The sequence below is a fragment of the Aliirhizobium sp. YIM B11859 genome (assembly GCF_057163345.1).
Genome location: NZ_JBXHAY010000006.1, coordinates 284,613 through 339,498, shown reverse-complemented (window position 1 = coordinate 339,498; position 54,886 = coordinate 284,613). Strand labels below are relative to the sequence as shown.

The window sequence follows — 54,886 nt, the reverse complement described above, 5'->3', positions numbered from 1 at the left end:
CGTCGGCGGTCCACCCGGCAAACTCGATCTCTGCGACAAGTTCCGGTTTGAGCCAGACGATATCGGCGGCTTTCTTCGGCGCGCCGATACCGGTGAAGGGCGACTTCGAAGTCACCATCTCCTGTAATTTCGGCAATAGCGTCTCCACGACCCTCGCGCCATAACCCGTGCCGACCCGACCGACATAGACGAAATGATTGCCACGGTTGACGCCGACGAGCAGCGAGCGGAACCGGCCGTTAGTTTTGGCATAGGCGCCGATTACCACCTCATGGCCCGCGCGGCATTTCGACTTAGCCCAGGTCTCGGAGCGGCCGGACTGATAGGACGCCTTTGCCTGTTTTGAAACGATACCTTCCAGCGAAAGACGGCAGGCGGATTTCAGCACCGCATCCCCGCCGGTCTCGAAATGTTCAACGAAGCGAAGAAGCGGATGGTCGCCGGCTTCGGACAGAAGCGCCGCCAATCTGTCCTTTCGTTCGGTCAGCTCCAGTTCGCGCAGATCTTCGACTTCGACGAACAAAACATCGAAGGCGAAGTAAACGAGATCATCCGTCTTGCCCTCCGATAGCGCCGCTTGAAGAGCGGCAAAATCGGGTGCGCCGTTTTCGTCAAGCGCGCAGATCTCGCCATCGATGATGCAGTCGGGAAGAGAAGACGCAGCTGATGCAACTGCCGGCCATTTTTTCGTCCAGTCGAGACCCTTCCTGGTCTTCAGCGTGACCTCGCCGTTTTCCACCCGCATCTGGATCCGATAGCCGTCGAATTTGATCTCATGGATCCAGCCTTTGCCGGAGGGTGGGCGATCCAGTGTCTCGCAAAGCTGGGGTGCAATGAAGTCCGGTATGGCCAATGAAGGGCGTTCGACCGAGGTCGGTTTCTTCGATGCTTTCGGCTTGATGTTACGGCCGGCCTTGCGCTCCTCGGCCGCCAGACCCTGGCTGCTGTCCCAAACGGCGTCTGCTTCGACCACGGCCTCGGTCAACATGAAGGGTTTCGGCTTGCGTCCCTTGCCAGATGCGATCGCATCCATCGTGCGGCCCGATGCAACGGACGTCACGTTTTCCTTCAGGACGGCCGCACCGTTTTCCTCGACGGAGAACGCGTCGTGATGCTTGATCAACAGCCAGTTGGTGCGTTTGCCGCCGTCCCGGTCGTGGCGCATGCGCACCAGGACGAAGCTGCCATGCAGCCGGTCTCCGTCCAACGTAAACTTGAAGTCTCCCTTTGCAAGCGCGTCGTCCGGCGATCTGTTGCCTTCCGGCTGCCAGTATCCCCGATCCCACAGCATCACCGTCCCGCCGCCATACTCGCCTTTCGGGATCGTGCCTTCGAAATCGCCGTAATCGAGCGGATGATCCTCGACTTCAACGGCGAGCCGTTTGTCGCCTGGATCAAGAGACGGCCCTTTGGTGACAGCCCAGGATTTAAAGACCCCGTCAAGCTCAAGGCGAAGATCATAGTGCAGCCGAGAGGCTTCATGCTTCTGGATCACGAACCGATGGCGGTTCGACGCCCTGACATCAACTTCACCGCTTGGTTCAGCGGTTTTCTTGAAGTCGCGCTTGGCACGGTATGTCGAGAGGTTAGCGGCCAAAGGTTTGCTGATCCTTCATTTCAAACGAGTGGAGCCGGCATTATGCCGGCCCCAAAAACTATTCAGCGTCCAGACACGCGGATCGCCCCGGCGTCACCGAGGCTGCGTTGAACAGCCGCAATCTGGTCAGAAGCGATATCGGCCGAGACTTCGATTTCACCCTCGAGAGCGCCGTCATCCCGGGAGCCGCCCTCATGCGACGCGTCACCACCAGAGGCTCTGGAGCCTGTCGTGTTTCGATCCGTCGTGGACTGGATGAAAATATCCGGGCGCGAGATCCCGTATTGCTGCACTAGATGCTCGACGGCAAGGTCTGCTGCTTCGCGCGTATCAAACGTAGCGCGGATGGTGGTGGTGCTATCGTCGGCCATGAAGCTCACTCCTGTTTCTTAGGGTCGCAACTACAAACGCAGGGAAGAGCGGCTGGTTTCGTTGACCGACGATGATCGAAATCAAACGGAACCTTCCACCTCAGAGAGTGTTCGTGGATGGAACCCAGGAGAACACCGATGACCCCGTCGAAATCCCCAGCAGTCGAAGCTCTCGAACAAGAACAAGCCCGGCAAATCCAGGAGACTGAATCCAAACTCGAGGCTGGTCTGAGAGACTCGTTCCCGGCCTCCGACCCGGTCTCGGCGACAACAACCTCCATCCCAACCGGGAGCGCGCCGTCTCCTTCGCAGGAGGTTGGCTCTGGCTCGGACGCGCCGCTCGTCGATATGGCTCTGACAGCGACGAGGGAGCCCGGGCATATTGATGCGACGCCATTCGCATCTTCCCGCGAAGAACTTGAAGCTCTGAAGGCGGAGGTAGCCCGCCTGCGAGAGAGCGCCTGCGAGATCGGGTCTGCGACAGTGCGGGTCGCGAAGGCGCAAGCCTCTGACCTACTCGTGGACCTGAAGGAGCGCATCCGTACCAAGCCACTGCCGGCGCTCGGTATTGCTGCCGTCATCGGCTTCGCCTGGGGCATGACGCGTTGATGTGACGTCAAGTCGCGCAGACCGTTCAAAGTAAATCCAAATGGAGGATAAAATGGCCAATCCGGAAGACGATGCAAAAGGTCAGTACGCGCCGTCTCAGGCTGATCCACATGCATCAGGCGTTCATAGCGCCAAGCCAACTGTGATCACGGGATCCGAGGACGCTACAGAGCATAAGGTCCCACCCGGCCAGAAAGGGCCAAAAAAGGATTGGGACATCAATTTCGATCCCGCGGCAAGCAGTAAGACAAGCAACCGTTGAGACGCGCGCTAGTGTCCGAAAGATTGTGAGTGAAGAAAAGGGGCCCGCAATGACCAACGACAAGAGTGATCCGACCAGCGACGCTGCCCGCAGCGACCCCGCCGTGGCGGACAAGGATCGCGAAAAGCTGAAGAAAGCGGCCGAGGATGGGATGCGCGACTCTAAAGGCAAGCTACCCAAGAACGAAATCTAGGCCTCACTCGTATAGGAACCGTCTGTCGCTCGACACACTAAACGCAAAGCGGGGCTTGAATGTTGTCCATACCACTGACCGCCGATCGCAATGTCTTTGGTACGACACCGTACCCTCACCACAGCGTCCATATTACCGCGGAACAACGCCTGCGACATCTCGTTGTCGCCCTGCATTGATGCCACTTTGGAGGGGCAGCCCCATACCGACCAGCTTCTGACACAGCTTGGCGAGGCATTCGCGAACCCCCAGCACAGAAGTCCGCGTAATGTATAGGGCAGCGCAGGATAGCGAGGCTCCGGTATAAGCTAAAAAAGGAGGAATTATGGAATCCGAACGTGACGACTGGGTTGCCCGCCGGGCATACGAACTATGGGAACACGCCGGAAATCCGGATGGGCAGGAGCAGGAGCACTGGGCGCAAGCTAGCTCCGAGTGGGACGAAAATCGTTCGACCTCGCCGAGCATGTCTTGGGATGACGAAGCTGAATAATTTGGGCTTTGAACGTCACGCAGGATAGCACTTTAGAGTCAGTAGGTCCTCCGAGTTGATAATTGGGAGGGCTTATTTTTTGGCCAGACCGACAGATACCGGTTTTGGGCAGCTCCGCATGGAGCTGGCCTACTCTCATGAATACGAGAATTCCCCTCGTTTGAAGACAAGTGCCCAGCTGCAAGGCATCGCGATAGTTTCTCAGATTTCACAACCGCCCGTCACCGCACCGAGCCTCGTGCCACTCAACCCGCATGGCATCCTTGAACCATACGATTTCGGCGACAGCACCATGTTCACCTGTCGGCTCGAACGCCTGACCGTCCACCACGTAACCGCGCAGAATCCGTCGCGAGAGTTCTCAAGTGGAATTTATGGCTTCATTTCGTGCGGCTTCAACGGTTTGCGCCTTTCGAACCACTGCTTGTTGCTGCAGTGGTGGCCGTAACGGCCCGCGGTCCACTCGACACTACACAGTATGACGGCACGCAGGTCCATCAACCTGTCGCGGGCTTGAAGGAGGGCGTCATTCTCCTCAATCGGAAGCGGCAATTCCCGTCGGCAAACAATGTGACGCTGGAAATTCATGTTACCGGCATGAGAACAGACATTTGCGGAATATCGCCGACGGTCATCACACATAAAAAGGCCCCCCCGACAGGGAGCCTTATTTGACTATGCTCATGTCGCTCTAACAGCTACCCGAACTTGTACCGGTGGTGGAGCCGCTGCCCGTGGAACCCGCTGCTGAATTCTCGGCACCCGAGGAGGTGGATGACTGCCCACACGGGCGGTTCGCGTTGCCTCCATCGCCGCCTGTCGTGCTGGAACCATCGGACGACCCCGAATTGCCAGACCCGCCAGAGCTGCCGGACGATCCACTCGAACTTCCCGCACTTCCTGACCCTGAACCATTGTCGCCGCCGCTGGCCCCGGACGAGCCGCCCGAGGCTTGGGCGAGCGCTGACGTCGCCAGGGCAAGTGACAATGCTGTCGCCGTTAGAACTTTGATCATTGTGAATATCCTCCTATTTGCACAACGACCTAACAGGTGAAAGACAGTTATGTTCCGGCACCATTTCGGCACCAGGAAAACGCCTGTCAGGTTCCTGTCGAGAGGCCGTAAACAGCGATCCCGATCCAAACGCAGGCGGCGATCGCCGCGATGCAACCGATCAACGTCAGCACAAAGCGACCGATCTGCACTTTCTTTCGCTGAAGTGCGATCGGATCGGTGTGGTTCTGCAAGGCTGGCTCATCCTGGGTGCGCATATGTGTTCCTCCGTTAATACGAAAGAACAAGACACGTACAGAATAGTTCCGCGGTTCGGGTCGAGAGCGAAAAAAGGCAATCATGGAGCCCACGCGGCTGTCGCCAAAACGGCGATGACGAACGCCACCACGAAGTCACCGCCCATTTAAGCGAGCCAGAGCGATGTAGTGATCACAACCGCAATCGCTCCATTCAAGCCGACTTAGAACAAGTATTGATGCTTTCTACGCACAATTATTCCTCCCGACGATCTAGCAATCCTGCTGATCAGAAGGTTTCCTGCATGCATTCGGCTAGGTGAGACGTGTGTAATCTCTGTAGGCATATGGCCCAATTTCCAGTGGCTCCCGACAATACGGTGTCACGATCGCCGGTAATTCTCGATGACGACAACTTGCCCTGAGAGCGGGAATTTCTCACGCTGTTCATCCTCCAGACCATCAAAAGCAGTGGTAATGAACAATGCGTTTCCAGCCAAAACGCAGCTCGTGGGATTTGGCACCGGCAGATCGATCTGCTCAAGCAGGTCACCACGCGGCGAAAAGACGTTCAGACTGGAACTCCCGAACATTGCAGCGATGACATTGCTATCATTGTCCAAGCACAGGCCATCCGGACTGTTCTCCCCTGTTTTTACGAACACGCACTTGTTCGAGGCGAGACCGGTTTCAATATCGTAATCGTATTGCCAGATCGTGTTTCGGGCAGTGTCCGCGTGATACATGACACGTCCGTCCAAGGACCACGCTTTGCCATTGGCGTTGGCGTAGCCGCCCTCGACCTTTTCCAGCTGATCGCCGCAAAGGACATAGAGCGCTGCGGTCGGCGAAGGATCGTCAGAAGTGTTGATCGTACCCACCCACAGCCTCCCTTGGGGATCAAGCTTGCCATCATTCAGCCGCTGATCCTGCGGAAGCTTCAGCAAAGCAATGGGTGTCTCCTGTCCGCTTTCGGGATCGAAATGATAAACGCCGTCCGGCATGCATAGGACAAGCCCTCTGTCGTGGGGATAGGCAAAGCTGACCTCCTTCGATACCGCCCATGTCTGGTGCGCCCGATTGCCTGGGCAATACCGGTGAACCGAGCGCCCGATGATCGACCCAGTACAGGGAGGCGGTTGCCGCGTCCCAGTAAGCACCTTCACCCAGTTGGCATGCCGGCAACCGTTCGTCGAGAATTCGAACATCCATCATCTGTTTTCCCGAAGTGAGAATATCGCATGGAGCAGAGCAAGATGGCTGAGCCCTTGCGGCAGGTTGCCAAGCCCTGCCCCGTTCGCCGGATCGATCTGTTCGCTCAAAATGCCAAAATTGTTGCCGAGCTTTCGTAGGAGCTGAACCAGCATCTCCTCGGCGCGATCGACCTGACCTAGAAATGCATAGGCTTCGACGAGCCAGCAGCAGCAGGCGACAAAAGCCCCCTCTTCTTTGCTAACCCCGCTATAGCGATAGACAAGCGGCCCGATTACGAGCTCTCGCTCAATAGCATCTCTCGTTTTCCGCAAACGATCGTCATGCTCAAAGCCGAAACGTGTTGTCAGAAGGAGCGCGGCATCAAGCTTGTCTGTTCCAGCGTAGAACGTGTAGGCCTGCTGCGCTTCCGACCAACAATTTGCGTCAATCCACTCCTTTACTCGATGACTTTCAGCATCCCACCGATCCGCGTCGCCCTGGATATGTCCTGCCCTGGCCAATTCCGCCGCCTTGGCGAGTGCCAGCCAACATCCGATCTTGGAGAATGTGTAATGCTGCTGGTCCTCAAGTTCCCAGATCCCGGCATCTTTTTTCTGCCAGCGATCGACGACCTGATCCGCCAATCTCGTTAAGAGCCGGCTTGCGCGGGGATCTAAAACATGTCCCGCGGCGGCAAACAGGGCAGCGGTTTCCAAGAGATCGCCGTAACAGCTCAACTGGACCTGTGTTTTGGCACGATTGCCGGTGCGTACCGGTGACGACCCTTTGTAGCCGGGCACGTCGATAATCTCCTCGTCTGGAACCTCACCGCCTGCCAGTGTGTAGACAACCGAAGGTGTCGGTCCGTCATCGTCGATTGTGCGTACCAGCCAGCCAAACGCAGCGATCGCTTCGGAAAGCGCGCCAGCCCGAAGGAAGGCCTTGATCGTGTAAGCCGCATCACGGATCCAGGCGTAGCGATAGTCGTAGTTCTTATCCCCGCCGATACGCTCCGGCAATCCGGAGGTCGCCGCGGCGGCGATTGCACCGGTCTTCGAGTAGAGCAGGAATTTGAGCGACAGCGCACAGCGGATAAAGTCTGTTTCGAATGGACCATCATAGCTGAGTTTTTCCGACCAGCGCCGCCACTCGTCATCGCTGAAATCAATCCGCGCGTCGATCTCTGACAGTTTCGGTATCGCCAGCGGCGCTTTGTCTGCCACCAGATAGGCGATGCAGGTTCGCGATCCATCTGTTGCCTTATACCGCGCAATCGTCCGCTGATCTTCGTCGGCCGTAATCACCACATCGTCTGAGTGGCAAAACGTCGTCGTCAGATCGCCGATGTAACGAACCGCTGCGTTGGGATGATCAATCCGCCTCACCTCTCCCTGCGCGCAGATCGGGTTGACCACGATCTCGAAATCGACGGTGCCAGCCAGCCCCTCTATGCGACGGGCCAGTTCGCACCATGGCAGCCTGCCACCAGCACCGCTGTTCAAGGACTCGGTCACCCGGGCCCGGCCGGTATCGGTGATGAAGATGGTCTCCAGCACATTGCTGTCTTTGCAATACTGGCGCTCGATCTTGAACGACCGAACCGGCGTCAGCGAAAACCGCCCTCCATCTTCGTCATGCATGCGGTTGAACAGGGGTGGCGAATCCATATCCGGGGCGCACCACCAGTCGATCGAACCATCCGCTCCGACAAGGGCCACCGAGCGACCCTCACCGATAGCAGCGTAATGTTCGAGCGGCAGAAAGCCGCCCGAGCGCTCAGGCTCCAGAGTTTTGAGCATCAGGGCAGCGTGTTGCCGCCGGTGACGCCAAAAACCTCGCCGGTGATGAAGCTCGATTCCTGAGTCGCGAGGAACACGTAAATTGGGGCGCATTCTGCGGGCTGGCCTGGTCGCTTCATCGGGACCTCGCTTCCGAACTCGACAATCTTGTCCTGCGTCTGGCCGCCAGACGTCTGCAGCGGCGTCCAGAAAGGCCCAGGCGCCACGACGTTTACCCGGATCCCGTTGGGCAGAACCTGCTTGGATAGCGCCTTGCTGAAGGCGACAATTGCCGACTTGGTGGGTGCGTAGTCGAGCAGCGTTTCCGATGGCTGGTAGGCCTGGATCGAGGCGGTGTTGATGATGGTGGAGCCCTCTGGCATCAGCGGTATCGCAGCCTTGCAAATCCAGAACAGCGCATAGACATTGGTCTTGAACGTCTCGTCAAACTGGTCGGTCGTGAGATCGGCGATGGAGGCGACAGACTTTTGGCGCCCGGCAACATTGACCAACAGGTCCAGCCCGCCAAGCTCGCCGTGTGCCTTCGTCACCAGCTCCTTGCAAAATGCTTCGCTTTTGAGATCGCCCGCAATGGCAACAGCTTTACGGCCCTCAGCTTCGATGAGCTTTACGACTTCGTCGGCATCAGGTTGCTCTTCCGGAAGATAATTTATGACAACGTCGGCGCCCTCGCGAGCATAGGCGATTGCAGCGGCCCGGCCGATACCAGAGTCTCCGCCCGTCACGAGCGCCTTGCGTCCAACAAGGCGGCCCAGCCCCTTGTAACTCGTTTCGCCGTGATCCGGAACAGGCTGCATTTTTCCGGCAAGGCCAGGAACGGGCTGAGGCTGCTCGGGGAACTTTGGCTGAGGGTATTGGGTCAGAGGGTTCTGAATGTCGAACTGATTGGCTGAAGCCATTGTTTTTCTTCCTTTCGCGTTGGACGGAGACGAAAGCCCCAGGACGAACAGAAGTTCCGCAGATAGTGGAGGTGGCGTCCGCAGATCGCGGAACAGTTACCAATCCCGCCGGTTAAGCCCTCGTCATTCAATCGGAGGAAGATCATGACCGAAGAACAAAGTCGCCCGAGCCCACCTTATCCAGAACAACAGCAGGAGCCGCCGGGCAAAACGGCCTTGATGCAGCCCGTCCCGGATCATGGTGAGAAATCTTATCGCGGCAACGGGAGGCTCGAAGGCAAGGTCGCACTGATCACCGGGGCGGATTCGGGTATTGGTAAGGCTGTGGCAATTGCTTTCGCGCGCGAGGGCGCAGATATCCTGGTCTCCTATCTCAACGAAGACGAGGATGCGGCCGACACCGCCAAATGGGTCGAGGACGCAGGACGTAAGGCGCTTGTCGTGCCGGGGGACATCACATCTGAAGACCATTGCCAGATGATGGTCGGGCGCGCAGTTGATGAGCTCGGCGGGATCGACATCCTGGTCAACAACGCCGCATTTCAGCGCACCTATGACGACATCGCAGATATCCCCGCTGAAGAGTGGGACAAGACCTTCCGGACAAACATCTACGCACCATTCTTCCTGTCGAAGGCCGCCGCCCTCCATATGAAACCCGGGAGTGCGATCATCAACACCACCTCCATCCAGTCGCGACAGCCATCTCCGCAGCTTCTGGCCTATGCATCCACCAAGGGGGCTGTCTCCAACTTTACAGCCGGTCTTGCGGAAATGCTGGCTGAAAAAGGCATTCGTGTAAATGCGGTCGCCCCCGGCCCGATCTGGACACCCCTTATCCCATCCACCATGCCGGCCGACAAAGCCGCGAAGTTCGGGCAACAGACCCTAATGGGCCGCGCCGGCCAGCCTGCCGAACTCGCAGGAGCCTATGTCCTCCTGGCTTCTGAACTTGGAAGCTACATGACGGGCGCCGTCATTCCGGTCACCGGCGGCGAGATCATGATCTAGACCGATCACCGAGGCCGGTAGGGTAACCCACTCTTACGGCCTTCGTGGTTCCGCCTGGGTGAGAGTAGCTTTGCCATTGTTGCATGACAGTTTGGACTTTCCGCATGGAGCATATCCCCATTAAAAAGCCGGCTTAGAGCCACGGCCGGCGTGTGAGGATCGCAGGACAGATCGCGATTTCGTACACTCCGATCTGTGCTGAGCCTATCTTTGTTTATGTTGCGCATTCTCATGCGTACGCAATCTGGGCGTTTTCTGAACTCTCATCAGATTCGTCGTGCCTGCGCGGAACGATTACGCTCACCGAAGGTTAGATGCTCACGGATCTGTGAATAAGGGTCCGATACGAGAGGAAACCTCAGTGAAAAAGATCGTTCTCACCGCGGCGCTCATTAGCGCATCCGCACTGACGGCGCTTGCCCAGACGACACCTGCGCCAAACGCAAATGGCGACACTCCAGCAGTCGCGACGCCGGACACCAAAAACCCGACCGCGCCTGTGGAAGGTGCCAACAGCTTCACCGAAGATCAGGCCAAATCCAGGATCGAAAAAGCCGGCTTCTCCGATGTGAAAAACCTCATGAAGGACGACAAGGGCATCTGGATGGCCGAGGGCAGGAAGGACGGCAAGTCCCTCAGCATCGCCCTCGATTATCAGGGCAACGTCGTCGCGAAGTAATCCGAAGAATCAAGAGGACACACTATCATGAGAACCGTGACAGGACTTTTTGACAACTATTCCGACGCCAGCGCCGCCGTGGGTGCGCTCGAATCGGCAGGCGTGCGATCTGAAGATATCAGCATCGTCTCCAACAACGCCGACAGCCGCCACGCCGACAAGTCGAATGCAGCCGAAGGCGCCGGGACTGGTGCGGGCATTGGCGCTGCGGTCGGTGGGGCCGGTGGACTGCTGACCGGCCTCGGCCTGATGGCCATACCCGGCGTTGGGCCGGTCGTAGCGGCTGGTTGGCTTGCGGCTACCGCCGTCGGTGCTGCCGCTGGGGCCGTTGCCGGCGGCGCTGCCGGCGGGATTATCGGCGCCCTGACAAGCTCAGGTGTCACGGAAGACGACGCGCATGTCTACGCAGAAGGGGTAAGGCGTGGCGGCTCGTTGGTCACAGCCAAAGTCGACGACACTCTTGTACCAGAAGCGGAAGCGATCCTGCAGCGGTCCAACTGGGTCGATCCTGTAGAGAGGCGTCGGTCGTATACCGAGCAGGGCTGGACCCGCTTCGACGATACTCTCGACCCGTACAATCCTGAGCAAATCGAGCAGGAGCGCAACCGCTACCGCACCACAAGGCTCTGACATCCGGCGCGCTCTCACCGGCGTGTCCGGTCAGGTTCAGCCCACATCCAACGAAAAAGGACGATTCTATGGCGACCGAAAAGACATTGAACGACCTCTTCCTTGACACGCTCAAGGATATCTACTTTGCCGAGAAGCAGATCCTGAAGGCTCTGCCCAAAATGGCGCGCGCAGCGCAGTCGGAAGAAGGCAAGGCCGGCTTCCTCCAGCATCGTGATGAAACCCAAGGCCAGATCGAACGTCTTGAGCAGATCTTCGAATTGCTCGGAAAGCCTGCACGCGGCAAGACCTGCGAGGCCATTCAAGGCATTATCGCCGAAGGCGAGGAAATCATCGAAGAGTACAAGGGCACTGCAGCGCTCGATGCCGGCCTCATCTCGTCGGCGCAGGCTGTAGAGCACTACGAGATCGCCCGTTACGGCACGCTGAAATCCTGGGCAACGCAGCTCGGGATGAAGGAAGCGGTTACCCTCCTGGACGCAACGCTTCAGGAAGAGATCGCCACCGACCAGAAGCTGACGGCGCTCGGCGAAGCGTCGGCCAATGCCAAGGGCTCGCTTAAAAAAGCCAGCTGATCCGCCACTACTCCAGAGAGGCCGCCCCCGAGGCGGCCTTTTTGCTGACCACCAATTCGGAAGGAGAGCCTCATGGCCAGAAAACCCGGAAATGCCACGACCGCGTCGAGCAGATCAACCGTGACCATTCATGACCAGAAGATGGACCGCGGTGCGGGTGGCGAACTCCATCAGTCTGCCGACGGCGACACACCGGTTTTGACCACCGCCCAGGGTGGCCCGGTTGCCGATGATCAGAATTCTCTCCGGGTCGGCCCGCGCGGACCGCTTGTCGTCGACGACTTCCATTTTCGCGAAAAGATGTTCCACTTCGACCATGAGCGCATTCCCGAACGGGTGGTCCATGCCCGCGGCTATGGCGCCCATGGTTATTTCGAGACCTACGAGTCGCTTGCCAAATACACCCGCGCTGACCTCTTCCAGCGTCCCGGCGAAAAGACCCCGGCATTCGTGCGTTTCTCGACCGTCGCCGGCAATAAAGGCTCGGCCGATCTCGCCCGCGATGTTCGCGGTTTTGCCGTCAAGATTTATACGCAAGAAGGCAATTGGGACCTAGTCGGCAACAACATCCCGGTTTTCTTCATCCAGGATGCCATCAAATTTCCAGACCTGATCCATGCCGCCAAGCAGGAGCCTGACCGGGCCTTTCCTCAGGCACAGACGGCCCACGACAATTTCTGGGACTTTATCAGCCTCACCCCTGAAAGCATGAATATGGTCATGTGGATCATGTCGGACCGAACTATCCCACGCTCGTTGCGGTTCATGGAAGGGTTCGGCGTCCACACTTTTCGCTTCGTGAATGCCAAGGACGAGTCCACCTTCGTCAAGTTCCACTGGAAGCCAAAGCTTGGGCTGCAGTCCGTCGCCTGGAACGAGGCGGTCAAGATCAACGGCGCCGATCCGGATTTCCATCGTCGCGATCTTTGGAATGCCATCCAGTCCGGCAATTTTCCGGAATGGGAATTACAGGTCCAGCTGTTCGATCAGGAGTTTGCCGACAGCTTCGACTTCGACGTCCTCGACCCGACCAAGATCATTCCGGAAGAGATCCTGCCGCCGCAGCCAATCGGTCGCCTTGTTCTCGATCGGATGCCCGACAATTTCTTTGCCGAGACCGAGCAGGTGGCGTTCATGACCCAGAATGTGCCGCCGGGTATCGATTTCTCGAATGACCCGCTGCTGCAGGGGCGCAACTTTTCCTATCTGGACACACAGCTCAAGCGTCTCGGCGGGCCGAACTTCACCCATCTGCCGATCAATGCACCGAAGTGTCCCTTCGCGCATTTCCAGCAGGATGGCCATATGGCAATGCGCAATCCGGTGGGCCGTGCAAACTATCAGCCAAACTCTTATGGCGAAGGTCCGCGGGAGCAGCCGGCGCGCGGCTTCCGACACTTCCCGGCCGAAGAGCAGGGCGTCAAAGCACGGTTGCGGCCGGAGAGCTTTGCCGACCACTACAGCCAGGCACGGCAATTCTATATGAGCCAGACCGGCGCCGAGCAGCGACACATCGCTTCGGCGCTCACCTTCGAGCTCAGCAAAGTCGAGATGCCCGTCATCCGGGAGCGGATGGTCGCGCACCTGCTCAACATCGACGAGACACTGGCAGCGACAGTTGCCCAGAAGCTTGGGATCAAGACCATGCCAAAAGCGGCAGATGCGGCCGTCCCGACCCGTCAGGATCTAGAGCCCTCGCCTGCCCTGAGCATTGCCGAACGCGGGCCGAAACGCTTCGAGGGCCGGAAACTCGGTATTCTTGTCACCGACGGTGTCGATGCGAAACTGCTGACGGGCCTGACAGACGCCATCGTGAAAGAGAAGGGGGTTGTCGAGCTGATCGCGCCAAAGGTCAGCGGTGTCGAGGCCTCGGATGGCACTCTGATCGAAGCCCAGCATATGATCGATGGGGGGCCGTCGGTCCTCTTCGATGCAGTCGCCCTGTTGACCTCGTCGGCCGGCATTGACGACCTCGTGGATGAGGCGGCAGCCCGCGACTTCGTGGCGGACGCTTTCCAGCATTGCAAGTTCATCGGATACGATCCTTCCGCGACGCCATTGCTGGCGAAGGCAGGGATCGCAGATGCACTTGATGAGGGTGTCGTCGAGCTCCCTGGCGAAAAGGGCCTATCCGCCTTTGTTGCAGAGCTCGGCAAGCTGCGGATCTGGGGCCGCGAGCCCTCAGTTAAGCTGGGAAAGGCATCGCCACCGGTAAAGTAGTTGGGAGACAGGCGCGGCTTTGCCGCGCCTGATCGATCAACCGCCAAAGACTGGTTTGAGACGGCTCTCATGGGTACCGAGTTGGGGAGGTCTTACCAGACTGAAGTACATCCGCTCTGTTCATCCCCTACGCACTCTGGTCCTCAATGCCGCTGCTTCTATTTTCAACTGGTGGGAATTCTTTGCTTAGAGGAAACGCGGCATGAACATCGCGACGACGCGGGCGGATTTTGACACCAGCAAATTTTTCGCCGGGATTGCGCGCGGTATCGCGGGGGCCCTCCTTTTCGCGCTGCCGATGCTTATGACGATGGAGATGTGGCAGCTGGGTGCCTACATGGACCGCACCCGGCTCCTCTTCCTGCTCCTTGCCAACATCCCTCTGCTGATCATTCTCTCCGACAGGGTCGGCTTCGAAAAAACGTCGACATGGCAGCAAGCGATCCGGGATGCCAGCATTGCCTATGCTCTTGGTATCGTTTCCTGCACATTGATCCTGGTCGCGATGGGGGTCATCAAGCAAGACCAGTCGGCGCACGAGATTATCGGGATGATCGCACTGCAGGCCGTTCCTGCGAGTATCGGTGCGATGCTGGGTCGAAGCCAACTTGGTGGGCAGTCGGATGATGAAGGTGCCAAAGGGGAAGGTAGTGATGACGACCCTGTTCACGAAAGAGAGACGAGCTACGCCGGTGAGCTGTTTCTTATGGCCGTCGGTGCGTTGTTCCTCAACCTCAACGTCGCGCCCACGGAAGAAATGATCCTGCTGTCATACAAGATGACGCCTTGGCACGCCCTCGTCATCATCGCCGCCTCGCTGGCGGTGATGCATGGTTTTGTCTACGCCCTGTCGTTTAAAGGGAGCCATGATCTCGCCGAGGGCACACCGAGTTGGCATGCCTTTGTCCGGTTCACATTCCCTGGGTATCTGATCGCTGGTTTGATCAGTGCCTATTGCCTTTGGACGTTTCACAGAACCGATGACATCGGATCCACCCAAACCCTGATGACCATCGTCATCTTGAGCTTCCCCGGCGCCATCGGCGCGGCGGCCGCTCGTCTGATCCTGTGAGGCCGCGATGACAAAAATCTCCAACGGTAAAAACATTGAGCCCAGCGCCCCTCACTGGATCGAATGGATGACAGGTGCCGTCTCAGGAATCATCGTACTCGGCGTGATCGTCTGGATAGGAAAGGACGGGTTGATGGACCGCGACACGTCGCCCAACCTTCATGGAAACGTCGTGAAGATAGAAGAGCGCAGCGATGGGTTCCAGGTTCTGTTCGAAATTCAGAACGATTCCAGTGCAACGGCATCTCAGGTGAAAATTCGAGGTGAATTGAGAGAGCGGGAGTCGGTTCTGGAAAGCTCCGAAACCGTCCTGGACTACGTTCCCGGGCACTCAAAAGTTGGTGGCGGATTGATTTTCCGCGCAAATCCGGTTGGGAAGGACGTAAAGGTCAGAGCGACGGCTTTTGATGAGCCGTAGCCCGACAGTCCCGATAGCGTGTAACGCCTTTCGGTTAGATACCCTATTCGGTCACCCGGGCAACGATCGTCTTGTCGAGCCGGTGTCTTGGGAACCGTTGATCATCGCGTGCTCAACGGTCTTCGCCGAAGGCATCGTGGAACGTTTGGAGTGTCTCACATCCAGCGTCCACGTCATCGTTGAGATGATGCTGGATTTCCGTCCCGATCACCTCCACCCATTTGTGTCGCCGGCGCTCATAAATGGACCTCTGCGGTGAAGGAAAACCCGGATCACCGAATGCGCCGACTGGTATCGCCACAACATCTTGAAGGCCCTCGTTCTCGTAAAGAACGGTCGAGCCGCAGGTGGGACAGAAGAAATATGTTGCTGTCCTTCCACTCTCGCCAGTTCGTTTCCAGTGACTGTAAGAACCATCAACGGTGACGCGTTCCTTGCGGAACCGAGCCTGGACACCGAATGCGCTGCCAGTGCGCCGCTGACATTCCAGGCAATGGCAAACCGACACCCGCAGCGGGTCGCCCTCGCAGTGGACTTTGAGACTGCCGCATCGACACTCCGCAACACGCATGCTGTTGCCTCCAGAGGGGTCGCACCTGCGTCTCTATCGCGATCCCAGCACGAAGTGGGCGCCGACTAACGGCGCCTGCAATCGAGAGAAGCCGCGATAGGCAATGACTGACATGGGACGCAGCCTTCCAACTCTCCCCTACCCATTCGGCCGGATAACGACCTTCACGCAGCCGTCTTCCTTGTCGCGAAAAGTCTTGTAGGCTTCGGGGCCTTCCTCAAGTCCAATCCTGTGGGTGATCAGGAAAGACGGATCTATCTTACCTTCGACAATCAGATCGAGGAGTGGCTCCAGGTATCGCTGGACATGGGTCTGACCGGTTTTAAGAGTCAGTCCCTTGCCGACAAGTGCCCCGAGTGGTGCAGGAACAGCGGGGCCGGCGAAAACGCCCGGAAGCGATACGGTCCCTCCCGGCCGGCAAGCGAGGATCGCCTGGCTGAGTGCGTAGGGCCGCTCCGTCGACGTCAATTTTGTTTGAAGCGTTTCCATCACGCCGCCTGCCCCATGACTTTCCATTCCGACCGCCTCGATGACGGCGTCCGGTCCAAGTCCGTTGGTGATGGCAAGAATCCGCTCCTGCAAATCCTCATCCGCATAATCGAGCGTTTCCGCACCGGAGGCTCTGGCAAGCGCCAATCGCTCAGGCACGGTATCGATGGCAATGACCCGCTCGGCGCCCAGCAGGAAGGCCGACTTGATCGCAAACAGGCCGACCGGACCGCAGCCGAACACAGCCACCGTCTGCCCTTGCTTAATGTCGCAATTTTCTGCCGCCATGTACCCGGTCGGGAAAATATCGCTCAGAAACAGGACCTGCTCATCGGTCAATCCGTCCGGGACGACGATCGGGCCGACATCAGCATAGGGCACGCGCAAATATTGCGCCTGGCCGCCAGGAAAACGGCCGTACATTTCCGAATAACCGAACAGGCCAGCGGTCGGATAGCCGATCTGCTTTGCTTGCTCGGCACCTGCCGGGTTCGAGCGTTCGCATAGAGAGAACTGGCCCCATTTGCACTGCCGGCACTCGCCACAGGAGATTGTGAAGGGTACGACGACACGGTCGCCGATCTTGAGTTTGGAATTGCCGCGGCCAACTTCCACGACCTCGCCCATAGTCTCGTGACCCATGACGTCCCCAGCATGCATGCCGGGAACGAAGCCGCCGTAAAGATGCAGGTCGGAGCCGCAGATTGCGCAGCTTGTCACCTTAATGATGGCGTCGCGATCATCCTGAATGATCGGATCATCGACCTGCTCACAGCGAATGTCGCCGCTTCCGTGCCACGTCAGAGCCTTCATGTCGTGTTCCTCCAAATGTTCTGTGCGTTACAGGGATCAAGATAGCGAAGTGGCAAGAGATCAGGGTCGAGCGGCGCGTCTATTCGACCGCCGGAAGACGGAGCATCTAAGGACCTTCTATTGCGGCTGATGTCATCAACCGCTGGATCGCCAGCCGGCTCGCTGAGCCGGCTGGCAGACATCACTTCTTTTCGAATGCCTTTGTCAGATCATTGACGGCAAAGTTCTGGGCACGCCGCGCATCATCGAGGACAGCATCCATGCCGAAGAACTCGTGCGTCACGCCTTCGTTGTTCATGTAGGTGGTCGTAACACCGGCTGCCTTCAGCTTTTCCGCCAGCATCACACCGTCAGACATCAGCGGATCGATCTCCGCGGTAATGATCGTTGCTGGCGGAAGGCCCTTGAGATCGGCCTTGGTCGGCAGGTTGAGCATCGGGCTCATGGCATCTTCTGGCTTGGCGAGCACCTTGCCGACGAACCAGCCCATGGCGCCCTTGGACAAGGGCATGGCGTTCTGATTGGCGACATAGGAGGGCGTGTTCATGTCGGTACCGGCCACGGGATAGACGAGCAGCATGTGCACCGGCATCTGAACCTTCTGATCACGCGCCATGATCGCGACATTGGTGGCCAGATTGCCGCCGGCGCTTTCGCCGGCCACGGCGACACGGGCCGGATCGCCGCCAAAACTTGCAGCCTTTTCCAGGGCCCATTTGTAGGCGGCGAAGGAATCTTCATGGGCTGCCGGGAACTTGGCTTCCGGTGCATGGCGATATTCGACGCTGACGACGATTGCCTTGGCCTTCGAAGCCAAAGCGAGTGCCGAGGATTCGTAGGTATCGATATTGGCAATCACCCACCCGCCGCCATGGTAGTAGACGATGACCGGCAACGGTCCGGGACCGGCGTCCTCGGGCGTATAAATACGGACCGGCTGCGTGCCGCCCTCGATCGGATAGGTCATGTCCTGCTTCTTGACGGCTGGCATGGGGACCATCTTGCCCTCGTCCTTGAGGACAGCCTTGACCGCATCCGCCGGGGATGGCTGGGTGCGGGCTTCCTCGACGCTGCGCGACTCGATCGGCTTTGCGCCAAGTTCCTGCATCTTCTTGAGGACGATAACCATGTCCTCCTTGTCGGCCCGTTTCATGGTGCCGCTGTCCGGCGTTTCCGCCAGAGGATTGGGCTTCGGCTGTTCCTGCGCAAATGCAGCTGGCACTGCGAAAAGCGCGGTGCTGGCGATCAGGTGAGCGGCAAGGATGGATATACGAACTGAGTTCTTCATGTGAAAATCTTTCAAAGCTTTTGGGTGCGGGCGCGTTAAGCGTCGAGTTCTTTGGTGATGCGTTTGCAGATCGCGACATGTTCCTTGAACACGGCCAGCATCAGCATGCTCAGATGGCGCCCTTGAACCTCGGCTGGGTCTGTCACGCCCGTCGAATTGTGAATAAAGGCGTCGGCGAGATCGCGCAGGTACTCGTGATTTTCGAGCTGAAGGCCGATATAGGCCTTGTCGAAAGCTTTGCCCTTTCCTGCAGACACCACCTTTTCGACCATGCCATGCGCTTCCGCATCCATGCCCGGGCCCATGGCACCAGTATCTTTGAGAACCATGTTGACGGTAATCGCTTCACCCAGCTCGAAACCGGCGAATTCGAGCGCATTCTTCTGGGTGGCTTTATCCGAAGCGACCTGCGAGGTGGCGAGCGAGATTTCGGCACGGCCGATGACGGTCGAATAGAACTGCGCGGCGGTCTTGACGTCCGCGAACGACGCGACTGGCATTGCCGCCATCGGGGTTGCAGCCAAGACCGGACGCGTCTGCGCCAGGACAATAGGTGCTGCGACAACGGCCACCAGGCCGGTGAGAATTGTACGGCGTTCCATATCAGTGCTCCGATAGATTCAACTTCTGGACGCAGCTCTCCAGCAGCGAAACAGCCGTTTTTTTAAGGGGATGAGGTTTGACAGGAATTGTCAGAGTGCTCGTCACCTAAACCGCAAGCTGCTGTTTAAGTTCCATCTGATAATTGCTTCACGATGGATGCCTATCGGCGACATTCAAGTAACGCTCAGTTTCTGACATAAACGCTGCTGGAGATTTCGGCAAAGACCGCATTGCGTTGAGGTCGATCAAACTTTTCTCTCTAAGACCAGATCTCTATGACAAGGGACTTGGCACCGTCAAAACCCGTCGTAAAACCGCCCGCGCGCACTCTAATCGATCTTCGAGATGGGCAGCTACCAAGAAATGAATATACATTAACACTAAAAGAGCGCATCACTGTTCTGCGCCTGCGCCCGGCCTGGATGCAGCATCCCTCTTTCACCGGACACCGCCGCCTATGACCGAGCCCGTCGTAACCGGCGAGACAGGACCGCTTGATCCTCTACTGGAGGACCTCGCATCGATTCGCCCGGATCCGGTCATCTGGCAAAAGGCAGCCGATCGACGGTTCGACGCTGAGCGGAGATGTCCTGACGATACTAAAGAAACTTGAGGAAATTTGCGCACCGCCGCCCCCCGTGTGAGGTCACCCTCAAGAAGCTCTAGCGGCTGCAGGATAATTCCGAGACCTGCGCGTGCGGCGCATAGGAGCAGCTCTCCATGGTCAGCGACAATCCGTACCTTGATTGGGACAATGACCATCCCATGAGGCCCTTTGAACGTCCAGTCGGTCCGAAGCTCTGAATGAGCGTAAACTAGGCACTCGTGATCGGCGAGCTCGGACGGATGCTGTATTCTGACCGCGCTTGCGGCCAGCACGACGCACGCTAACGATAGCACGCAGCCTCCAATCGAAAAGACGCTGGCGGAATATGCAGCCGGCCTGAGATCGCTGGACGTCGACGCAATCGGCAAAGTCTATGCCGATGATGCCGTCTTCTTGCCTTCCAGAAACACCACCGATCACCGGCAAGCCGGCCGTATGGTTGGCCTATTCTGAGCTGTTCAAGGCCGTGAAGCTGGATATCAAATTCCAGGTCGATGAGATCAAGCAACTCGGCGGCGGATGGGCTTATGTGCAGACGCAATCGACGGGGATGGCTGAGCCCTCGACGGACAACGGCCTGCATCTCGCGGCACGCAACAAGGAAGTGTCTCTCATGCACCGAGAAGGCAACGGCTCCTGGCTTGTGTCGCGGTATATGGTTTTGCAGGTGAGGCGGCGTTTAAAGCGCCGCCATCTTGTCTGGTCTTGAACCACTATGAACCGACGACCCAGCAATTTGGGTACTCGGTGACTGGTCTAAGCCAGATAAAGCTGTCCGTTAGCAGGCCGCGCCAGTCATTAACGTGTCCTCCCTGACTGCGTCGGCAAGAAAATCGAGAACCGTGCGGACCCGCATGGGAAGATTTCGGCGCGAAGCATAAACTGCGGTGATCGGCAGCCGTGCCGGCGGCAAACACGACAGAACGTTGATGAGCCTGCCCAACAGAATGTCTTCGGCCACGAGGATATGAGAGAGGATGGCCAGCCCTCCTCCGGCGATGGTAGCTCTATAGACGGCAGTCGCGTTGTTGAACACCATCCGCGGGCTAATCGCTGCCCGCACCTGATCGGCACCATCTGCGAATACCCATGCACGCGTTTCACCGCCGCGGCTGTAGCAGATGCAGTCGTGCTGTGCGATTTCGGCTGGACCACTAGGTTGGCCTCGCTCTGCAACATAGCAGGGCGAGGCAACGAGGAAGGCCGTGGTCCAGCCAAGCCGGCGACAGATCAGACTGCTGTCGGAAACGTCACCGAGACGAACTTCGATGTCTATCCCCTCGCCGACAAGATCCGACGGGTCCTCGCGAAATACGGTTTCGACCGTCAGGCGCGGATGGAGTTTTAAAAGCATAGGCAGACGCTCACTGACATGCAATCCGAGCGGGGCCGGAAGGCTGATCCTTACCCGGCCGGACGCCGTTACGCTTTCGGCCACCGTTGCATCACCCAGCGCCTCCATGGCGTCGATAACCTTGCGGGCCATCGGGATCATCTGCTCACCTTCCACTGTCAGAGACAAACCGTTGGTGCTCCGATGCAGGAGCCGGGTGTTATAATGGGCCTCCAGCGATGAAATTTGCCGGGACACCGCAGGCTGCGTCAAACCGAGGTCCAGCGCTGCACTTGAAAACGACCCCGTCTCGGTAACCCTCAGAAAGGTTCGCAGGGCAGCAACCACATCCATCTGTCATCCCCCTCATATTTCCCCGCATAAAGCTTATGCGAGCAGCTTAGAGCAGTTTCGGTTGCACGTCCATCTATTACGGATATTTTATATCCATAAGGATATTTATAGTCCTTAATAAATGGAGATAACCATGACACAGCGCCTGAACTATGCAGCCCAGTCCCCGGAATTCTTCAAGAAGTTGTCCGACCTCAGCCTTTCGCTCAAGGACAGCGTCATCGAGCAGTCGGTCCGGGATCTGGTGAACATCAGAGCATCTCAGATCAACGGCTGCGGCTTCTGCCTCGACATGCATGTCAAGGAAGCCAAGATCCATGGAGAGAGCGAGCTTCGCCTTTACCATGTCGCCATCTGGCGGGAATCGAACCTGTTCGCCCCGCGCGAGCGCGCCGCTCTTGCCTGGACCGAAGCCGTCACCAAACTTGCTGAAGGCGGCATTTCCGACGAGCTTTACGAGCGCGTTCGCGGTCAGCTTTCGGAGAAGGAAGTCTCCGATCTGACTTTCTCGATCATGACCATCAACGCGTGGAATCGCGTCAGCATCGCGTTCAAGGCCGTGCCCGGCTCGGCCGACAAGCTCTACGGCCTGGAAAAAGCCGGCCTCAGCTGAGCGGCGTTTTGACGGCATACGCCAATTCAAATCCATTCGGCACGCATTTCTCAAAGGAGAACAGACATGAAGATCGTCATCATCGGCGGAACCGGACTTATCGGATCCAAAACGACCGAGCGCCTTCGCGCCAGGGGCCATGAGGTGATCGCCGCCTCTCCGAACACGGGCGTCAATACTATCACCGGCGAAGGCCTTACTGACGCGCTGCAAGGCACCGATGTCGTACTCGACCTTGCAAACTCGCCATCCTTTGAAGACAAAGCGGTCATGGAGTTTTTCGAGACTTCTGGCCGCAATCTCCTGACAGCGGAAAAGGTCGCCGGCGTCAAACATCATGTCGCGCTTTCCGTCGTCGGGACCGAGCGCTTGCAGGAGAGCGGCTACTTCCGGGCAAAGCTCGCTCAGGAGAAGCTGATCAGGGAAAGCGATATTCCCTTCACGATCGTCCATTCCACGCAGTTCATGGAATTCGTCGGCGGTATCGCTCAATCGAGCATGGTCGGAGACAAGGTCCACCTGTCGCCCGCCTTCGTTCAGCCGATCGCCTCCGATGATGTCGCTGATGCGATGGCGGATGTTGCGCTTGGCGCACCGGCCGCCGGGATTGTCGAAATCGCCGGCCCGGATCGCCTTCGTCTCAACGAACTCGTCGCCCGCTATCTGGAATTGATCGGAGACAGCCGCCAGGTCATTGCCGATCCCGAAGCGAAATATTTCGGGGCACATCTCGAGGATGGATCGCTGGTCACCGACAAGGATCCCACGCTCGGCAAGATCGGCTTTGACCAATGGTTGGCAACGGCGCCGCGCCGCTAAGGCAGCCAAATCCTGCAAGTTCGGAAAGGACACGATAATGATCAAGCTCAGCCTTGCGGCCTTCGCCGCATTCTTTCTGGTTGCCGGCACGGCCGGGGCTCACGACACCTCGGGCGGTTCCGCATCGAAGGTGACACTCGTCTACGAACACGAATTGCCGAATGTGCCCGGCAAGAGCATGAAGGGCGTCCTCGTCGAATACGGCCCGGGCGGCTTCTCCGATGCGCATACCCACCCGGATTCGGCCTTCATCTACGCCACCGTGCTGGAAGGCTCCGTTTTGAGCCAGGTCAACGAAGGACCGGTGAAGGAATACAAGGCAGGCGAGAGCTTTTCGGAATATCCGAGCGACCGCCACGGGGTCAGTAAGAACGGGAGCGACACGAAGCCCGCCAAGCTTCTCGCCGTCTTCGTGGTCGATACCACCCAAACGGAGCTGACCTATCCGATAAAGAAGTGAAACCAGTCAGGGACCGGGTGCTAAAGCAGCCCCGGTCCCTCTTCTTTTCAAGGCAAGGGACCCGCAATGGCCTACACTTCGCTGATGCCAGCCTTCCTGACCGTCGATGTCCTCGGCGTGCTTGGGATTCTCGTGTGGCATTTACAGGGACAGCAGAGGCCAACGGCCCGCCTGATCGTCCAGATCCTGTTCTTCGCCTCCATGACGACAGCGCTGATTGTGACCGGCATCCCGCCACACCGCGTAATCACCGGAGAAACCGATGGGTTCGCGGTCTATATGGGCACTGCGGCCCGCGTCCTGTGGTGGGTTCATCTTGCCTGGGCGACGATTGGCTTTATCCGCCTTTACATCGTCCTCGATCGCCGCCCGCAGGAAGCGCGGCTGATCCAGGACCTCATCGTGGCCGGGGTCTATCTCGGGGTTACCTTGTCGATTGTTGGCTTTGTATTCGGCGCCCCGATCGGCACCCTGGTTGCCACATCCGGTGTCGTGGCGATCATTCTGGGTCTGGCGCTGCAGAACACGCTTGGCGACCTGTTTTCGGGGATCGCGCTGACGCTCGGGCGGCCTTTTTCGATCGGGGACTGGATTCAGCTGGCCGATGGCACCGAAGGGCGTGTCGTTCAGAACAACTGGCGTTCGACGCAGGTGCTGACGCCCGCCAACAATCTCGTCGTGCTTCCCAACAGCACGCTCGCCAAAATCGGCCTGACCAACATGACCAGACCTGACGAGAGCCATTTCGTTTTCCTGCCGATCCGTATCACGTCCGACAGTCGACCGACCGAGGTCGAGGCAATCCTGAAGTCCGCGTTGCAGACGTGTCAGTGCATTGTCCAGTCACCGGCTCCGGTCGTCGCACTTAAAGGCATCGACGCGATCGCAATCGATGTGGAGCTTCAGTTTCGGGTCACGGCCCCTGCAGCCCGGACGCCGGCGCGCAACGAGGTCATAGATACGGTCCATCAGCGCTGTGCAACTCACGGCCTGTCATTGGCGATGCCGGCACAGACTTACCTCGGGATTGCCGGAAATTCGCCGGGGAAAAAGGTTTCGGCCTGAGCTTATCCGGCACGTTTGAGAACCCATTCGAAGGTGCCGGACCAGATCTCCGGGCTAATCTCCCGATGAAGGATCGCGCCAAGATCCGCGAACGTCACTTTTCGAAGAGCGGAGCGCCAGGCATCGTCGGCCTCCCACATGATACGAGCGATGGCGCAGGGTCCACTCTCGCAATATCCTTTCGGACGGCATGGATTGTTGGCCCGGATGTTCTGGCAGACAAACGTCCGACCACTGCCCTCCACAGCCTCAACCACGTCGAGGAAGGTTAGCTCATTCGCGGCCTTGGCAAGACGGTATCCGCCGGATGGGCCAAGCGTGGTGTGAACAAGACCTGCCTGCGACAAGCTCTGCAGAGCTTTCGACAGATATTCCTTCGGCAGCCCATGCAGCTCGGCGAGCGCTTTGGTTGACAGGTATCGGCCTTCGGGGAGGCCCGAGAGAATGGCGCAACAGTGTAACGCCCATTCCACTTGGCTTTTAAGGATCATGCGAATGCCCGGGAACGAATTACGGATAAATGATATCCCTATTCCATGCCGCTGTAAATGCGAACACTTGCTTTGTTTTACCCGGTCTCGATGGGGATCGAACTGTCGGCCCCCACACGAACATGGTCGATCACCTTAGCGGCAGATTTTCTGGCCATTCTTGCGCGCCGTGGAGTGCGCGAAGAATTCGAACTGTCGTCTCGGCAATGGCGTAGGCGGCGACATAAGGTGTGCCATTGATGACGAGTTCGCGTGTCCCGGCAATTCGACCCACGCGACCACTTGAAGGAAAATCGAGCACGCGACGTGCGGCAGCGGCTATCCGTTCATCGATCAGGACGGCAGCTGCGGGATTATCTGCCTCGATGTATGTGAAGATGGCGTCACGATCCGATAACGCAAAAGCAGACCAAGTAAGTTTCACGACTCTGGCACACCGCTTTAAGGCGGGCCGCCGCTCGACGTTTGGCAAAGTGCGCCTCGGCCTCTTCGTCCGATAAATCCGGTCGCGTATCGTTTAACGCTTCGAGCACCTTGGTCCGAAACCAGGTGTCATGGGCCTCACTGCCGGATAGAAGCTCAAGAGGCAGAGCGCTCGTAAAAAAGAGACCGGGCACGAGGCCCGGTCAAATCGCTCCGGTTTGGGAGAGATTATTTCGCAGGGCGGATGTTCACGGCAAGCGTATCCTCGTCGGAACGCGGCGTGATGGTGATCGTCTTCTTCATGCCCCAGGCCGATACGACCGACGCCACGGCAAGGTTCGGACGATCGGTAGCGACCAGCGCGTTCGCATCCTTCAGATACTGCTCACGCTTCTTGACATCCATTTCCACGCCGGCGTTCTCGATCAGCTTGTCGAGTTCCGGGTTGGCGTAGTTGCGGATATTGAAGCTGCCGAGCTTCTTGGCCGGCTCGTTGGAATGGACCAGCGAAGACAAGGTGTAGTTGGATTCACCCGTGAGCGTACCCCAGCCCGACATCGTGAACGAATAGTCGCCGCGGGTATTGGCCGGGAAGAAGACGGCGCCCGGCTGGGCATTCGCTTCCACCTGAATGCCGATTGCCGTCAGCATCTGAGCGATCGTCGTTCCGGTTTCCTTGTCGCCCGGCAGGCGGTCGTTGGTGAAGCTGAAGACGACCTTGAAACCGTTCGGATAACCGGCATCGGCGAGCAGCTTCTTGGCCTTCTCGATATCCGGTTTCGGCAGCTTTACATCCGGGTTGTAACCAAAGATGTTCGGCGTCACGAGCTGCGACTGCGGCGTACCGAGGCCTTCCATGGCGATTTCGGTGATCGTTTCGCGGTCGATTGCCAGATCGAAGGCTTCGCGGACGCGCGGATCCTGAAAGGGGTTCTTGGGAAGCGGCGAGCCGTCCTTTGCAGTTACCTGCGGTGGCTTGTCACGGAAATCGAAGGAGATGTTGAACAGGTAAACGCTGTTCTGGCGCAAGACAGTAAGTTTCGAATCCTTCTCGAGCGTCGGCACGTCCGAAGCCGGAATGCGGGCGATGATATCGACTTGGCCGGCCTTCAGTTGGGCAACGCGGGCAGCGTCATTGGGGATTTCCTTGCGGATCACCTTGTCCCACGGCTCCTTGCCGCCCCAGTATCCGTCAAAGCTCTGCAGGACGAGCTGTTCCTTCGGCGTCCACGACACGAACTTATACGGGCCGGTACCGATTGCCGCCTTGCCTGAATTGAAGCCTTCCGAAGCCTTTTCGGGAGTGTCCGAATAGTCCTTGGCCGCGATGTGCGAGACAATGAAGAGACGGATGAAATCGTTCGGCAGGGCCGGCGCGGGACCATCCGTCTTGATGCGGATCGTCAGCGGATCCACGATTTCGATGCCTTTGACGCGGCGAACATAGATGGTCGTCGGGTTAGGGCCGGCAACGTGCGGAATGCGCTCGATCGAGAATTTCACGTCTTCGGCGGTGAAGTCGGATCCGTCATGAAACTTGACGCCCGGACGGAGTTTGAATTCCCAAGTCGTATCGTCGACCGCGTTCCAGCTGGTCGCCAAGCCAGGCTCCAGTTCGAGATTGTTGCCGGATTTCACCAGCGAGTCGAAGATGTGCTTGACCGCCTCGGCATGCGTGCCGGCAGCGGTGAAGTCGGGATCGATGGACAGCGGGCCGGCGCGTACGCCGATCGTCAGGTCTGCCGCAAAAGCTGCGCTCGACACGCCGCCAAGTAGGAAGGCAGCCAGGGCGACAGTGTGGGCAGCAGTACGCAAATGGGTCAAAGCACTCATTCGTCATTCTCCTCTATGGTTGTGATTGTAGGCCAGTTGGGTGCGTCCACGACGACCTTGGCAAGCAGTTCGGAGAGCATCAGCCGCTCGGCAGGTGTCAGCGCCGACACCATGGCGCTCTCGCGCTCGACCATCGGCTGCATGGCCTGGTCGACGATACGTCTGCCTTCCTTGGTAATGTACAAGACGAAACTTCTCAGATCCGCCTGATCGACCTCTCGACGGATGATGTTCTTGTCGACCAGTTTTTGAATTGCGCGACTGATGGTGTTTTTCGGAAAGCCGGAGGAACTGCAGATGGCGCTCGCTGTCAGCCCGTCGGAAAGGCCGAGCGAATACAGCACCACGACCTCGGGCCGCGTTACCCCATGTTCCTTTTCGAGCAGGCGGTAGATCGGCTCGTTAAACTGCAACGCCAGGAAGTTGATCCGGAAGGACAACCAGCACGGATTTTGCCAGAGTTTGATCGAGACGAGGTCTTCGACATGGCGATTGCCGGCGGCGATCCTGCCTCCGTCCTGCAACAAACCAAACAGCTCTTGCTCCGAAGTCTCTACCACAATTCCCGCCTCTAGCGTCCAAGTATTAGTCCCGTATGGAACTTGACGCGGCTATAAATGGCTGTCAATTTCTTTTTTTAGTCCCGCATGGAACTTTGTATGGGGACGCGCCGCGGGAGAAAAAGCACAAAGTTTGTGCGTCGAGGCTGAAAAAAGAACTTTCTTTGCGCAACGGAGCGAAGATTGAGAACAAGGAGAGCAAATTGAAGATCGCCGAGATGAATTGGATGCAGGTGGAAGCGCGCGCATCCGAAGACGATCGCTGCATTTTTCCGATCGGCAGCGTTGAACAGCACGCCTATCTCAGCCTCGCGACCGATATGATATTGGCTGAGAAGGTATCGCTCGATGCAGCAGAACCGCTCGGCATTCCGGTCTTTCCGGCTCTCCCTTATGGCCTGGCCTCTTCCTTTGCCGAATTTCCAGGCACGCTGAGCCTCTCGCTCTCTACCTATGTCGCGGTTATCCGCGATCTCCTGGACGGCATCTACACGTCGGGCTTTCGCCGGATCCTCGTCGTCAACGGCCACGGGGGCAATCTGCCCGCCGCGACGGTTATTTCCGAATGGCTGAACGCCCATCCGGACGCTTCGATAAAATTCCACGACTGGTGGCGGGCGCCGAAGACCTGGGCCAAAGTGCAGGAGATCGATCCGGCCGCCTCGCACGCATCCTGGATGGAAAACTTTCCCTGGACCCGGACAACCGACCAGCGCCAGCCGACGACATCCAAGCCCCGGATCGATTTCGCAGCCCTCGCACGCGTTGGCGCGGTGCAAAAACGCCAGCTGCTCGGCGATGGCAATTACCACGGCCTATATGAACGCCCCGATACGGATATGCTGGCAATCTGGAACGTTGCGGTTTCTGAAACGCGCGAGCTTCTTGAAAACGACTGGCATTGATCACCAACCCCGACGGGCTGCCTTCTTGACCCGCAAGATACGGACAAAACCCGCACAAGACGGGAGAATTGTGAACGCATGTTTGGTTTCATCCTGCAAAGGCTCTGGCAGGCGGTCATCGTGGTCATCGCGATGTCGGCGCTTGTGTTTTGCGGCGTTTATGCCGTCGGAAATCCGATCGACGTGCTGATTTCACCCGATGCGACACAAGATATACGTGCCGCGGTCATTGCCCAGTACGGGCTCGACCAGCCGCTCTGGCAGCAATATCTGACATTCCTCGGCCGCATCCTGCATGGCGATTTCGGCCGCTCCTTCGTCTACAGCATGCCGGTCAGCGAACTGATCCTGTCGCGGCTTCCGGCGACGCTGGAGCTGACGCTTGCCGCCGTGCTGTTCGCCAGTCTCGTGGGCATTCCGATCGGAATGTATGCCGGTTACAAGCCGCACAGTGTCATCTCACGCGTCATCATGGCATTCTCCATCCTCGGCTTTTCGGTGCCGACCTTCTGGTTCGGCCTGATGCTGATTATGGTGTTTGCCGTGCAATGCGGCTGCATGCCGGCCGGCGGACGCGGCGATACGGTGAGCCTGTTCGGCGTCGACTTCAGCTTCCTGACGCTAGACGGGCTTTCTCACATGATCCTGCCGGCGCTGAACCTTTCGCTCTTTAAGTTCTCGCTGATGATCCGCCTTGCCCGCGCCGGCACGCGTGAACTGATGTTGAGCGACACCGTGAAATTTGCCCGTGCCGCTGGCCTGTCGGAATTCACCGTATTGAGCCGCCACGTGTTGCGGCTGATCTCCATTCCGCTTGTCACCGTCTTCGGCCTCGAACTCGGCTCGACGCTGGCATTCGCGGTGGTCACCGAAACGATCTTTTCATGGCCGGGCCTCGGCAAGCTGATCATCGACAGCATCACCTCACTCGACCGTCCTGTCATGGTCGCTTACCTGATGTTCGTCGCTCTCCTGTTCATCGTCATCAATCTGCTGGTCGATCTCACCTATGCCGTGCTCGATCCACGCCTGAGAAAGGGACGTGCCTGATGCGCGACACTCCGTTTTCCCGTTTCCTTGACGAATTCCGCCGCAATAAGGTCGCGACCGGCGCCGCCGTGCTGGTTTTCTTGATCGTGCTGATCGCCCTGATCGCGCCGCTGGTAACGCCGCAGGATCCCTATGATCTAGCCCATCTCGTGTTGCGCGACGCCCGCCGTCCGCCGGGTTATGTCGGCACCGGCGGCTATACCCACTGGCTCGGCACGGATTCGCAGGGTCGCGATCTTCTCTCAGCCATCATCTATGGCCTGCGCATCTCGCTGCAGATGGGCGTGATTGCCGGTGGCACCGCCTTCGTGATCGGCGCCTTCGTTGGCTGCGCGTCCGCCTATATCGGCGGGCGGCTCGAAAGCCTCGTCATGCGCATTGTCGACCTGCAGCTGTCCTTCCCGGCCATCCTGCTTGCCTTCGTGATTGCCGCCATTCTCGGCCAAGGCCGTTACCAGCTGATCCTGGCGCTGATCTTCGCGCAATACGCCTATTTCGCCCGCACCGCCCACGGCGCCGCAGCGGCCGAAAGGCAGAAAGATTATGTCGAGGCGGCGCTGTCCATCCCGCTCTCCTCCTGGCGCGTCGTATTGCGGCATATCCTGCCCAATTCGCTGCCGCCGCTGATCGTGGTTGCGACCGTGCAGGTGGCGAGCGCGATTTCACTGGAAGCGACGCTCTCCTTCCTCGGCGTCGGCCTGCCGCCGACGGAACCGTCGCTCGGCATGCTGATCGCCAACGGTTTTCAGTATCTCCTTTCCGGCCGTTACTGGATCTCGATCTATCCCGGCGTCGCGCTGATCATCTTCATCGTCTCCCTCAACCTCGTCGGCGACCAGATCCGCGACCAGCTCAATCCGAGGCTCCGCCGATGACTGACATGACAAAAACTTCGGTTATGCCGCTTCTCGAAGTCACCAATCTCAAAACCTGGTTCCCGAGCGGCCGCGGCGAGGTAAAGGCGGTCGACGGCGTCTCCTTCTCTATCGCGCCCGGCGAAGTGCTCGGCCTCGTCGGCGAATCCGGCTCCGGCAAATCGATCACCGGTTTTTCGATCATCGGCCTGATCGACGAACCCGGCCGCATCGTTGAGGGCTCGATCAAGCTCGAGGGGCGCGAACTGGTCGGCCTTTCCGGACACGAATTGCGCGCCATCCGCGGCAAGACAATTTCCATGGTCTTTCAGGACCCGATGATGACGCTGAACCCAGTCTTGAGTATCGGCACCCAGATCAAGCTGGCGCTCGAAGCCCACGAAAACATCAGTGCCTCAGACGCCCGTGAACGGGCGATCAAGGCCTTGGCGCAGGTGCGCATCAGCGAGCCGGAACGGAAGGTGGATTTCTTCCCGCACCAGTTTTCCGGCGGCATGCGCCAGCGCGTAGCGATCGCCATTTCCCTCCTGCATCGCCCGAAACTGATCATCTGCGATGAACCAACGACAGCGCTCGACGTCTCGATCCAGGCGGAAATCCTGGCCGAGATGAAGGAAATGGTGACCGAACTCGGCACGGCACTGATCTGGATCAGCCACGACCTTGCGATTGTCTCCTCGATCGCCGACCGCGTCGCGGTGATGAAATCCGGCCATATCGTCGAGATCGGCCCGGCACTCGGCGTACTGACCCGGCCGCAGCACGATTATACCAAGGCATTGCTCGACGCCCTGCCCTCGCGCGCAAAACCCGGCCAGCTTCTGTTGCGTGGCAGCGGTTTCGCCGATGCGGCACCGCCACCGCGGAAGGCAGCGACCGCCAACCTGCCCCCACTCGGCAGCCCCTATCTCGCCATCGACAAGGCCGTGAAACGCTTCGAAAGGTCACCCGGCCTGTTCAGGAACCTGGCGATCAAGTCTGGCCTATCGAAGCCGGTCAGCGGTGTACAGGCGGTGGATGGCGTCTCGATCACCCTCAAACGCGGCGAAGTGCTGGGCCTTGTCGGCGAATCCGGCTCAGGAAAATCGACGTTCGGACGCATGGCGGCCGGCATCACCGTGCCGACCTCGGGCACGATCCGCCTCAGCGGCCAGCCGGTGATGAGCGCTGGCCGCAACCCGAAAAAGATCACCACCCGCATCCAGACGATCTTTCAGGATCCGTTTGCATCACTGAACGGTCGAATGCGGATCGGCGACATCGTTGCCGAGGGGCCGCTGGCGCATAAGCTTGTGAGCCGCGCGGAGGCGCCTGAATACGTTAAACAATGGCTGGCGGCAGTCGGCCTCGATCCGACATTCACCAATCGCTTTCCGCACCAGTTTTCTGGCGGCCAACGGCAGCGTATCGCTATTGCCCGCGCGCTTGCCATGCAGCCGGATGTCATCGTCTGCGACGAGCCCGTCGCCTCGCTCGACGTATCGATCCAGGCCCAGATCATCAATCTGTTGATCCGGCTACGCTCGGAACTCGACCTATCGCTGATCTTCATCAGCCATGACCTGTCGGTGGTGCGCCACCTCTGCGACCGCGTCGCGATCATGTATCGCGGCCGCATCGTCGAAGAGGGTGAGGCTCGGTCGATCTACGAAAACCCGCAACACGATTACACCAAGCAGCTGCTCGCCGCCGTACCGGTGCTGCCTGAGGCAGCAGAATAAGCGTTGGAAGATCGACATTTGAAACCCTGGGAATGGGACGAAGCCACTTGGCGTGGCAAGGTCAACAAGGTGCGCGCCGGCCATTCGTTGAAGCCGAAAGCTGGAAGGGCGGCGCTCGTTGCGCCGTGGCACTTTCGTTCGACGCGGAGCATGACACCGACGAGCTGCGCGATGGCGGCGCATCCATCGGCCGTCTTTCCTGGGGGCCAATATGGCAATCGTGTCGGTGTGCCGCGCATCCTCGAAACGCTTAAACAGGCGGATGTGCTCGCCACCTTCTTCGTGTGGCCGTCGCCGCCCTTCTTTATCCCGACGAGCAGAAACGCGTGATCGCCGAGGGCCACGAGATCGGCCTGCATGGCTGGATCCACGAGGTGAACACAAGCCGGCTCTGCGGGATATAGAGTTAGACGCAATCGGCGTGGCGTTGGCTCTCTGTATCCCGAGCGTCGTACTCTTAGCCGCACTGATGCTGTCTGGAGTGGTCGAGAGCCGTCCGAGCAAACTTCTCTCGGCTGATGCCTTGCCCTTTATCCTAGCGCAAGGCTTCGGCGTCGGACTCGTATCAAACTTGGCCTATTCGGCCGCGATCGCTAATCTGGGCATGGCGCGAACAGTCACCATTAGTTCGCTCGCCCCTGCTATAACGTCGATCGTAGCAGTACCTCTTTTTGAGGAGCCGCTGACGTTTCCAGTTTTATTTGGCGTAGCGGCCATCACCTTGGGGGTGTTGATCGCCGGCCGTATCAGCCATCATTAGCTGATGCCACCGCGTATACGCCTGCATTCGGCAGGAATGCTTCAGCCCGTTGTCCATATAGCCGGGCGGCTTTCCTACAGATGGGATTCGGTGCGCAGCAATGCTGTGTGGTTTGCAACGATTCTTATCTGCTTTGTCACCGCAGTCACAGTCGGTCCCATTCCTTAATCGCTTCTGTCGTGGTGTTGCCCCCTCGACTTCAGCCTTCAGAGCGGACAGGTCGCGGAGATCAGGCAGAGCGGCGCCTCCGTCCTTATTTTCTCGAGCTCCCACTTCTTGCGCGAGCTTGCCGCCAGATGGCTCGGACTTCCACCCGAGCGTGGCGAAAGCTTCATCCTCGGCACCGCGAGTATCAGCATTCTCGGCTACGAACACGATCTTCAAAAGCCAATCATCCGGGCCTGGAATACGTAGGGAGAGACAGGGGCAGTCTCCGCGGCAAAGCCAGACCGAAGCGGCGACCATATCCGGAGAGGAATATGTACGCATCGCGAGTGCTGAGAATGATCGCTCTAGAGAAAAGCCGAAGAAGAGGTAGTGCAGACGCTCCGAAACATGCCTGAAAACACCTTTGCGATCGGATCATTGATCGCAGCGAACAAAATTGAGGGCTGGGTGAAGGAACAGCCTAGCGGACTCAATGGCAATATCGACTTCATCCATAACGAGTTCATGCTGGTAGATCCGCTTTCCAACAGTCCGATCGTCATCGCCGGGTCCGCGAATTTCAGTGGCGCATCAACGAAACAGAACGATGAGAACATGATCGTCGTTGTCGGCAACCAGAGGGTCGCCGACATTTATCTCGGTGAGTTCATGCGCCTTTACTCCCATCATGCATTTCGGGAGTCGCTCGCGTGGCGAAAGCCAAATGATCCACCAAAGCCTCTGCGAACCGACGACTGGTGGGCGACATGTTTCGGGAACACCGCGCAATCTGCACGCCGGCGCTTCTTTTCGCGCTCGAGCCAATCTTAACCGCTAACGAAAGAAGACGCGGACCTTGGAATAGAGGTTAACTGGGATAAGACCCTCGCAATTTTGAGCCGCGCTTTTCATCTCCTCACGAGTCCCAGGGATCGCTGCTCGTGCCACGACCAATAGGTCCCGCCGAGCAGCAAAGGCGCCTGTGTTCGATAACACAATCAGAAGAACGCGCCCGCCATTTCCGGCACACCTTCCAGGGCATGTGCCATGAACTCCAAGGCAGCCTTCAGTTCCGGTTTGGGAATTGCGCCTCCAAGGCAGACGCGGACCGCTTCTTCTGGAACGCCATCTACCGTGAATGCATCACTGGCAACGACACCGATCCCGGCATTGCGCATATGGCTCCCGAACGTCGACCGCGTCCAGCCATTGGTCAGCGGGAGCCATATGTTGAAGCTGATGGGATCGGAGCGATAGCTGCCCGCGGGCAGGATCTCTGCAACAAGCGCCTGACGGGCTGCCGCCTCGGCGCGGATGAACCGCAGTATGCCATCGGCGGTTCCGTCATCGATCCAGCGCGTCGCGAGTGCGACGGACAGAGGAGACGCCATGACATTGTTGGCGCGCATGGCGCTCGCAAACGGCCAGGCCGCTTTTGTATCTGGCGCAACGACGTAAGCGAGGCGAAGACCCGCACCGATACATTTGGCCAGCCCGCCAATATGCCAGGTCAGATCCGGTGCCATCGCTGCAAGCGGAGGGGGGCTATGCAGCGGTATGAAGCCATAGGCATCATCCTCCACCACAGGCACATGATACTTGCGCGCGACCGCGCATATTTCCTCGCGCCGCTTCTCCGGAATTGTCAGCGTCGTTGGATTCTGCAGTGTTGGATTGAGGTATAGGGCCTTCGGCTTCTTCTCCTCACAAGCCGCCGCCAAGGCGGCCGGGATGATGCCTTGGCCATCCATCGACAGACCCGTAAGGTTGAGGCGGAGTTGCGCCGCGATCGAACGCATGCCCGGATAGGTGATATTTTCCGAAAGCACCGTTTCGCCAGGTTTGGCCAGCATGCCAAAGATTGCCAGAAGCGCCGGATGCGCACCGGGCGTGACGAAGATGCGCTCCTGCGACGGCACAAGTCCGCGACGGCTGAGCCAGGCAGCAGCGGCGTCCTTATCCATTCCGGCGCCGCCAAAACCCTGGTAGCGAAGCAGGGAGACGAGATTGGTGGCCACGGCCGACAGGCCTTCGCGCATTCTAGCCAGAAGTTCCGGATCATCGGGTTCCGGCGGCATGTTCATCGAAAAGTCGATTGCGGCGCTGCGTCTCGGATCGGGCGCCACATCGGACGTGAACCCGCGCCTCTCGCGATCGATCCCGCCGGTCACGAATGTTCCGCGCCCGACATGGGTGCTGACCAGCCCGCGCTTCTGGGCTTCGACATAACCGCGGGCAACGGTCGTGAAGTCGATTTGAAGCTGCTGGGCCAGCTGTCTCTGCGGTGGCAGCCTGTCACCAACGACAAGGTGACCGCTTCTCAGGTCCATCTCAATCACGTCGGCGATCGCCATGTAACGAGGACCATTGCTTCGCGCGAGGTCTGGGAGCCAGGATTTCATGAGGCCAATTCCAACAATTCGATAAATTGACTGTATATTGTTGTGATGGCGACTTGTCACTTACTAATACATCCCGAGCTTCTGGACTTTCATCGCGGCTTTCACTTTGCAATGAACGCACATTGAATGCATTCATTCAAAGCATTGTTGCTGCCAGTTTTAGCATGAAGTTGCCTTTTGTTAAGGCCATAGAGTCTCGCCTCCGTTATATTGATCGGATTATTGAATGCATAATTTGTTGATCTGAATGCATTTTAGGCAATCGGCATATTGGCATGGTGCTTGCAATTGAATGACTGCACCCCGCGTGGGGCCTGACTTCAACACAGGAGCCATTTATGCCCGCAGTTACAGCACCCGCCCATGCCGACGGCGATTTCCTCGTTGATTACGAAGAAAAGGTTTTCGAAGACGTCCAGGCCACGGAAGGCGACAAAGCCCTCATCACCTTTCACACGGTGGCCTTCGAAGGGTCGATCGGCCTCGTCAACCTGCTTCAGGCCAAGCGCCTGAAGCGCAAGGGCTTCGAAACCGCCGTGCTGCTCTACGGCCCAGGCGTCACGCTCGGCGTCCAACGCGGCTTTCCCAAACTCGGCGCAGAAGCCTTTCCCGGCCACCTCAACTTCAACAACCAGATCAAGGGTTTCATGGAAGAGGGCGGCAAGGTTTATGCCTGCCGGTTTGCGCTCCAGGCGCTTTACGGCCATGGCGAGGCCTCTCTCATTCCCGGCATCATCCCGATCAGTCCGCTCGACGTGCTCGACCTGATCCTGATCCACCGCCGCGATGGCGCCTTCATCCTCGACACCTGGACACTCTGACCCAACGGAGGCGGGGTACGCCCCGCCTTCTCCACGCCAACCCCGCCTTCTCCAAGCCAACAAGGAGTTTGCCATGGAGCGAAAAACAATCGTGAGGGCTGCCGCCGCCCAGATCGCGCCAGATCTCACCTCACGGGAAAAGACATTGGGCCGGGTTCTGGAAACGATCCATGAGGCCGCCGGCCGGGGCGCGGAACTGATCGTTTTTCCCGAAACTTTCGTGCCCTGGTATCCCTATTTCTCCTTCGTGCTGCCTCCGGTGCTGACCGGCAAGGAACATGTGCGGCTTTATGAAGAGGCCGTTGTCATTCCGAGTGCAGCGACCGAAGCGGTCGCCGCAGCCGCCCGCAATCTCGGCATCGTCGTCGTTCTCGGCGTCAACGAACGCGATCACGGCTCGCTCTATAATACGCAGCTCGTCTTCGATGCCGATGGCAGACTTATCCTCAAGCGCCGCAAGATCACGCCGACATTCCACGAGCGGATGATCTGGGGCCAGGGCGATGCATCGGGCCTCACCGTCGTCGATAGCCGCGTCGGCCGCATCGGCGCGCTTGCCTGCTGGGAACATTACAATCCGCTCGCCCGCTACGCGTTGATGGCCCAACACGAGGAAATCCACGTCGCCCAGTTTCCCGGCTCGATGGTGGGGCCGATCTTTGCCGAACAGATGGAGGTGACGATCCGCCATCACGCGCTGGAAAGCGGCTGTTTCGTCGTCAACGCCACCGGCTGGCTGACCGATGAGCAGATTACCTCCATCACCCCGGATACAGGCCTGCAGAAGGCGCTTCGCGGTGGCTGCATGACGGCGATCGTCTCACCGGAAGGCAAACATCTCGCGCCGCCGATCACCGAAGGCGAAGGCATTCTCATCGCCGATCTCGACATGAGCCTGATCGTCAAACGCAAGCGGATGATGGATTCGGTCGGCCATTATGCCCGCCCGGAGCTCATGCATCTTGCCATCGACGGCCGAGCCACCGCCCCCATGGTCGCCTCCCCGAATTCCTATCAAACCGCCCCTGTTTCCCCCGAAAGGAGCAATCCCGATGGACACGACGACAACGCGCCTGCCGACAGAAATCCTGATCAACGAGTTGCAGTCCTACGGAGCCAGGCTGGTTGATCCCAAAGCCGGGCACGAAAGTCGCCGCGGCGGCGCCGGCCCTTCCGACCACAAGGCGCTGACCATCGACGGCATGACCGTGATGGTCCCCGTCCATACGGCGCCGGCCTTCGAAAGCCCCTATCTGGTGGAAAAGCCGGACGAGAGCGGCAACAGCCGGATCAGCCGTGATGGCCGGGTTCTCGGAGAAGTCTCCTTTCCGCTGCGCCCGCGTTTTTACGAGCGGACGACGACGGATGGTGTGCCCTATTCCCACATCGCCGTCCTGCACGGGCGTGACGTTCTGGCGACTACCGTGCTGCAAACCTGCATCCGTTACCAGAGCCGCACCAAGACCTGTCAGTTCTGCGCCATCGGCCAGTCGCTGGCTGCGGGTCGCACCGTTGCCCACAAGACGCCGGAACAATTGGCCGAAGTGGCGAAGGCTGCCGTCGAACTCGATGGCGTCAAGCACATGGTGATGACGACGGGCACGCCGAAAGGCTCCGATCGCGGCGCAGCCATCCTTGCCGACAGTGCGCGCGCCATCAAGGCGGCGGTCGATATTCCGATCCAGGCGCAATGCGAGCCGCCGGAGGATGACGCCTGGTTCCAGATCATGAAAGATGCGGGCGTCGATGCGCTGGGCATGCATCTCGAAGTGGTCACGCCGGAAGTCCGTGCCCGCATCATGCCCGGCAAGGCACAGGTGTCGATCGAGAAATACATGTCCTCCTTCAAGGCGGCAGTCGAGGTTTTCGGCCGCGGCCAGGTGTCCACCTACATTCTCGCGGGGCTCGGAGACACGCGGCAAGCCATTCTGGATATCTGCGAAAAGCTGGTGGCAATCGGCGTCTACCCGTTCGTTGTGCCCTTCGTGCCGATCTCGGGCACGCCTCTGGAAAGCCATGCCGGCCCCAAGCCGGATTTCATGCACTCCATCCTCGGACCGCTCTCCAGGATGCTGGTCGATAGCGGCCTCAAGGCCGTCGACATCAAGGCCGGTTGCGGCAAATGCGGCGCCTGTTCCGCCCTTTCAACCTATGAAAGGACGCTGACCATATGATCCTCGAACCTTTCGCACCCTATCAGGCCGGCGAGTTCCAGGTGAAATTCGCCACCTCACATTGGGAAAGGCGGCAAGCGCATGCGCTTCGCCGCGCCGTCTTTTGCGAGGAGCAGAAGATCTTCGAAAAAGACGATCGCGACGCGATCGACGATCACGCGATCCCGATCGTTGCTTTGTCGATGATGGGCGTCGTCTCCGATCGGTTGGCCGGCACCGTACGCATCCATGAGGCGGAGCCCGGCCTCTGGTGGGGCTCACGGCTTGCGGTACACGAGGACTTTCGCAAGATCGGCGCGCTCGGTGCGACGCTCATCAAGCTTGCCGTGTCCTCGGCCAATGCCATGGGATGCCACACCTTCCTCGCCAATGTGCAGGTGCAGAACGGCTTGCTCTTCAGGCGTCTGCATTGGCAGGTGGTCGAGGAGTTCGAAGTCTATGGGAAACCGCATCTGCGCATGAGGGCGGATCTCGACTGGTATCCGCCCTGCACGACGCCCGAAGCGGGTTTTGTCGCTCTTCCGAAAAAGGCGGCGTGACCATGGGCCAGATCGACATTCCGACTTTAGCCCTGAGACTGGCCAATTCCGCCGGCATCGCGGCCAAGGCGGATATAGGCGCGATCGCCGCAAGCCTCGGCCTTGCCGGCCAGGATGTTGCCGTCGGGGATGACTGCGCCGCACTGCCCGATGGCGATGGTTACCTGCTTTTCGCCATCGAAGGTTTCATCAACGAATTCGTCGCAGCCGATCCCTGGTTCGCCGGCTGGTGCGGCGTCATGGTGAATATCTCCGACGTAGTCGCAATGGGCGGCCGGCCGATCGCGGTCGTCGATGCGGTCTGGGCGAATGGAGAGGCCGGCGCAGCGCCTGTCCTCGACGGCATACGTGCTGCGGCTGCAGCCTATGGCGTGCCGATCGTCGGCGGCCATACGAATATCAAGACCGACCGCGGCCAATTGTCGGTCGCCATACTCGGCCGGGCGAAAAAACTGCTGACCAGTTTCGATGCGCGGCCCGGCGACGTCCTGGTGGCGGCGGTCGATCATCGCGGCCGCTACCGCGAGCCCTTCAACAACTGGGAGGCGGCGACCGATGCGCCCGCGGCCAGGCTGCGCGGCGACCTGGAGGTGATGGCCGAGATCGCCGAGGCCGGGCTGTCGCTTGCAGCCAAGGACATCAGCCAGGGCGGCATTCCCGGCACGGCAATCATGCTGGCCGAATGTTCCGGCGTCGGGATCGAAATCGACGTTTCCGCGATCCCGCTGCCCGAAGGCGTGGCGCTGGACCGCTGGCTCGCGACGTTCCCGAGTTACGGCTATCTCCTGTCCGTACCACCGCATCACCTCGAGGCGGTGCTGGGCCGCTTCGCCGCCCGCGACATCACCGCGGCGGCAATCGGTCGGGTCGTTGCCGGCAGCGCCGTGGCGATCACTGACGGGACGAGCCGCGCCGTGATCCGGGATTATCGGACCACGCCGCTTCTTGGACTCGGCGACAAAGGTGCCGGCGAGACGCAGAAACGGGAGGATGCCGCATGAATCCTCTGGATCTGCGGCCGCTCCGCATCGCCATGCTCACCCATTCGACCAATCCGCGCGGGGGCGTGGTCCATTCGATGCACCTGTCGGAGGCTTTGGCGGCACTCGGCCACGACGTCGTCCTTTTCGCGCCCGATGCCACGGGCAAGGGTTTCTTCCGGCAGCCCGCCTGCGGCGCGGTCGCCTTTCCAGTCGGCCCTGCGCCGACGGAGATGACCGCCATGGTCGAGCAGCGGATCGCCGATTATGTCCGACAGTTCGAACGCGATTCACAGAACTTCGACCTCTACCATGCCCATGACGGCATTTCCGGCAATGCACTGGCCGAACTGAAACGCCGAGGCTTTATCTCCAGCTTTGTTCGCACCGTCCATCACATCGACCAGTTCGCCGATGCGCGCCTGATGCAGTTGCAAGACCGCTCGATCGACGAGGCGGACGTCTTTCTGACCGTCAGCGCCACGTGGCGGGATGTGCTGAAGGACCGCGGAATTTCCGCAAGCATCGTCGGAAACGGCGTCGATGCCGACCGCTTCTCGCCTGGCTGGAGCGGTGAGCAGTCTGCTCTGCGCGATCGCCTGAACATCCCGCCGGGACCGATTTTCCTGGCGATCGGCGGTGTCGAGGCGCGCAAGAACACGATCGGCATACTCGATGCCTTCCGGCAGCTGCGGGCGGTAACGCCCGATGCGCAACTGGTCATCGCCGGCGGCGCCTCGTTGCTCGACCACGGTGCCTATCAGGACGAATTCCGCTCCGAACTCGCCTTGCTGCACGACCATGCCTTAGCCGTGCATCTGATCGGTCCGGTCGCCGACGAGGTCATGCCGAACCTCTACCGCCTTGCCGACGCGCTGGTGTTTCCTTCGCTGAAGGAAGGGTTCGGTCTCGTCGTACTCGAGGCGATGGCGAGCGGCGTGCCGGTCGTCACATCCTCGATTGCACCGTTCACGGAATATCTCGGCCGCGATGACGTGTTGTGGTGCGATCCGCATCACTCGGCCTCGATCGCCGAAGCCATGGCACTTGCGCTCGTGCCACCCGTGCGCGAGCGCGTCATCTCCAACGGCCTGGCCGTCTCCAGACGTTTCTCGTGGCAGCGCGTCGCCGCCGCCCATCTCACCGCCTATTCAACATTAAAGGAGGCCGCGAATGCCTGAAATGCGTTTTGTCATCGCTTGGCCGGATGGTCAGGAAGAGAGCTGTTACTCCCCTTCCCTCATCATCCGCGAGTTCTTCGCAGAGGGTGAAAGTTACCCGGTTGCGGATTTCGTCGAGCGGAGCCGCAAGGCATTGACGATCGCCAGCGATCGCGTCGAGGCGAAATACGGATTTGCCTGTTCATCGGCAAACGATCAGCTCGCCCGCATTGAGAGCGCCGCCATCCCCTTCTTGAAGGACGCCGAGGCGCGCGTCCATTGCAAAGCCTTCATCCTGTGAGAGGACCCCGGTTTATGCCCCATAACCTGAAGCCGCATTACAGTGCTGTCGTCATCGGCGGCGGACAGGCGGGTCTTTCCGCCAGCCACTACCTGAAACAGAACGGCATTGACCACGTCGTCTTCGAAAAGAAGACCGTGGCGCATAAGTGGAAGGACGAGCGGTGGGACGCCTTCTGCCTGGTGACGCCCAACTGGCAGTGCCAGCTTCCCGACCACCCCTATGATGGCGACGACCCGCATGGCTTCATGGTGAAGGAGGAGATCCTCGGCTATGTCGACCGCTTCGTCCGGAAGGTCGACGCGCCGGTGCTGGAGGGCACGAGCGTGACCTCGCTTGAGCGGCTGCCAGGCAGCGGCTTCCGGGTCGAAAGCACGGCAGGAACCGTGACGACCGACAGTGTCGTGCTGGCGACCAGCCTTTATGCCAAGCCGGCGATACCGCTGCCAGCCGAACGCCTGCCGGAGGAGATCGTCCAGCTTCATACGGTGGACTATCGCAATCCGGGCCAGTTGCCGGAAGGCGCCGTCGTCGTCGTCGGTTCCGGCCAGTCCGGCGCCCAGATCGCCGAGGACCTGCATCTCGCCGGCAAAACGGTCCATATGGTGACCGGCAACGCGCCGCGCTGCGCCCGCTTCTACCGCGGCCGTGACGTGGTCGACTGGCTCTCCGATGTCGGCCAATATGAAATCACCGTCGAGCATGATGGCATGACCAAGAAGAAGCACGACACGAACCACTATCTGACCGGCCGCGATGGCGGCCGGGATATCGACCTGCGCAAATTCGCGCTGGAAGGCATGAAACTCTATGGCCGCATGACTGGCGTCTCCGGCGAAAAAATGCTGTTCGAACCCAATCTCAAGGCCAATCTCGATGCCGCCGACCGTGTCTATAACGGCATCAACGCCCTGATCGACAAGCATCTTGCCGCAAACGGCATCGATGCGCCGCCGGCAAGCGTCTACCAACCGCTCTGGGAGCCGGAAACGGAGCCGACCGAGCTCGACCTCGTCGCCGAAGGCGTCACCTCCGTTATCTGGGCGACCGGCTTTACGCCGGACTGGTCCTATGTCGGCCTGCCGATCTTCGACGGCACGGGATATCCGGTTCAGCGGCGTGGCGTGACGGGCGTGGATGGCGTCTACGTTCTCGGCTTGCCCTGGCTGTGGACCTGGGGTTCGGGCCGGTTCCTCGCCGTCGGCAAAGACGCCGCGCATGTGATCGATCATCTCAGCGCCTATCTCGCGGCCCAGCAACCGGCGCTTCGCCAGTCAGCAGGTGCCTGACGATGAATATGGCTGTCTCGCATCTCCAGACGATTGCTCCGACGGCCCGGTCGCTCATGGAGCGGGCGCTCGAGCCTTATATTCTGCTGGGCATGCCGCACCTGACGCCTTTCGGCCTGTCGGAAACCTGGCTGATGAAAGAGCTCGGCCACCGGCACTGGCTGATGCTCGCCATCCACCTCGGCATGGACAATGCCGACTTCCGCACACCGGATGGCCGTGAAGCCTACGCATCGATCTGCGCCAGTTCGCTGGATCAGATCGATGCCGGTCTGACTGCGGCAAAACCCAATGACATCCTGGAGATCCGCTCGTCATTCTCATTCCTGCAAAGGAACCAGCATTCAAGCTTGCATCGGCTGCAAATCGGAGACCGGCGGATATGCGAGGTCGAGCTGATTTCGACCTTTGTCGCAAGGCAGACCGAGGCCGACAATCACACTCTGGCTCGGGTCGAGACGCCGCCACTATGGATGCGGCAGCACGGTACAAGTGAACTGGCAGGCATCGCATCAGCCATGCGGAAGGCTGCCGCTGTGCGGCAGAATTTGAGTGCCGAGGACAAATCCAACGTTTTTGAGACCTATTTCTCGCCGCGTCCAAATGAAGACTTCAACGGCGCGGGACTTCTGTATTTTGCCCACTTCCAGGGCTTTGTCGCCCAGGCCCTTTCGCAATCCATGCTGAATCACAAGTACATCAAACGCCGAGAAGTCTTTTTCTTCGGCAATATTCGAGCCGGAGAGACCATTTCCGTCCGCCTTCAGGCTCCGCCCGGTGATGGGGGGCTTGTGGCGGATGTCGTCCGCGAAGACGGCAAGATCATTGCGATCGCCAGATGCCTCGCAACAAGACTGGGGTCTTGATAAGATTGGGACCTGCGACCCGTTGTTGGCGATCAGATCCAACAGAATCCCTTGGCTTTCACCAGCCTATCGCTATCCAATATTTTGACGAACATGTCGCGAAGGCTCACAACTCACTTTAGGTGTCGCGCGGCTCTAGTACACCGTCATGCACAGACTTATGCCCCGGCTGACAAGTTGAATTCTGCATCCCGATTGGTCAGGTCGGACACCTGCATTCAGAGTTGATCCAACGTCTCTTGCTCTATAGCGTGCCGTCGGCAAACCGAATTGCACCAAAACAAGGACACGATATGCCAACAGGCACAGTGAAATTCTTCAATGACGACAAGGGATTTGGATTCATCACGCCGGAAAACGGCGGCCAGGATGTGTTTGTCCACGTCTCTGCCCTGCAGCACGGTGGGTCCCTTCGCGAAGGCGACAAGGTGACGTTCGAGGTCGGCCAGGATCGTAAGACAGGAAAATCGAAGGCCGAGAACGTATCGGTTCTTTGACGATCGGCGACACACAACGGCGGGGTAACCGTTAACTCCGCCGTAATCTCCCATCAGTTGGCGAAACGATAAGTCCCGCCCTTTTCCAACGCTCTTTGATAGGCTGGCCGGGCATGAATTCGATCGAGCCAAGCGATCGTAGCAGGGCGGGTAGAGTCAAGTCCGGCCCTCGACCGCGCAGCTTCGAGTGGGAAGCTCATCATGACATCGGCCGCCGTGAATTTCTCGCCCGCAAACCACTTTCTCGAGGCAAGCTCCGTCTCGATATAGTCCAAGTGAACGTCGAGCATCGGGCGAACCCTTTTGGCCGCAAATTTTCCAAGCAGCGGAACCTTCGACGCTACCAGCAGGGAAAAAAGGACGGGCATCACCGAACCCTCAGCGTAGTGCAGAAATTGCCGGTAGCGAAGCAGGTCATCCTTGCGAGCAGGGCCTAACCTGCCTCCACATAGGTCGACGATATACTCGCAGATTGCGCCTGTCTCAACGAGAACGACGCGACGGCCCTTGGGGGCGAGATGTTCGACAATCGGGGATTTGCCGAGGCGATGGATCCGCCTCAGCTCGTCTGGAGCGCTCATGTCCGGCCGGCGTTTGTAAAAACGGATCTCGTAGACGAGCCCTAGTTCCTCCAGCATCCAGAGAACACGCTGCGAGCGGCTGTTGTTGAGGTGGTGGACAATCAGCATCTTATGGCACTCTCACGAAGCGCCCTGGTCGTTTTCTGTATCGACGTCCTCTGGACGAATCCCTTCATCCCGAGGCGCCAAAGATCCTTTATCGTCTTTCGCCTGCTTCGCTGGCCCGCCGACGCCGTCGCAGTGACCGGCTGACCATGTTTTCGGCAGGTCGCGACTCGTCTCACCATTCCTGTCTGTCACTTGATGACTCCACAGCTAAACCGCCATAACCAGCGACCAACTAGCGGGAGTAACGAGGCATAGGCCTCAACGTTCCCATCTGCCTCGCGCCTCCAGGCTATGATTGGTGGATTGTTTACTCGGGCGCGGCGAAGCCCGTCCTCGACGGCAGTTGCCTGTCACGGCTGGCCGCCACCGCCGGCGGCGCCATAGACCTGTCCATTGGCATAGCTTGCCTTGGGGTCGGCAAGCTGGACATAGATCGAAGCCAGCTCTGCGGGCTGACCAGGGCGCCCCATCGGTGTGTCGCCTCCAAAGCCCTGCAATTTCTCCATGGTAGCGCCACCTGCTACCTGCAACGGCGTCCAGATCGGACCCGGAGCGACTCCATTCACACGGATCCCTTTCGGGCCGAGCTGTTTCGCCATCGATTTCGTGAAATTCATTCCCGCGGCCTTGGTCATTGCATAGTCCACGAGGTTTGCCGATGGATCATAGGCCTGCTCGGACGTGGTCTGAATAATCACAGATCCGGGCTTCATGTACTTCAAAGTGGCCTTGGTCAGCCAGAACATCGCGTAGATGTTGGTTTTCATCGTCGCATCGAAAGCCTCAGATGTAATGTCTGAGATCGACTGTGCCTGCTGCTGCCGGCCGGCATTGTTGACCAGCGTGTCCAGGCCGCCGAGCGCGTCGACCGCATCTTCGACAAGTTTCTGGCAGAAGGCCTCGGCGCGCAGGTCGCCCGGCAGCGCCACGCCGGTGCGCCCTTCCGCCTTGATGAGGGCGATGACCTCCTGGGCGTCGGCCTCTTCGTCTGGCAGATAATTAATGGCGACATCAGCCCCTTCCCTTGCAAAGGCGATCGCCGCGGCCCTCCCCATGCCTGAATCACCGCCGGTGATCAGCGCCTTCCTGCCAGCCAGCCGGCCGGAGCCTATATAGGATTGCTCGCCGTGATCCGGTTTCGGGTTCATCTCGCCTGCGAGGCCCGGAAACGGCTGCGTCTGCTTGTCAAAAGGCGGCTGGGGATATTGTATGGTCGGGTCGGTCGTCATGGATTGCTCCTCGGCTGCAGACGGAACACCGCTTGCGCGGCATGTGAAAAGCCCGGCGCGAAGGCCGGGCTATCAGCGATTAGTGTGTGTGTTCAGGCATGTCTTTCAGTTGATCCTTCGTCCAGCTCGTCACGGCATGGACGTCGCCATCCTCGTCGCGCATGAACTGCAGGTCAGACAGCGGCACAGCCACAGGCTTGGCGCCAATGCCAAGGAAGCCGCCGACGTCGATGATCGCCTGTTCCGCGACGCCTACGCCGTGGACATGATCCAGCTTTCCGACCTTGTGGTCGTCAGCGCCGTAGATCGTGGCACCCTCAAGGATTGCTGGCGTGAGTTCGGTCGGGGCAAGGCGAACGTGATTGGTATGGTCCATTGTGCTTCCTCTTTTTTGTTGGTTGGACTGAGAAAACAGCGCCACGGGTCATATTGTTCCGATCGCCGTTCTGCTGGCCGGCCGACATCTGACGATGGGCGGCGGCCAGCGGCGACATGTTCAACCGTAACGCTCTCCCTGGCCTGATGCAGAAAACCTTGCAAAGGCACGACCAGTGAGAAATTATTCGGAAGTCAATGCGCTGAACGCCATCGACAGTTACAACCAACTGTCCAAGAGGAAGGGGCGAAAATCCTTCGCTATGCGTGTGGATGTTCCAAGAAATCAAAGACTTCGGCGGCAGAAGAAAAGTCCATTTAGTCTCCATCCTTTACCGGGCGGCGGGAACGTTCCAGGTGGGCGTTTTGTTTGTGTTCATGCCGACCTTGTATATTTGACATACTGCAATAAATCGCAGTCACTCGCGCCTCTTCAATAGGAACCAAATGACGTCGCATATCAGTCCCCAGACAGATATTTTCCAGTTCCTGGGGCATAGCGGTGAGGTTTCCGGAATCATCCGGACCTTCGACTGGGCAGCGACGCCCCTGGGGGACGTCGCCGCTTGGCCACAATCGCTGAAGACCGCGATTGCCCTGCTTTTGCAGTCTCCCGTTCCGATCGTGATGCTCTGGGGCGAAGAGGGCGTGATGATCTACAATGACGCCTATTCGGGATTTGCGGGCCATCGTCATCCGAAACTGTTCGGGTCGAATGTGCGTGAAGGCTGGTCAGAAATCGCCGACTTCAACGATAACGTTATGAAGGTCGGCTTGTCCGGCAGGACGCTCGCTTATCGTGACCAGGAATTGACACTTCATCGAAATGGCATTCCTGAACAGGTTTGGATGGATCTCGATTACTCGCCGGTTATCGACGAAAGCGGCAAGCCAGCGGGCGTCATCGCCATCGTCGTGGAAACGACAGAGCGGGTGCTGGCCGAGCGGAGAAACCGCGAAGAATCCCAACGTCTGCAGGATCTCTTCGAGCAAGCGCCAACCTTCATGGCGATGGTCAGTGGGCCGGATCACCGCTTTGTCATGATCAATCCAGAATACCGCCGAGTAATCGGCGGGCGACATGTCGAGGGGCGTTCGTTTGCGGAAGCTCTTCCCGAGATTGCCGAGCAAGGCTATGCCGCCCTTCTGGACGAGGTGTTCCGATCGGGTGTGACGGTTCGCAGAATGTCCGAGCGGGTGCTGTTTCAGTGGTCGGAAGACGGGCCGATGGAAGAGCGGTTCGTCGACTTCGTCTATCAGCCGATCCGGGAGGAGTCCGGCACGGTTACAAGCATTTTCATCCAAGGCTCTGATGTCACCGAGCGCGTGCGCGCCGAAAACCACCAGAAGCTCCTGATCAACGAGTTGAACCATCGGGTCAAAAACACGCTTGCATCGATCCAGTCAATCGTCTCGCAGACGTTACGCGGCCCGCAAACCAAAGAGGAAGCATCGTCGGCCATCACCGCGCGCATCTTGGCCCTCTCGCGTGCCCATAACATTCTTACCGACGAGAATTGGGACGGCGCGGATCTCGAGACGATGATCGCCAGTTCGCTCGAGACATTCCAGCAGTCCGGGCGCGGCACGATCAACATCGCAGGACCCAAGCTTCGTGTCGGTCCGCATGCGGCTCTGTCGATTGCTCTTGCGATCCATGAACTCGAAACCAACGCCTTCAAGTTTGGAGCCCTCTCAGTTAACGACGGCAGCGTTGATGTGGAGTGGTCGATCTCGGCGGATGGCGTGTTCGTACTCAGCTGGACTGAGGAGGGTGGCCCAGCCGTCGCAACAGGAAATCATCAGGGGTTTGGGTCGAGGCTGCTCCTTAGGGTTCTGCCGGTCGAGCTGAGCGGAAGCGCCGATCTGGACTATCGACCAAGAGGTGTCGCATTCACGCTTCGCACCAGCCTGGACGCGATCAGCGATCGCCCAGCGGTGGAAGGCGCGTAATGGCCAGGATCCTGATCGTTGAAGACGAAATGCTGGTCGCAATGCTCATCGAGGACACGGTGCTCGACCTTGGTCATGAGGTCATCGGACCGGCGATGAGGCTCGAAACGGCGATGAGCGCGGCGGCAAGGGAAGATATCGACTTTGCCATCCTCGACATCAATCTGGCTGGAAAACAGTCGTTCCCTGTTGCGGATCAACTCATAGAACGGGGCATCCCGTTCATGTTTGCCAGTGGTTACGGCGCGGCGGGACTGGCCGCTCCCTATCGGGAAGCCGCGATTTTGCAGAAGCCATTCTCGCCCGAGCAGATCGCCAGCGCTTTGAGCCAGCGTCTCCCCTTCTGATCAACTGTCTATCGGCTGCGTCTCGATATCGGAGAACTTGGCGACAAAGCTAAGCACCAATCCTTCAGGGTTGTAGGCGACACTGACCGCGCCGAGGGCCCCAAGGCTGGACTTGATGAGTCGTGATCCGAACCCGACCCGTTCAGGCGCTACAATCGTCGGGCCACCGACTTCCCGCCATGTGAAGTCGAGATAATTGACCCCGTCGATCGACTTGATAGCCCATGCTATCTCCACGTGTCCGGTTGTGTTCGAGAGCGCGCCGTATTTGACAGCATTTGTGAGCAGCTCATGGGTCACCAGCCCAAGCGACAGTGCCGCCTGCGGTGCAAGCGACACCGGGGGACCGGAAATGGCGAGACGGTCATTGTCTTCCATGCCGATATTGCTGGCCGTCATCTCGACAACATCACGGATCGAAGCGCTGACCCAGTTTGACTGCATGAGGACATCATGCGCTTTCGACAGCGCACCGATCCGCGACTGAAGTTTTTCGCCAGCCTCTTGCATGCTGCTGGCGCCCCGCAAGGATTGCGTGGCGATCGACTGGACGACCGCAAGCGTGTTTTTCACCCGGTGCGCCAGTTCATGCATGAGGAGACGCTGGGTCTCTTCCGCCAGCTTTCTTTCGGTAATCTCGACGGATGCGCCGGAAAACCGGACCGGCTTGCCATTCTCGTCCTCGATCAGCCGTCCGCGCGCATGAACCCATCGAACCCCGCCGTCCGGCTGCATGATGCGATACTCGTTGGAAAAATTCTCCTGCCCCGCAAATAGCCGGTCAAGTTCGGCCTGGAATTCCGGCATGTCGTCCGGATGAAAATTCTTGATGTAGTCCTCAAGGGGCGCGCCGGCTGCGGCACGCTCGGGCGCGACCGTATAGATTTCCGCGAAATTGGGGTCGGCGTAGATCAGGTTGGTTTCCAGATCCCAGTCCCAGATGCCGACCATGCTGGAGGCGCCAAGCGCGAGGCTAAGACGCTCTTCACTTCGGCCAAGCTGTTCCTCGACTCGCTTTATATCGCTGATATCGAGGGAGATACCCGACATTGCAGTCACGCAGCCGTCTTTGTCGACCAAGGGCTGCCCCCGAACCAGCAGCCAGGCAGTCTCGTCGTCACGCTGAATGCGGTACTGGATATCGAACTCGCCACCGTTATCGACCGCCGCTTGCATGGCTGCCTGCAGCCCCTTGCGATCTTCAGGATGGATCGCCTCCAGGACACCATCATAGGTCAGTGTCCGGTCTGGAGGACATCCGTAGTTCTGCTTGCAGGTATCTGAGCATTCCATGTCACCGCTCGACAGGTCGAGATGCCAGTAGCCGAGGCGACCAGCGGTCAGGGTCAGCCGCAACCGCCGCTCGTTTTCCGCAGCGACTTCCTCTGCGACCCTAGTCGCAGTGATGTCGCGGGAGACTGACAATATCCGTTCAGGCTTCCCATCCGAGCCGAACATCGGAGAAACCTGCACGTCCCACCATTTTCCGGTCCCCTTCATCGTGTTGGCAAAGCCGATAAATCGAGCGCTTTCGCCCGCCTTGGCAGAGGCTACCGCGGTCTTGGCCGCATCATTTCCATCAAGCTGCCAGAAGTTCGGCCAGGGGCAACCGGCGATCTTGTTGAAGTCGTCGACCTCCATCACGCGCATCCCACCTTCCGACATGAATGTGAGGTTGGCGTCGAGGTCGAGGACCTTGATGCAATCGTCGGAGGAAGACAGTACCTTGTGCATGAATTCAGCGTCGGCCCGTCGCCGCTCCTCCTCCTGCCGCTGTTTCGTGCGATCGCGAAGAACCTTGATGAAACCATGCACCGCATCGTTTTCGTCGCGCAAAGCCATCATTTCGCCGGAGGCCCAGAAACGGGTTCCATCCTGCCGGATATGCCAGCGCTCGTCGTTGCCACGGCCTTTGCCGAGAGCAGAAGCCATTTCCTTTTCTGGAACCCTGTTGGCGCGATCTTCGGGGGTGAAAAAGATATCGGCAGGCTTGCCAAGCATCTCTTCCTCGTCCCACCCGAGGATCAGCCGCGCACCCTCGTTCCATGTCGTGACCCGGCCATCACGATCCATCGAGATGATGGCGTAGTCGATCGCGCTGTCGATAATCGATTGGAGCAGCCGCTCCCGAGACAAAGAAGGATGGTCTGAGATCAATTGGCATCTCCTCTCGACCGGGCTCCGGCGCGAGTGTCCTCAACGGATGGTGCAACTATGTCCGCTCTCTCCGACATGGCCTGGGTTCTGGCTCCTAAACTTCTTCTGGTTCATCATCGCGCGCCTGACGGTTACCGACGAGATCGCTCCGTCCGGTTTGACTGCGAGCGTCGGCAATTGCTGCAGCGAGCCGCCGAGCATCATACGGCTTTGACAGAATGACCGCCCCGGTCTCTCCCCTCACCGCACCCGGATCCCCGGTTGCGTAAATGATCACCGCGGATGGCTTGATGGATCGCGCCTTGGCTGCCAGTTCCGGCCCCGATGCCCCCGGCAGGTTGACGTCGGTCACAAGGACATCCACCGGTGCAGTCTGCAAAGCCGTGATTGCGTCCTCGGCACTTGCTGCTTCGACCACAACGAAACCCGCATCGTTCAGCATATCGGCAGTCGTCATGCGGATGAGATGATCGTCCTCGACCAGCAGCACCGTCAAACGATCGACGTTTTCATGCGGGCCTGGTGCCGGCGCGGAGACCGGATCGGGCTGAATTTGCGCAGGTTTTAGCTTAGGCGCAACCACCCGCTGCTTCTGATTTGCCAACACATGCCGGAACTTTCGAGCAAGTGCTTCTCGGGTGTAGGGTTTCGACAGCAGTTCGACGCCTGCATCCAGCTTACCGCCATGGACGATGGAGTTTTCGGTATAGCCCGAGGTGAAGAGCACCGCGATCCCCGGCAGCCTGTCCTTGGCTTTTCTGGCCAGTTCCGGGCTTTTCAACGTGCCTGGCATCACAACGTCGGTAAACAGCAGGTCGATCGGAATGCCGCTGTCAATGACTGTCAACGCGCTCGCGGCGTCCACGGCCTTCAATGTCCGGTAGCCAAGATCGGTCAGTAGCGCGATCACGGTGTCGCGCACCTCGGCATCATCCTCGACAACCAGCACAGTTTCCGTGCCACCGACGATCGGTCCGTGGTCGACAACAACCTCGACGTCTTCCGTCTGAAGCGCACGCGGGAGGTAGAGTTTGATCGTCGTGCCATGCCCAACTTCGGAATAGATTTTGACGTGACCGCCGGACTGTTTGACGAAGCCATAGACCATCGAAAGCCCAAGCCCCGAGCCTTTACCCTCCGCCTTCGTCGAAAAGAACGGGTCGAACACTTTCTCGATGATCTCGCGCGGCATGCCAGAACCCGTGTCGGTGACCGCCATCATGACATATTGGCCGGGCGTCACCTCTTCATGCGCACGCGCATAGGCATCGTCGAGATGCGCGTTGGAGAGATCGATTGTCAGCTTGCCGGCGCCCTGCATCGCGTCACGAGCGTTGATGGCCAAATTCAGAAGCGCATTTTCGATCTGGTTCGGATCAATGAATGTGTTCCAGAGGCCACCACCGACGACCGTTTCGACTTCGACAGCTTCGCCAATCGCGCGTCGGATCATGTCATCCATGTCGCGCACAAAGCGGCTGATATTGACGACTTTCGGCTCAAGTGCCTGACGTCGGCCGAAGGCCAGAAGCTGGCTGGCGAGTTTTGATCCGCGCGAGACACCGGCCATCGCGTTGGCGATCTTGGTTTCGGCACGATCGTTGCCAACCACCTCCTTGGACAGCAGCTGGAGGTTGCCGGAGACGACCTGCAGGAGATTGTTGAAGTCATGGGCCACGCCGCCGGTCAGCTTGCCGATGGTTTCCATCTTCTGTGCCTGCGCCAGCTTGGCTTCCGCCTGGCGCCGCTCGCCGATTTCGGCGATGACGCGGGCTTCGAGATTTTCGTTGAGCTGCCGGAGCTGCTCCTCCGCTCGCTCTCGATGGCCAACCTGCCGCGCCAAAGCTTCCGCATGTTCACGCAAGGCCTCCTCGGCGGCGCGCTGGTGGGTAATGTCGGTATGGACGCCGACCCACTCAACGATCGAACCGTCCGATCGCAGGATTGGAAGTGCTCGGATCATGAATCGTCGCCAAGTATCGTCATGCCGACGAACACGATGTTCGTAGACGAACATCATCCTGGATGCGACCGCTTCCTCCCAGGCCGCAATGGTACCGCCGACATCTTCCGGGTGAACGGCGTTCGCCCAGCCAAATCCCTGATACTCTTCATAAGCCTGGCCGGTCAACGACGCCCATGCCGGCTGCTCGCCGAGCATCTGTCCATCGGCGCTGTTGGTCCAGAGCACGCCATGCATCGCATCCATTGCCGTGCGGAACCGACCGTTGCTGGCAGCGAGTTGAGCTTCGCGAACAGCGCGCTCCTCGACATCAATCCCCAAGATATAGACCCCCGGCACGGAGCCATCGGTTGCAACATGAGGAACGTAGCGGATCTCCAGTCGCCGCGGCCCGCTCCCTGCATGCGGGATGGCGACCTCAGCGGAAAAGGTCTCACCCGCCAGAGCGCGATCCAAATCCGGGCTGCGGTTCTCATAAGCCTTTTCGCCTATGATCTCGACGACGGGCCGTCCTACCAGATCCTCAGGCTTTGTCCCAAACCAGTGTTCGTAGGTCGCGTTGGCAAAACCATAGCGATGTTCGCGGTCGACATAGGAGATCAGCATTGGAACCGCGTCTGTGACACGTCGGAGTTCGGCGGCGCTCGCCGCAATCCTTGCTTCCATCAGTGAACGGTCGCTGTTGTCGACCACGGTACAAAGAACGCCGCCGATCGATCCGTCGGCCTCGTAAACCGGCGTATAGAAAAGGTCGAAAATGAACGTTTTCGACACACCGTCACGGATAAGCGTCATCGGCTGATCGCGGTAGGAGCGCAGCTCGCCGCGATGACCGGCCTCCAGCATCTCGCGGTTCCAGTCCCATATTTCCGGCCAGATGTTGGGCACCGTGCCGCCCATTGCCGCGGGGTGGTTCGGACCCGCGATCTCGCTGTAGCGGTCGTTGTATATCATCACATGGCTGTCGCCCCACATCAGGACCTTGGCGACCGGGGAATTGACGACGTTGGCAACCGTCGTTCTGAGCTCAACCGACCAATTTTGCATTGGGCCCAAGGCAGTGGCAGCCCAGTCGTGAACACGAATGATCTGCCCACACTCGCCGCCGCCGATCGGCCATACCGCTGGCAAAGGCCGGGCTCCACTTGCGCCGTCCCGAAGGGTTCGCAACGCTGCACGGACAACCTCGCTGGCGTTGGTGTAGTCACCCGACGCAAGGCAGACATTGATAAAGCCTTCCAGTTCGGAGGTGAGCGAAACGTTGCGAGACAGTCTATTGGTCATTGTTTGTGCTCGCAGGTTGCGCAGCCTGTGTCAACAACTGACACAGAGCGTGTCAGAAATCCTAAAAATGCAGCCAGGGGTTTCCATACAAAATTGCAGTGCGACGTCTCTCTCCGCGAAAAAATCGCAGCAAGCGCATTGATCGTCGGCAAGGAACACCCGGCGGCGTCGGGCGTTCGACCTATACCAGCTAACGCAATGCGACACACGAGAGAAGAAAAATGCCGTACAACGTCCTTATCGTCGAAGACCAGCCAATTCTCGCTATGGGTGTCGAAGATGCCGTGGAAGCACTTGGCCATTGCTCGATCGGGATCGCCAGCAATGCAACCGAGGCTTTGAAATATCTCGATACCGCAGACATCGCTCTAGTCGACGTCAATCTTGACGACGGCGCCACCGGCCCCGACGTCGGACGACAGATGGCGAAGGCCAATGTCGCAGTGCTGTTTATGACCAGCGATCCTTCGGCACTCGGAGCTGGCGTCCGCGGAACCCTTGGTGTCATGGAAAAGCCGATGATGGATCTGGAGATGATAGAAGCAATTCAGTTCGTCGCTGACTGTCGATCCGGAACATCCGCGCCTGTTCCACCCAAGAACCTAAAAATCTTCGCTTACTGATCGATTCTGGGCCAGGCAAAGCTTCTATCCCCTTTTTTATCCGAAGGCAGGCCGCTATGTTTCGATCATCGCTCTTGGTGTGGCGGGGATTGGTCGATTGGATGGAATGAGCGTGAAGCAGATCAACTGGGATGAAACCGAACGTTCGGCTGCGCTCCACTCCTACGACATGCTCGATACACCA

At 59.0% G+C, this 54,886-nt stretch carries 60 protein-coding genes and 2 pseudogenes (2 of these 62 only partly in view); 39 read left to right on the top strand and 23 right to left on the bottom strand.

The annotated features are described in order from the left end of the window. Together ligD and AC2GXZ_RS23110 are read right to left on the bottom strand one after the other, a co-directional pair. Positions 1-1,597, bottom strand: the 5' portion of a protein-coding gene (gene ligD / locus AC2GXZ_RS23115; RefSeq protein ID WP_483761557.1) for a DNA ligase D. 1,064 nt of this gene lie to the left of the window's left edge; the window shows 1,597 of its 2,661 coding nt (coding positions 1-1,597); it begins with the start codon at positions 1,595-1,597; its stop codon lies off the left edge, out of view. 62 nt (positions 1,598-1,659) lie between these two features. After that, positions 1,660-1,968: a hypothetical protein gene (locus AC2GXZ_RS23110; RefSeq protein WP_483761556.1), complete on the bottom strand. Its 309-nt coding sequence runs from the start codon at positions 1,966-1,968 to the stop codon at positions 1,660-1,662. 138 nt (positions 1,969-2,106) lie between these two features. On the opposite strand from AC2GXZ_RS23110, the gene AC2GXZ_RS23105 reads away from it, so the two are divergent. The 5 genes from AC2GXZ_RS23105 to AC2GXZ_RS23085 all read left to right on the top strand — a co-directional run bounded on the left by AC2GXZ_RS23105 (position 2,107) and on the right by AC2GXZ_RS23085 (position 3,973). Continuing rightward, positions 2,107-2,577, top strand: coding sequence for a hypothetical protein (locus tag AC2GXZ_RS23105; RefSeq protein ID WP_483761555.1), 471 nt, complete (start codon positions 2,107-2,109; stop codon positions 2,575-2,577). Between the two features lie 52 nt (positions 2,578-2,629). Next, a complete protein-coding gene (locus AC2GXZ_RS23100; RefSeq protein WP_483761554.1) occupies positions 2,630-2,839 on the top strand; it encodes a hypothetical protein in 210 nt (69 codons plus the stop codon). Positions 2,840-2,888: 49 nt separating this feature from the next. Next, complete coding sequence (locus tag AC2GXZ_RS23095; protein ID WP_483761553.1) at positions 2,889-3,032, top strand: hypothetical protein; 144 nt, start codon at positions 2,889-2,891, stop codon at positions 3,030-3,032. 325 nt (positions 3,033-3,357) lie between these two features. Continuing rightward, positions 3,358-3,525 carry a DUF2934 domain-containing protein gene (locus tag AC2GXZ_RS23090; RefSeq protein WP_483761552.1) on the top strand — a complete coding sequence of 56 codons (168 nt, stop codon included), beginning with the start codon at positions 3,358-3,360 and terminating at the stop codon, positions 3,523-3,525. A gap of 79 nt (positions 3,526-3,604) precedes the next feature. Then, on the top strand, positions 3,605-3,973 hold the full coding sequence (locus tag AC2GXZ_RS23085) for a hypothetical protein (RefSeq protein WP_483761551.1): 369 nt from the start codon (positions 3,605-3,607) through the stop codon (positions 3,971-3,973). A gap of 653 nt (positions 3,974-4,626) precedes the next feature. Here the strand turns inward: AC2GXZ_RS23085 and AC2GXZ_RS23080 are convergent. The 4 genes from AC2GXZ_RS23080 to AC2GXZ_RS23065 all read right to left on the bottom strand — a co-directional run bounded on the left by AC2GXZ_RS23080 (position 4,627) and on the right by AC2GXZ_RS23065 (position 8,668). After that, entirely contained in the window at positions 4,627-4,797 is a 171-nt protein-coding gene (locus AC2GXZ_RS23080) for a hypothetical protein (RefSeq protein WP_483761550.1), read from the bottom strand. A 362-nt stretch (positions 4,798-5,159) separates the two neighbouring features. Next, positions 5,160-5,984 carry an SMP-30/gluconolactonase/LRE family protein gene (locus tag AC2GXZ_RS23075; RefSeq protein WP_483761549.1) on the bottom strand — a complete coding sequence of 275 codons (825 nt, stop codon included), beginning with the start codon at positions 5,982-5,984 and terminating at the stop codon, positions 5,160-5,162. 3 nt (positions 5,985-5,987) lie between these two features. Beyond that, positions 5,988-7,862, bottom strand: a complete 1,875-nt coding sequence (locus AC2GXZ_RS23070; protein ID WP_483761548.1) for a glycoside hydrolase family 15 protein — start codon at positions 7,860-7,862, stop codon at positions 5,988-5,990. Beyond that, complete coding sequence (locus AC2GXZ_RS23065) at positions 7,769-8,668, bottom strand: SDR family oxidoreductase (protein ID WP_483761547.1); 900 nt, start codon at positions 8,666-8,668, stop codon at positions 7,769-7,771. The genes AC2GXZ_RS23070 and AC2GXZ_RS23065 overlap by 94 nt, the downstream gene beginning before the upstream one ends. A 144-nt stretch (positions 8,669-8,812) precedes the next feature. Between AC2GXZ_RS23065 and AC2GXZ_RS23060 the strand changes: the two genes are divergently transcribed. The 7 genes from AC2GXZ_RS23060 (at position 8,813) to AC2GXZ_RS23030 (ending at position 15,273) form a co-directional block, all read left to right on the top strand. Then, positions 8,813-9,679 carry an SDR family oxidoreductase gene (locus AC2GXZ_RS23060; RefSeq protein ID WP_483761546.1) on the top strand — a complete coding sequence of 289 codons (867 nt, stop codon included), beginning with the start codon at positions 8,813-8,815 and terminating at the stop codon, positions 9,677-9,679. Between the two features lie 361 nt (positions 9,680-10,040). Next, positions 10,041-10,358 (top strand): PepSY domain-containing protein, encoded by a 318-nt coding sequence (locus AC2GXZ_RS23055; protein WP_483761545.1) that lies wholly within the window; start codon positions 10,041-10,043, stop codon positions 10,356-10,358. Between the two features lie 27 nt (positions 10,359-10,385). Next, positions 10,386-10,988 carry a hypothetical protein gene (locus AC2GXZ_RS23050; RefSeq protein WP_483761544.1) on the top strand — a complete coding sequence of 201 codons (603 nt, stop codon included), beginning with the start codon at positions 10,386-10,388 and terminating at the stop codon, positions 10,986-10,988. Between the two features lie 68 nt (positions 10,989-11,056). Next, positions 11,057-11,563, top strand: a complete 507-nt coding sequence (locus AC2GXZ_RS23045) for a YciE/YciF ferroxidase family protein (RefSeq protein ID WP_483761543.1) — start codon at positions 11,057-11,059, stop codon at positions 11,561-11,563. A 72-nt stretch (positions 11,564-11,635) separates the two neighbouring features. After that, positions 11,636-13,783 (top strand): catalase, encoded by a 2,148-nt coding sequence (katE, locus tag AC2GXZ_RS23040; RefSeq protein ID WP_483761542.1) that lies wholly within the window; start codon positions 11,636-11,638, stop codon positions 13,781-13,783. A gap of 202 nt (positions 13,784-13,985) precedes the next feature. Next, a complete protein-coding gene (locus AC2GXZ_RS23035) occupies positions 13,986-14,855 on the top strand; it encodes a TIGR02587 family membrane protein (protein WP_483761541.1) in 870 nt (289 codons plus the stop codon). 7 nt (positions 14,856-14,862) lie between these two features. Next, positions 14,863-15,273: a TIGR02588 family protein gene (locus AC2GXZ_RS23030; RefSeq protein WP_483761540.1), complete on the top strand. Its 411-nt coding sequence runs from the start codon at positions 14,863-14,865 to the stop codon at positions 15,271-15,273. A 112-nt stretch (positions 15,274-15,385) separates the two neighbouring features. Here the strand turns inward: AC2GXZ_RS23030 and AC2GXZ_RS23025 are convergent, their stop codons facing one another. The 5 genes from AC2GXZ_RS23025 to AC2GXZ_RS23005 form a co-directional block, all read right to left on the bottom strand. Then, complete coding sequence (locus tag AC2GXZ_RS23025; protein ID WP_483761539.1) at positions 15,386-15,844, bottom strand: GFA family protein; 459 nt, start codon at positions 15,842-15,844, stop codon at positions 15,386-15,388. A gap of 138 nt (positions 15,845-15,982) precedes the next feature. Beyond that, a complete protein-coding gene (locus AC2GXZ_RS23020; RefSeq protein ID WP_483761538.1) occupies positions 15,983-17,146 on the bottom strand; it encodes a zinc-dependent alcohol dehydrogenase in 1,164 nt (387 codons plus the stop codon). A 181-nt stretch (positions 17,147-17,327) separates the two neighbouring features. Then, positions 17,328-18,434 (bottom strand): alpha/beta hydrolase, encoded by a 1,107-nt coding sequence (locus tag AC2GXZ_RS23015; protein WP_483761537.1) that lies wholly within the window; start codon positions 18,432-18,434, stop codon positions 17,328-17,330. A 35-nt stretch (positions 18,435-18,469) separates the two neighbouring features. Beyond that, positions 18,470-19,036: a hypothetical protein gene (locus tag AC2GXZ_RS23010; RefSeq protein ID WP_483761536.1), complete on the bottom strand. Its 567-nt coding sequence runs from the start codon at positions 19,034-19,036 to the stop codon at positions 18,470-18,472. Between the two features lie 439 nt (positions 19,037-19,475). Then, positions 19,476-19,916, bottom strand: coding sequence for a LysR substrate-binding domain-containing protein (locus AC2GXZ_RS23005; RefSeq protein WP_483761535.1), 441 nt, complete (start codon positions 19,914-19,916; stop codon positions 19,476-19,478). A gap of 101 nt (positions 19,917-20,017) precedes the next feature. Between AC2GXZ_RS23005 and AC2GXZ_RS23000 the strand changes: the two genes are divergently transcribed. Then, positions 20,018-20,353: a hypothetical protein gene (locus AC2GXZ_RS23000; RefSeq protein WP_483761534.1), complete on the top strand. Its 336-nt coding sequence runs from the start codon at positions 20,018-20,020 to the stop codon at positions 20,351-20,353. Positions 20,354-20,422: 69 nt separating this feature from the next. On the opposite strand, the gene AC2GXZ_RS22995 is transcribed toward AC2GXZ_RS23000, so the two are convergent. Continuing rightward, positions 20,423-21,331, bottom strand: coding sequence for a LysR family transcriptional regulator (locus AC2GXZ_RS22995; protein ID WP_483761533.1), 909 nt, complete (start codon positions 21,329-21,331; stop codon positions 20,423-20,425). A 133-nt stretch (positions 21,332-21,464) separates the two neighbouring features. Between AC2GXZ_RS22995 and AC2GXZ_RS22990 the strand changes: the two genes are divergently transcribed. The 4 genes from AC2GXZ_RS22990 to AC2GXZ_RS22975 all read left to right on the top strand — a co-directional run bounded on the left by AC2GXZ_RS22990 (position 21,465) and on the right by AC2GXZ_RS22975 (position 24,288). After that, positions 21,465-21,944, top strand: coding sequence for a carboxymuconolactone decarboxylase family protein (locus AC2GXZ_RS22990; protein ID WP_483761532.1), 480 nt, complete (start codon positions 21,465-21,467; stop codon positions 21,942-21,944). A 66-nt stretch (positions 21,945-22,010) separates the two neighbouring features. Continuing rightward, entirely contained in the window at positions 22,011-22,763 is a 753-nt protein-coding gene (locus AC2GXZ_RS22985) for an SDR family oxidoreductase (RefSeq protein WP_483761531.1), read from the top strand. Between the two features lie 37 nt (positions 22,764-22,800). Next, on the top strand, positions 22,801-23,223 hold the full coding sequence (locus tag AC2GXZ_RS22980; protein WP_483761530.1) for a cupin domain-containing protein: 423 nt from the start codon (positions 22,801-22,803) through the stop codon (positions 23,221-23,223). Between the two features lie 66 nt (positions 23,224-23,289). Next, positions 23,290-24,288 carry a mechanosensitive ion channel family protein gene (locus AC2GXZ_RS22975; protein WP_483761529.1) on the top strand — a complete coding sequence of 333 codons (999 nt, stop codon included), beginning with the start codon at positions 23,290-23,292 and terminating at the stop codon, positions 24,286-24,288. A 2-nt stretch (positions 24,289-24,290) separates the two neighbouring features. On the opposite strand, the gene AC2GXZ_RS22970 is transcribed toward AC2GXZ_RS22975, so the two are convergent. The 5 genes and pseudogenes from AC2GXZ_RS22970 to AC2GXZ_RS22950 all read right to left on the bottom strand — a co-directional run bounded on the left by AC2GXZ_RS22970 (position 24,291) and on the right by AC2GXZ_RS22950 (position 27,595). After that, positions 24,291-24,779, bottom strand: coding sequence for an RrF2 family transcriptional regulator (locus tag AC2GXZ_RS22970; RefSeq protein WP_483761528.1), 489 nt, complete (start codon positions 24,777-24,779; stop codon positions 24,291-24,293). 130 nt (positions 24,780-24,909) lie between these two features. Beyond that, a complete protein-coding gene (locus AC2GXZ_RS22965; protein ID WP_483761527.1) occupies positions 24,910-25,203 on the bottom strand; it encodes a type II toxin-antitoxin system RelE/ParE family toxin in 294 nt (97 codons plus the stop codon). After that, positions 25,163-25,372 (bottom strand): annotated as a pseudogene (locus tag AC2GXZ_RS22960) (hypothetical protein); the annotation flags it as partial. The pseudogene AC2GXZ_RS22960 and the gene AC2GXZ_RS22965, both read right to left, overlap by 41 nt. 58 nt (positions 25,373-25,430) lie before the next feature. Continuing rightward, positions 25,431-27,035, bottom strand: coding sequence for an ABC transporter substrate-binding protein (locus AC2GXZ_RS22955; RefSeq protein ID WP_483761526.1), 1,605 nt, complete (start codon positions 27,033-27,035; stop codon positions 25,431-25,433). Beyond that, positions 27,032-27,595, bottom strand: a complete 564-nt coding sequence (locus AC2GXZ_RS22950) for a MarR family winged helix-turn-helix transcriptional regulator (RefSeq protein WP_483761525.1) — start codon at positions 27,593-27,595, stop codon at positions 27,032-27,034. Before AC2GXZ_RS22950 ends, AC2GXZ_RS22955 begins: the two co-directional genes overlap by 4 nt. Positions 27,596-27,630: 35 nt before the next feature. Here AC2GXZ_RS22950 and AC2GXZ_RS22945 point away from each other — a divergent pair, with 35 nt between their 5' ends. From AC2GXZ_RS22945 to AC2GXZ_RS22910, 8 genes and pseudogenes are all read left to right on the top strand, one after another. Beyond that, positions 27,631-28,500: a creatininase family protein gene (locus tag AC2GXZ_RS22945; RefSeq protein WP_483761524.1), complete on the top strand. Its 870-nt coding sequence runs from the start codon at positions 27,631-27,633 to the stop codon at positions 28,498-28,500. Positions 28,501-28,578: 78 nt separating this feature from the next. Continuing rightward, positions 28,579-29,550: an ABC transporter permease gene (locus tag AC2GXZ_RS22940; protein ID WP_483761523.1), complete on the top strand. Its 972-nt coding sequence runs from the start codon at positions 28,579-28,581 to the stop codon at positions 29,548-29,550. After that, positions 29,550-30,425 carry an ABC transporter permease gene (locus AC2GXZ_RS22935; protein WP_483761522.1) on the top strand — a complete coding sequence of 292 codons (876 nt, stop codon included), beginning with the start codon at positions 29,550-29,552 and terminating at the stop codon, positions 30,423-30,425. The genes AC2GXZ_RS22940 and AC2GXZ_RS22935 overlap by 1 nt, the downstream gene beginning before the upstream one ends. Next, the gene (locus tag AC2GXZ_RS22930; protein WP_483761521.1) at positions 30,422-32,146 is read left to right on the top strand and encodes a dipeptide ABC transporter ATP-binding protein; all 1,725 of its coding nucleotides are present in this window, start codon (positions 30,422-30,424) and stop codon (positions 32,144-32,146) included. Before AC2GXZ_RS22935 ends, AC2GXZ_RS22930 begins: the two co-directional genes overlap by 4 nt. 18 nt (positions 32,147-32,164) lie before the next feature. Continuing rightward, entirely contained in the window at positions 32,165-32,476 is a 312-nt protein-coding gene (locus tag AC2GXZ_RS22925; RefSeq protein ID WP_483761632.1) for a hypothetical protein, read from the top strand. Beyond that, the gene (locus tag AC2GXZ_RS22920; protein WP_483761520.1) at positions 32,358-32,906 is read left to right on the top strand and encodes an EamA family transporter; all 549 of its coding nucleotides are present in this window, start codon (positions 32,358-32,360) and stop codon (positions 32,904-32,906) included. Before AC2GXZ_RS22925 ends, AC2GXZ_RS22920 begins: the two co-directional genes overlap by 119 nt. A gap of 249 nt (positions 32,907-33,155) precedes the next feature. Next, positions 33,156-33,320 (top strand): annotated as a pseudogene (locus AC2GXZ_RS22915) (histidine phosphatase family protein); the annotation flags it as partial. Between the two features lie 141 nt (positions 33,321-33,461). Further along, positions 33,462-33,884, top strand: coding sequence for a phospholipase D-like domain-containing protein (locus AC2GXZ_RS22910; RefSeq protein ID WP_483761519.1), 423 nt, complete (start codon positions 33,462-33,464; stop codon positions 33,882-33,884). 167 nt (positions 33,885-34,051) lie between these two features. On the opposite strand, the gene AC2GXZ_RS22905 is transcribed toward AC2GXZ_RS22910, so the two are convergent. Beyond that, complete coding sequence (locus tag AC2GXZ_RS22905; RefSeq protein WP_483761518.1) at positions 34,052-35,455, bottom strand: aminotransferase-like domain-containing protein; 1,404 nt, start codon at positions 35,453-35,455, stop codon at positions 34,052-34,054. A gap of 338 nt (positions 35,456-35,793) precedes the next feature. Here AC2GXZ_RS22905 and AC2GXZ_RS22900 point away from each other — a divergent pair, with 338 nt between their 5' ends. From AC2GXZ_RS22900 to AC2GXZ_RS22855, 10 genes are all read left to right on the top strand, one after another. Further along, positions 35,794-36,276 carry an MSMEG_0572/Sll0783 family nitrogen starvation response protein gene (locus AC2GXZ_RS22900; protein WP_483761517.1) on the top strand — a complete coding sequence of 161 codons (483 nt, stop codon included), beginning with the start codon at positions 35,794-35,796 and terminating at the stop codon, positions 36,274-36,276. A 73-nt stretch (positions 36,277-36,349) separates the two neighbouring features. Continuing rightward, on the top strand, positions 36,350-37,405 hold the full coding sequence (locus AC2GXZ_RS22895) for a Nit6803 family nitrilase (RefSeq protein WP_483761516.1): 1,056 nt from the start codon (positions 36,350-36,352) through the stop codon (positions 37,403-37,405). Next, positions 37,329-38,450, top strand: a complete 1,122-nt coding sequence (locus tag AC2GXZ_RS22890) for an MSMEG_0568 family radical SAM protein (protein WP_483761515.1) — start codon at positions 37,329-37,331, stop codon at positions 38,448-38,450. Before AC2GXZ_RS22895 ends, AC2GXZ_RS22890 begins: the two co-directional genes overlap by 77 nt. Then, positions 38,447-38,989 carry an MSMEG_0567/Sll0786 family nitrogen starvation N-acetyltransferase gene (locus AC2GXZ_RS22885; RefSeq protein WP_483761514.1) on the top strand — a complete coding sequence of 181 codons (543 nt, stop codon included), beginning with the start codon at positions 38,447-38,449 and terminating at the stop codon, positions 38,987-38,989. Before AC2GXZ_RS22890 ends, AC2GXZ_RS22885 begins: the two co-directional genes overlap by 4 nt. Before the next feature lie 2 nt (positions 38,990-38,991). Beyond that, a complete protein-coding gene (locus AC2GXZ_RS22880; protein ID WP_483761513.1) occupies positions 38,992-39,990 on the top strand; it encodes a sll0787 family AIR synthase-like protein in 999 nt (332 codons plus the stop codon). Next, complete coding sequence (locus tag AC2GXZ_RS22875) at positions 39,987-41,150, top strand: MSMEG_0565 family glycosyltransferase (RefSeq protein ID WP_483761512.1); 1,164 nt, start codon at positions 39,987-39,989, stop codon at positions 41,148-41,150. The genes AC2GXZ_RS22880 and AC2GXZ_RS22875 overlap by 4 nt, the downstream gene beginning before the upstream one ends. After that, on the top strand, positions 41,143-41,430 hold the full coding sequence (locus tag AC2GXZ_RS22870) for an MSMEG_0570 family nitrogen starvation response protein (RefSeq protein WP_483761511.1): 288 nt from the start codon (positions 41,143-41,145) through the stop codon (positions 41,428-41,430). Before AC2GXZ_RS22875 ends, AC2GXZ_RS22870 begins: the two co-directional genes overlap by 8 nt. 14 nt (positions 41,431-41,444) lie before the next feature. After that, positions 41,445-42,719: an MSMEG_0569 family flavin-dependent oxidoreductase gene (locus tag AC2GXZ_RS22865; RefSeq protein ID WP_483761510.1), complete on the top strand. Its 1,275-nt coding sequence runs from the start codon at positions 41,445-41,447 to the stop codon at positions 42,717-42,719. 2 nt (positions 42,720-42,721) lie between these two features. Continuing rightward, positions 42,722-43,585 (top strand): Pnap_2097 family protein, encoded by an 864-nt coding sequence (locus AC2GXZ_RS22860; RefSeq protein WP_483761509.1) that lies wholly within the window; start codon positions 42,722-42,724, stop codon positions 43,583-43,585. Positions 43,586-43,878: 293 nt separating this feature from the next. Next, a complete protein-coding gene (locus tag AC2GXZ_RS22855) occupies positions 43,879-44,082 on the top strand; it encodes a cold-shock protein (RefSeq protein ID WP_483761508.1) in 204 nt (67 codons plus the stop codon). 53 nt (positions 44,083-44,135) lie between these two features. On the opposite strand, the gene AC2GXZ_RS22850 is transcribed toward AC2GXZ_RS22855, so the two are convergent. From AC2GXZ_RS22850 to AC2GXZ_RS22840, 3 genes are all read right to left on the bottom strand, one after another. Then, positions 44,136-44,771 carry a glutathione S-transferase family protein gene (locus tag AC2GXZ_RS22850; protein WP_483761507.1) on the bottom strand — a complete coding sequence of 212 codons (636 nt, stop codon included), beginning with the start codon at positions 44,769-44,771 and terminating at the stop codon, positions 44,136-44,138. A 350-nt stretch (positions 44,772-45,121) separates the two neighbouring features. Then, entirely contained in the window at positions 45,122-46,000 is an 879-nt protein-coding gene (locus AC2GXZ_RS22845; RefSeq protein ID WP_483761506.1) for an SDR family oxidoreductase, read from the bottom strand. A 79-nt stretch (positions 46,001-46,079) separates the two neighbouring features. After that, the gene (locus tag AC2GXZ_RS22840; RefSeq protein WP_483761505.1) at positions 46,080-46,376 is read right to left on the bottom strand and encodes a PRC-barrel domain-containing protein; all 297 of its coding nucleotides are present in this window, start codon (positions 46,374-46,376) and stop codon (positions 46,080-46,082) included. A 602-nt stretch (positions 46,377-46,978) separates the two neighbouring features. Between AC2GXZ_RS22840 and AC2GXZ_RS22835 the strand changes: the two genes are divergently transcribed. Together AC2GXZ_RS22835 and AC2GXZ_RS22830 are read left to right on the top strand one after the other, a co-directional pair. Continuing rightward, positions 46,979-48,328, top strand: a complete 1,350-nt coding sequence (locus AC2GXZ_RS22835) for a sensor histidine kinase (RefSeq protein ID WP_483761627.1) — start codon at positions 46,979-46,981, stop codon at positions 48,326-48,328. After that, positions 48,328-48,675, top strand: coding sequence for a response regulator (locus tag AC2GXZ_RS22830; RefSeq protein ID WP_483761504.1), 348 nt, complete (start codon positions 48,328-48,330; stop codon positions 48,673-48,675). Before AC2GXZ_RS22835 ends, AC2GXZ_RS22830 begins: the two co-directional genes overlap by 1 nt. Here AC2GXZ_RS22830 and AC2GXZ_RS22825 read toward each other — a convergent pair whose 3' ends face one another. Both AC2GXZ_RS22825 and AC2GXZ_RS22820 read right to left on the bottom strand, forming a co-directional pair. Continuing rightward, positions 48,676-50,832 (bottom strand): PAS domain-containing sensor histidine kinase, encoded by a 2,157-nt coding sequence (locus tag AC2GXZ_RS22825; RefSeq protein ID WP_483761503.1) that lies wholly within the window; start codon positions 50,830-50,832, stop codon positions 48,676-48,678. It lies immediately after the preceding gene. Between the two features lie 94 nt (positions 50,833-50,926). Beyond that, positions 50,927-54,079, bottom strand: coding sequence for a PAS domain-containing protein (locus AC2GXZ_RS22820; RefSeq protein WP_483761502.1), 3,153 nt, complete (start codon positions 54,077-54,079; stop codon positions 50,927-50,929). Between the two features lie 221 nt (positions 54,080-54,300). On the opposite strand from AC2GXZ_RS22820, the gene AC2GXZ_RS22815 reads away from it, so the two are divergent. Both AC2GXZ_RS22815 and AC2GXZ_RS22810 read left to right on the top strand, forming a co-directional pair. After that, the gene (locus tag AC2GXZ_RS22815) at positions 54,301-54,702 is read left to right on the top strand and encodes a response regulator (protein WP_483761501.1); all 402 of its coding nucleotides are present in this window, start codon (positions 54,301-54,303) and stop codon (positions 54,700-54,702) included. 112 nt (positions 54,703-54,814) lie between these two features. Beyond that, positions 54,815-54,886 carry the 5' end (the start) of an HWE histidine kinase domain-containing protein gene (locus AC2GXZ_RS22810; RefSeq protein WP_483761500.1) on the top strand. The gene runs 1,413 nt beyond the window's last position, so 72 of the gene's 1,485 nt are visible here — the first part of the coding sequence; its start codon is at positions 54,815-54,817; the stop codon falls past the right edge of the window.

Excerpts from the sequence above, each read along its gene's own strand:
- AC2GXZ_RS22910 (WP_483761519.1), top strand. The coding sequence starts at position 33,462 with ATGCCTGAAAACACCTTTGCGATCGGATCATTGATCGCAGCGAACAAA.
- AC2GXZ_RS22975 (WP_483761529.1), top strand. The coding sequence starts at position 23,290 with ATGGCCTACACTTCGCTGATGCCAGCCTTCCTGACCGTCGATGTCCTC.
- AC2GXZ_RS23030 (WP_483761540.1), top strand. The coding sequence starts at position 14,863 with ATGACAAAAATCTCCAACGGTAAAAACATTGAGCCCAGCGCCCCTCAC.
- AC2GXZ_RS22850 (WP_483761507.1), bottom strand. The coding sequence starts at position 44,771 with ATGCTGATTGTCCACCACCTCAACAACAGCCGCTCGCAGCGTGTTCTC.
- AC2GXZ_RS22840 (WP_483761505.1), bottom strand. The coding sequence starts at position 46,376 with ATGGACCATACCAATCACGTTCGCCTTGCCCCGACCGAACTCACGCCA.
- AC2GXZ_RS23070 (WP_483761548.1), bottom strand. The coding sequence starts at position 7,862 with ATGCGCCCCAATTTACGTGTTCCTCGCGACTCAGGAATCGAGCTTCAT.
- AC2GXZ_RS23090 (WP_483761552.1), top strand. The coding sequence starts at position 3,358 with ATGGAATCCGAACGTGACGACTGGGTTGCCCGCCGGGCATACGAACTA.
- katE (WP_483761542.1), top strand. The coding sequence starts at position 11,636 with ATGGCCAGAAAACCCGGAAATGCCACGACCGCGTCGAGCAGATCAACC.
- AC2GXZ_RS23095 (WP_483761553.1), top strand. The coding sequence starts at position 2,889 with ATGACCAACGACAAGAGTGATCCGACCAGCGACGCTGCCCGCAGCGAC.
- AC2GXZ_RS23000 (WP_483761534.1), top strand. The coding sequence starts at position 20,018 with ATGCCGATGATGCCGTCTTCTTGCCTTCCAGAAACACCACCGATCACC.
- AC2GXZ_RS22995 (WP_483761533.1), bottom strand. The coding sequence starts at position 21,331 with ATGGATGTGGTTGCTGCCCTGCGAACCTTTCTGAGGGTTACCGAGACG.
- AC2GXZ_RS22860 (WP_483761509.1), top strand. The coding sequence starts at position 42,722 with ATGAATATGGCTGTCTCGCATCTCCAGACGATTGCTCCGACGGCCCGG.
- AC2GXZ_RS23045 (WP_483761543.1), top strand. The coding sequence starts at position 11,057 with ATGGCGACCGAAAAGACATTGAACGACCTCTTCCTTGACACGCTCAAG.
- AC2GXZ_RS23050 (WP_483761544.1), top strand. The coding sequence starts at position 10,386 with ATGAGAACCGTGACAGGACTTTTTGACAACTATTCCGACGCCAGCGCC.
- AC2GXZ_RS22945 (WP_483761524.1), top strand. The coding sequence starts at position 27,631 with ATGGAACTTGACGCGGCTATAAATGGCTGTCAATTTCTTTTTTTAGTC.
- AC2GXZ_RS22930 (WP_483761521.1), top strand. The coding sequence starts at position 30,422 with ATGACTGACATGACAAAAACTTCGGTTATGCCGCTTCTCGAAGTCACC.
- AC2GXZ_RS23110 (WP_483761556.1), bottom strand. The coding sequence starts at position 1,968 with ATGGCCGACGATAGCACCACCACCATCCGCGCTACGTTTGATACGCGC.
- AC2GXZ_RS22830 (WP_483761504.1), top strand. The coding sequence starts at position 48,328 with ATGGCCAGGATCCTGATCGTTGAAGACGAAATGCTGGTCGCAATGCTC.
- AC2GXZ_RS22890 (WP_483761515.1), top strand. The coding sequence starts at position 37,329 with ATGGACACGACGACAACGCGCCTGCCGACAGAAATCCTGATCAACGAG.
- AC2GXZ_RS22865 (WP_483761510.1), top strand. The coding sequence starts at position 41,445 with ATGCCCCATAACCTGAAGCCGCATTACAGTGCTGTCGTCATCGGCGGC.
- AC2GXZ_RS23035 (WP_483761541.1), top strand. The coding sequence starts at position 13,986 with ATGAACATCGCGACGACGCGGGCGGATTTTGACACCAGCAAATTTTTC.
- AC2GXZ_RS22820 (WP_483761502.1), bottom strand. The coding sequence starts at position 54,079 with ATGACCAATAGACTGTCTCGCAACGTTTCGCTCACCTCCGAACTGGAA.
- AC2GXZ_RS22985 (WP_483761531.1), top strand. The coding sequence starts at position 22,011 with ATGAAGATCGTCATCATCGGCGGAACCGGACTTATCGGATCCAAAACG.
- AC2GXZ_RS23015 (WP_483761537.1), bottom strand. The coding sequence starts at position 18,434 with ATGAAGAACTCAGTTCGTATATCCATCCTTGCCGCTCACCTGATCGCC.
- AC2GXZ_RS23080 (WP_483761550.1), bottom strand. The coding sequence starts at position 4,797 with ATGCGCACCCAGGATGAGCCAGCCTTGCAGAACCACACCGATCCGATC.
- AC2GXZ_RS22980 (WP_483761530.1), top strand. The coding sequence starts at position 22,801 with ATGATCAAGCTCAGCCTTGCGGCCTTCGCCGCATTCTTTCTGGTTGCC.
- AC2GXZ_RS23025 (WP_483761539.1), bottom strand. The coding sequence starts at position 15,844 with ATGCGTGTTGCGGAGTGTCGATGCGGCAGTCTCAAAGTCCACTGCGAG.
- AC2GXZ_RS22940 (WP_483761523.1), top strand. The coding sequence starts at position 28,579 with ATGTTTGGTTTCATCCTGCAAAGGCTCTGGCAGGCGGTCATCGTGGTC.
- AC2GXZ_RS22935 (WP_483761522.1), top strand. The coding sequence starts at position 29,550 with ATGCGCGACACTCCGTTTTCCCGTTTCCTTGACGAATTCCGCCGCAAT.
- AC2GXZ_RS23060 (WP_483761546.1), top strand. The coding sequence starts at position 8,813 with ATGACCGAAGAACAAAGTCGCCCGAGCCCACCTTATCCAGAACAACAG.
- AC2GXZ_RS23020 (WP_483761538.1), bottom strand. The coding sequence starts at position 17,146 with ATGAAGGCTCTGACGTGGCACGGAAGCGGCGACATTCGCTGTGAGCAG.
- AC2GXZ_RS22905 (WP_483761518.1), bottom strand. The coding sequence starts at position 35,455 with ATGAAATCCTGGCTCCCAGACCTCGCGCGAAGCAATGGTCCTCGTTAC.
- AC2GXZ_RS22875 (WP_483761512.1), top strand. The coding sequence starts at position 39,987 with ATGAATCCTCTGGATCTGCGGCCGCTCCGCATCGCCATGCTCACCCAT.
- AC2GXZ_RS23105 (WP_483761555.1), top strand. The coding sequence starts at position 2,107 with ATGACCCCGTCGAAATCCCCAGCAGTCGAAGCTCTCGAACAAGAACAA.
- AC2GXZ_RS22990 (WP_483761532.1), top strand. The coding sequence starts at position 21,465 with ATGACACAGCGCCTGAACTATGCAGCCCAGTCCCCGGAATTCTTCAAG.
- AC2GXZ_RS22845 (WP_483761506.1), bottom strand. The coding sequence starts at position 46,000 with ATGACGACCGACCCGACCATACAATATCCCCAGCCGCCTTTTGACAAG.
- AC2GXZ_RS22955 (WP_483761526.1), bottom strand. The coding sequence starts at position 27,035 with ATGAGTGCTTTGACCCATTTGCGTACTGCTGCCCACACTGTCGCCCTG.
- AC2GXZ_RS22920 (WP_483761520.1), top strand. The coding sequence starts at position 32,358 with ATGGCAATCGTGTCGGTGTGCCGCGCATCCTCGAAACGCTTAAACAGG.
- AC2GXZ_RS22885 (WP_483761514.1), top strand. The coding sequence starts at position 38,447 with ATGATCCTCGAACCTTTCGCACCCTATCAGGCCGGCGAGTTCCAGGTG.
- AC2GXZ_RS22900 (WP_483761517.1), top strand. The coding sequence starts at position 35,794 with ATGCCCGCAGTTACAGCACCCGCCCATGCCGACGGCGATTTCCTCGTT.
- AC2GXZ_RS22815 (WP_483761501.1), top strand. The coding sequence starts at position 54,301 with ATGCCGTACAACGTCCTTATCGTCGAAGACCAGCCAATTCTCGCTATG.
- AC2GXZ_RS23075 (WP_483761549.1), bottom strand. The coding sequence starts at position 5,984 with ATGTTCGAATTCTCGACGAACGGTTGCCGGCATGCCAACTGGGTGAAG.
- AC2GXZ_RS22880 (WP_483761513.1), top strand. The coding sequence starts at position 38,992 with ATGGGCCAGATCGACATTCCGACTTTAGCCCTGAGACTGGCCAATTCC.
- AC2GXZ_RS22895 (WP_483761516.1), top strand. The coding sequence starts at position 36,350 with ATGGAGCGAAAAACAATCGTGAGGGCTGCCGCCGCCCAGATCGCGCCA.
- AC2GXZ_RS23100 (WP_483761554.1), top strand. The coding sequence starts at position 2,630 with ATGGCCAATCCGGAAGACGATGCAAAAGGTCAGTACGCGCCGTCTCAG.
- AC2GXZ_RS22870 (WP_483761511.1), top strand. The coding sequence starts at position 41,143 with ATGCCTGAAATGCGTTTTGTCATCGCTTGGCCGGATGGTCAGGAAGAG.
- AC2GXZ_RS22855 (WP_483761508.1), top strand. The coding sequence starts at position 43,879 with ATGCCAACAGGCACAGTGAAATTCTTCAATGACGACAAGGGATTTGGA.
- AC2GXZ_RS23065 (WP_483761547.1), bottom strand. The coding sequence starts at position 8,668 with ATGGCTTCAGCCAATCAGTTCGACATTCAGAACCCTCTGACCCAATAC.
- AC2GXZ_RS22970 (WP_483761528.1), bottom strand. The coding sequence starts at position 24,779 with ATGATCCTTAAAAGCCAAGTGGAATGGGCGTTACACTGTTGCGCCATT.
- AC2GXZ_RS23010 (WP_483761536.1), bottom strand. The coding sequence starts at position 19,036 with ATGGAACGCCGTACAATTCTCACCGGCCTGGTGGCCGTTGTCGCAGCA.